General features: G+C 48.7%; 49 protein-coding genes (2 of these 49 running past the window's edge). 23 read left to right on the top strand and 26 right to left on the bottom strand.

Features of this window, described 5'->3' with window-relative positions; genetic code table 11:
- From AC2YIT_RS10550 to AC2YIT_RS10535, 4 genes are all read left to right on the top strand, one after another.
- A protein-coding gene (locus tag AC2YIT_RS10550) for a hypothetical protein (protein ID WP_487279151.1) crosses the window boundary here: on the top strand, positions 1–98 show its 3' end. 742 nt of this gene lie to the left of the window's left edge; 98 of the gene's 840 nt are visible here — the last part of the coding sequence; its start codon lies beyond the left edge, outside the window; the stop codon is at positions 96–98.
- 136 nt (positions 99–234) lie between these two features.
- Positions 235–1,107, top strand: coding sequence for a hypothetical protein (locus AC2YIT_RS10545; RefSeq protein ID WP_430844507.1), 873 nt, complete (start codon positions 235–237; stop codon positions 1,105–1,107).
- 196 nt (positions 1,108–1,303) lie between these two features.
- Positions 1,304–2,143: a hypothetical protein gene (locus tag AC2YIT_RS10540; RefSeq protein WP_487279150.1), complete on the top strand. Its 840-nt coding sequence runs from the start codon at positions 1,304–1,306 to the stop codon at positions 2,141–2,143.
- Positions 2,144–2,442: 299 nt separating this feature from the next.
- Positions 2,443–3,300, top strand: coding sequence for a hypothetical protein (locus tag AC2YIT_RS10535; protein ID WP_487279149.1), 858 nt, complete (start codon positions 2,443–2,445; stop codon positions 3,298–3,300).
- Between the two features lie 71 nt (positions 3,301–3,371).
- On the opposite strand, the gene AC2YIT_RS10530 is transcribed toward AC2YIT_RS10535, so the two are convergent.
- Together AC2YIT_RS10530 and AC2YIT_RS10525 are read right to left on the bottom strand one after the other, a co-directional pair.
- Positions 3,372–4,457, bottom strand: coding sequence for a M48 family metallopeptidase (locus AC2YIT_RS10530; protein WP_487279148.1), 1,086 nt, complete (start codon positions 4,455–4,457; stop codon positions 3,372–3,374).
- Positions 4,458–4,474: 17 nt separating this feature from the next.
- Positions 4,475–5,428, bottom strand: a complete 954-nt coding sequence (locus AC2YIT_RS10525) for a YjgN family protein (RefSeq protein ID WP_430844500.1) — start codon at positions 5,426–5,428, stop codon at positions 4,475–4,477.
- Positions 5,429–5,589: 161 nt separating this feature from the next.
- On the opposite strand from AC2YIT_RS10525, the gene AC2YIT_RS10520 reads away from it, so the two are divergent.
- Both AC2YIT_RS10520 and AC2YIT_RS10515 read left to right on the top strand, forming a co-directional pair.
- Complete coding sequence (locus tag AC2YIT_RS10520; protein ID WP_430844499.1) at positions 5,590–5,850, top strand: filamentous hemagglutinin; 261 nt, start codon at positions 5,590–5,592, stop codon at positions 5,848–5,850.
- A 145-nt stretch (positions 5,851–5,995) separates the two neighbouring features.
- Positions 5,996–10,171: a carbohydrate-binding protein gene (locus AC2YIT_RS10515; RefSeq protein WP_487279147.1), complete on the top strand. Its 4,176-nt coding sequence runs from the start codon at positions 5,996–5,998 to the stop codon at positions 10,169–10,171.
- Between the two features lie 55 nt (positions 10,172–10,226).
- Here AC2YIT_RS10515 and AC2YIT_RS10510 read toward each other — a convergent pair whose 3' ends face one another.
- A complete protein-coding gene (locus tag AC2YIT_RS10510; protein ID WP_430844496.1) occupies positions 10,227–11,246 on the bottom strand; it encodes a GlxA family transcriptional regulator in 1,020 nt (339 codons plus the stop codon).
- 217 nt (positions 11,247–11,463) lie between these two features.
- On the opposite strand from AC2YIT_RS10510, the gene AC2YIT_RS10505 reads away from it, so the two are divergent.
- Entirely contained in the window at positions 11,464–11,961 is a 498-nt protein-coding gene (locus AC2YIT_RS10505) for a DUF1579 domain-containing protein (RefSeq protein ID WP_430844495.1), read from the top strand.
- Here AC2YIT_RS10505 and AC2YIT_RS10500 read toward each other — a convergent pair.
- The 3 genes from AC2YIT_RS10500 to AC2YIT_RS10490 all read right to left on the bottom strand — a co-directional run bounded on the left by AC2YIT_RS10500 (position 11,943) and on the right by AC2YIT_RS10490 (position 14,303).
- Entirely contained in the window at positions 11,943–12,638 is a 696-nt protein-coding gene (locus AC2YIT_RS10500) for a PDDEXK nuclease domain-containing protein (RefSeq protein ID WP_487279430.1), read from the bottom strand. The two genes, AC2YIT_RS10505 and AC2YIT_RS10500, sit on opposite strands and share 19 nt — an antisense overlap.
- On the bottom strand, positions 12,566–13,003 hold the full coding sequence (locus AC2YIT_RS10495; RefSeq protein WP_487279146.1) for a DUF1016 N-terminal domain-containing protein: 438 nt from the start codon (positions 13,001–13,003) through the stop codon (positions 12,566–12,568). The genes AC2YIT_RS10500 and AC2YIT_RS10495 overlap by 73 nt, the downstream gene beginning before the upstream one ends.
- Positions 13,004–13,202: 199 nt before the next feature.
- On the bottom strand, positions 13,203–14,303 hold the full coding sequence (locus AC2YIT_RS10490) for a sterol desaturase family protein (RefSeq protein WP_487279145.1): 1,101 nt from the start codon (positions 14,301–14,303) through the stop codon (positions 13,203–13,205).
- Between the two features lie 24 nt (positions 14,304–14,327).
- On the opposite strand from AC2YIT_RS10490, the gene AC2YIT_RS10485 reads away from it, so the two are divergent.
- On the top strand, positions 14,328–14,474 hold the full coding sequence (locus AC2YIT_RS10485; protein ID WP_487279144.1) for a hypothetical protein: 147 nt from the start codon (positions 14,328–14,330) through the stop codon (positions 14,472–14,474).
- 487 nt (positions 14,475–14,961) lie between these two features.
- Here the strand turns inward: AC2YIT_RS10485 and AC2YIT_RS10480 are convergent, their stop codons facing one another.
- Positions 14,962–15,867 (bottom strand): hypothetical protein, encoded by a 906-nt coding sequence (locus AC2YIT_RS10480; RefSeq protein WP_487279143.1) that lies wholly within the window; start codon positions 15,865–15,867, stop codon positions 14,962–14,964.
- A gap of 40 nt (positions 15,868–15,907) precedes the next feature.
- A complete protein-coding gene (locus AC2YIT_RS10475) occupies positions 15,908–16,333 on the bottom strand; it encodes a hypothetical protein (RefSeq protein WP_487279142.1) in 426 nt (141 codons plus the stop codon).
- A 203-nt stretch (positions 16,334–16,536) separates the two neighbouring features.
- On the opposite strand from AC2YIT_RS10475, the gene AC2YIT_RS10470 reads away from it, so the two are divergent.
- Together AC2YIT_RS10470 and AC2YIT_RS10465 are read left to right on the top strand one after the other, a co-directional pair.
- Positions 16,537–18,468, top strand: a complete 1,932-nt coding sequence (locus AC2YIT_RS10470; protein WP_487279141.1) for a tetratricopeptide repeat-containing sensor histidine kinase — start codon at positions 16,537–16,539, stop codon at positions 18,466–18,468.
- Positions 18,469–18,518: 50 nt separating this feature from the next.
- The gene (locus tag AC2YIT_RS10465; protein WP_487279140.1) at positions 18,519–19,136 is read left to right on the top strand and encodes a response regulator; all 618 of its coding nucleotides are present in this window, start codon (positions 18,519–18,521) and stop codon (positions 19,134–19,136) included.
- Positions 19,137–19,194: 58 nt separating this feature from the next.
- On the opposite strand, the gene AC2YIT_RS10460 is transcribed toward AC2YIT_RS10465, so the two are convergent.
- From AC2YIT_RS10460 to AC2YIT_RS10430, 7 genes are all read right to left on the bottom strand, one after another.
- The gene (locus AC2YIT_RS10460; protein ID WP_487279139.1) at positions 19,195–20,640 is read right to left on the bottom strand and encodes an arylsulfatase; all 1,446 of its coding nucleotides are present in this window, start codon (positions 20,638–20,640) and stop codon (positions 19,195–19,197) included.
- Between the two features lie 377 nt (positions 20,641–21,017).
- Positions 21,018–21,389, bottom strand: coding sequence for a type II toxin-antitoxin system VapC family toxin (locus AC2YIT_RS10455; protein WP_487279138.1), 372 nt, complete (start codon positions 21,387–21,389; stop codon positions 21,018–21,020).
- Complete coding sequence (locus AC2YIT_RS10450; protein ID WP_487279137.1) at positions 21,386–21,634, bottom strand: hypothetical protein; 249 nt, start codon at positions 21,632–21,634, stop codon at positions 21,386–21,388. Before AC2YIT_RS10450 ends, AC2YIT_RS10455 begins: the two co-directional genes overlap by 4 nt.
- A 54-nt stretch (positions 21,635–21,688) precedes the next feature.
- Positions 21,689–23,128 carry a sulfatase family protein gene (locus AC2YIT_RS10445; protein ID WP_487279136.1) on the bottom strand — a complete coding sequence of 480 codons (1,440 nt, stop codon included), beginning with the start codon at positions 23,126–23,128 and terminating at the stop codon, positions 21,689–21,691.
- Positions 23,129–23,277: 149 nt separating this feature from the next.
- Positions 23,278–24,873: a RagB/SusD family nutrient uptake outer membrane protein gene (locus AC2YIT_RS10440; RefSeq protein ID WP_487279135.1), complete on the bottom strand. Its 1,596-nt coding sequence runs from the start codon at positions 24,871–24,873 to the stop codon at positions 23,278–23,280.
- Between the two features lie 13 nt (positions 24,874–24,886).
- Positions 24,887–27,982, bottom strand: a complete 3,096-nt coding sequence (locus tag AC2YIT_RS10435; protein WP_487279134.1) for a SusC/RagA family TonB-linked outer membrane protein — start codon at positions 27,980–27,982, stop codon at positions 24,887–24,889.
- Positions 27,983–28,417: 435 nt separating this feature from the next.
- Positions 28,418–29,626 (bottom strand): sterol desaturase family protein, encoded by a 1,209-nt coding sequence (locus tag AC2YIT_RS10430; protein WP_430844472.1) that lies wholly within the window; start codon positions 29,624–29,626, stop codon positions 28,418–28,420.
- Between the two features lie 185 nt (positions 29,627–29,811).
- Here AC2YIT_RS10430 and AC2YIT_RS10425 point away from each other — a divergent pair, with 185 nt between their 5' ends.
- The 10 genes from AC2YIT_RS10425 (at position 29,812) to AC2YIT_RS10380 (ending at position 42,920) form a co-directional block, all read left to right on the top strand.
- Complete coding sequence (locus AC2YIT_RS10425) at positions 29,812–30,870, top strand: LacI family DNA-binding transcriptional regulator (RefSeq protein ID WP_487279133.1); 1,059 nt, start codon at positions 29,812–29,814, stop codon at positions 30,868–30,870.
- Positions 30,871–31,241: 371 nt separating this feature from the next.
- On the top strand, positions 31,242–32,261 hold the full coding sequence (locus AC2YIT_RS10420) for a Gfo/Idh/MocA family protein (RefSeq protein WP_487279132.1): 1,020 nt from the start codon (positions 31,242–31,244) through the stop codon (positions 32,259–32,261).
- Positions 32,262–32,293: 32 nt separating this feature from the next.
- Positions 32,294–33,685 (top strand): DegT/DnrJ/EryC1/StrS family aminotransferase, encoded by a 1,392-nt coding sequence (locus AC2YIT_RS10415; protein WP_487279131.1) that lies wholly within the window; start codon positions 32,294–32,296, stop codon positions 33,683–33,685.
- Positions 33,682–35,049, top strand: coding sequence for a neutral/alkaline non-lysosomal ceramidase N-terminal domain-containing protein (locus tag AC2YIT_RS10410; protein WP_487279130.1), 1,368 nt, complete (start codon positions 33,682–33,684; stop codon positions 35,047–35,049). The genes AC2YIT_RS10415 and AC2YIT_RS10410 overlap by 4 nt, the downstream gene beginning before the upstream one ends.
- 25 nt (positions 35,050–35,074) lie before the next feature.
- Positions 35,075–36,397, top strand: a complete 1,323-nt coding sequence (locus tag AC2YIT_RS10405; protein ID WP_487279129.1) for a hypothetical protein — start codon at positions 35,075–35,077, stop codon at positions 36,395–36,397.
- Positions 36,398–36,421: 24 nt separating this feature from the next.
- Positions 36,422–37,789, top strand: a complete 1,368-nt coding sequence (locus tag AC2YIT_RS10400; protein WP_487279128.1) for a Gfo/Idh/MocA family protein — start codon at positions 36,422–36,424, stop codon at positions 37,787–37,789.
- A gap of 192 nt (positions 37,790–37,981) precedes the next feature.
- Complete coding sequence (locus tag AC2YIT_RS10395) at positions 37,982–39,304, top strand: sugar MFS transporter (RefSeq protein ID WP_487279127.1); 1,323 nt, start codon at positions 37,982–37,984, stop codon at positions 39,302–39,304.
- A gap of 200 nt (positions 39,305–39,504) precedes the next feature.
- Entirely contained in the window at positions 39,505–40,695 is a 1,191-nt protein-coding gene (gene nagA / locus AC2YIT_RS10390) for an N-acetylglucosamine-6-phosphate deacetylase (RefSeq protein WP_487279126.1), read from the top strand.
- A gap of 13 nt (positions 40,696–40,708) precedes the next feature.
- Entirely contained in the window at positions 40,709–41,485 is a 777-nt protein-coding gene (locus AC2YIT_RS10385; protein WP_487279125.1) for a glucosamine-6-phosphate deaminase, read from the top strand.
- 46 nt (positions 41,486–41,531) lie between these two features.
- Entirely contained in the window at positions 41,532–42,920 is a 1,389-nt protein-coding gene (locus tag AC2YIT_RS10380; RefSeq protein WP_430844458.1) for a putative oxidoreductase C-terminal domain-containing protein, read from the top strand.
- 123 nt (positions 42,921–43,043) lie between these two features.
- On the opposite strand, the gene AC2YIT_RS10375 is transcribed toward AC2YIT_RS10380, so the two are convergent.
- Together AC2YIT_RS10375 and AC2YIT_RS10370 are read right to left on the bottom strand one after the other, a co-directional pair.
- The gene (locus tag AC2YIT_RS10375; RefSeq protein ID WP_487279124.1) at positions 43,044–45,206 is read right to left on the bottom strand and encodes a 2'-5' RNA ligase family protein; all 2,163 of its coding nucleotides are present in this window, start codon (positions 45,204–45,206) and stop codon (positions 43,044–43,046) included.
- 99 nt (positions 45,207–45,305) lie between these two features.
- Positions 45,306–45,569, bottom strand: a complete 264-nt coding sequence (locus AC2YIT_RS10370) for a hypothetical protein (RefSeq protein WP_487279123.1) — start codon at positions 45,567–45,569, stop codon at positions 45,306–45,308.
- Positions 45,570–45,746: 177 nt separating this feature from the next.
- On the opposite strand from AC2YIT_RS10370, the gene AC2YIT_RS10365 reads away from it, so the two are divergent.
- The 3 genes from AC2YIT_RS10365 to AC2YIT_RS10355 all read left to right on the top strand — a co-directional run bounded on the left by AC2YIT_RS10365 (position 45,747) and on the right by AC2YIT_RS10355 (position 48,983).
- Positions 45,747–46,178 carry a helix-turn-helix domain-containing protein gene (locus AC2YIT_RS10365; protein ID WP_487279122.1) on the top strand — a complete coding sequence of 144 codons (432 nt, stop codon included), beginning with the start codon at positions 45,747–45,749 and terminating at the stop codon, positions 46,176–46,178.
- 191 nt (positions 46,179–46,369) lie between these two features.
- On the top strand, positions 46,370–47,590 hold the full coding sequence (locus AC2YIT_RS10360; RefSeq protein WP_487279121.1) for a hypothetical protein: 1,221 nt from the start codon (positions 46,370–46,372) through the stop codon (positions 47,588–47,590).
- Position 47,591: 1 nt separating this feature from the next.
- Positions 47,592–48,983 (top strand): hypothetical protein, encoded by a 1,392-nt coding sequence (locus AC2YIT_RS10355; RefSeq protein WP_487279120.1) that lies wholly within the window; start codon positions 47,592–47,594, stop codon positions 48,981–48,983.
- 152 nt (positions 48,984–49,135) lie between these two features.
- Here AC2YIT_RS10355 and AC2YIT_RS10350 read toward each other — a convergent pair whose 3' ends face one another.
- From AC2YIT_RS10350 to sov, 9 genes are all read right to left on the bottom strand, one after another.
- Positions 49,136–50,845 carry an FAD-dependent oxidoreductase gene (locus AC2YIT_RS10350; RefSeq protein ID WP_487279119.1) on the bottom strand — a complete coding sequence of 570 codons (1,710 nt, stop codon included), beginning with the start codon at positions 50,843–50,845 and terminating at the stop codon, positions 49,136–49,138.
- 92 nt (positions 50,846–50,937) lie between these two features.
- A complete protein-coding gene (locus tag AC2YIT_RS10345; protein ID WP_487279118.1) occupies positions 50,938–51,822 on the bottom strand; it encodes an anti-sigma factor in 885 nt (294 codons plus the stop codon).
- Entirely contained in the window at positions 51,819–52,364 is a 546-nt protein-coding gene (locus AC2YIT_RS10340; protein ID WP_487279117.1) for an RNA polymerase sigma factor, read from the bottom strand. Before AC2YIT_RS10340 ends, AC2YIT_RS10345 begins: the two co-directional genes overlap by 4 nt.
- A gap of 245 nt (positions 52,365–52,609) precedes the next feature.
- Complete coding sequence (gene gldF / locus AC2YIT_RS10335; RefSeq protein WP_487279116.1) at positions 52,610–53,338, bottom strand: gliding motility-associated ABC transporter permease subunit GldF; 729 nt, start codon at positions 53,336–53,338, stop codon at positions 52,610–52,612.
- Positions 53,338–53,853: a DUF4199 domain-containing protein gene (locus AC2YIT_RS10330; RefSeq protein WP_430844446.1), complete on the bottom strand. Its 516-nt coding sequence runs from the start codon at positions 53,851–53,853 to the stop codon at positions 53,338–53,340. Before AC2YIT_RS10330 ends, gldF begins: the two co-directional genes overlap by 1 nt.
- 6 nt (positions 53,854–53,859) lie before the next feature.
- Positions 53,860–54,423, bottom strand: a complete 564-nt coding sequence (locus tag AC2YIT_RS10325) for a DUF4199 domain-containing protein (protein ID WP_430844445.1) — start codon at positions 54,421–54,423, stop codon at positions 53,860–53,862.
- Positions 54,420–55,703: a dihydroorotase gene (locus AC2YIT_RS10320; protein ID WP_487279115.1), complete on the bottom strand. Its 1,284-nt coding sequence runs from the start codon at positions 55,701–55,703 to the stop codon at positions 54,420–54,422. The genes AC2YIT_RS10325 and AC2YIT_RS10320 overlap by 4 nt, the downstream gene beginning before the upstream one ends.
- Before the next feature lie 80 nt (positions 55,704–55,783).
- Positions 55,784–56,164, bottom strand: coding sequence for a glycine cleavage system protein GcvH (gene gcvH / locus AC2YIT_RS10315; RefSeq protein WP_430844443.1), 381 nt, complete (start codon positions 56,162–56,164; stop codon positions 55,784–55,786).
- 76 nt (positions 56,165–56,240) lie between these two features.
- A protein-coding gene (gene sov, locus AC2YIT_RS10310; RefSeq protein WP_487279114.1) for a T9SS outer membrane translocon Sov/SprA crosses the window boundary here: on the bottom strand, positions 56,241–57,671 show its final stretch. 5,838 nt of this gene lie beyond the right edge of the window; the window shows 1,431 of its 7,269 coding nt (coding positions 5,839–7,269); its start codon lies off the right edge, out of view; its stop codon occupies positions 56,241–56,243.

Raw genomic sequence — 57,671 nt, 5'->3', positions numbered from 1 at the left:
TCAACGCAGGTGGATATCCTAAAACCATTAATTCAACAAACAGCATAAACGGCATGACCATCGTTACAAGCCGAACATACACGTCACCTAAGCTGTAATAATAGCTTTATAAATTCTATCAAATTTCTAATCATCCATTCTATCTAATCGCCCATCCGATAAATGGCACGCTCTATCAGTGGCTGTGTTTAAAATGAGTTTAAACAATCGTCACATATTTAATTAAAGAATGTTATGAAAAAATTACACATTTCCGGAAACCTATTAAAAGTATTACTACTTGGCGCACTTCTGACCGGATGCCAAAACGACGACGTGATGTCACCACAACAGACTAGCGACGTAAACGTTAATGACCCGAATGCCAAAGTAAATGCAGAATTGAAACTAATAAAAGATGGCACGGCCATACTTCAATATGTCAAACAGGGACGCTTTACCGGCCAACTTTCCAAAGTTTCCGAAACGGGCTCCTATGTGCAGTACTCCTATGATGACAGCACAGGTGACCTCTGGATCACCAGCAAGCGTTACAATAAGAGTACCAACGCTTTGATAGATGAAATAAAATACAAAATTGTTAACGGACGTTGCGTTACCAAAATCAATCTCACTACCAATTGGACATCGCAATTTGTTTACAACGAGGTAGGTCGACTCAACGAAATCAATTTATCATCGGGAGCGCTTACACAGAAACAGGTGTTTACATATGATTACAACTCAGTCACCGGTGTGGAGCGATTAAAACAAGTTGTATTCTCTACTCCGACCGGCGCTTATAAACAGGTCAATTTCACCTATACATACGGCCTTGTTGCAGAGAAGAAGGACAAGTACCCTCTGAACAGCGAACATTTGGGGTTGGACCCATACCTACCCTATTTTAGTAAGTTCAGCGATGTACTAATTCAGCAGGTACAGATAACGCCTCTTCCTTATACCAATCAGGCAAAACCTTACTATCGCTATTTTTACAGCATCAATGCGGATGGCTATGTTGTTGGAAGAAATAAAGAGTTTTTCCCACTTGGCTATGGATATGAAGCCGGAAAACAAGCGTCATACAGTGGACTAGATTACTCGACCGGCTGGGGAGGAATTTAGTATAGTGTTAATTTACTCAAAACCGGCAGTCGGATAGATTGCCGGTTTTTTATTTTCCAAGAGCACAAATAATTCAAAATCTTCAACCAAATACTTATTAATCTATGCCGTTAGGCAATCGAATTTTCAGCACTTTACACCTCCTGCTAAGTTTGATATGATTTTATTTTCATTCAACCCATTAATAGCTAAAATTATGAATTCATTTCAAACAGTAGGCAAGGCACTGAAAGGGTTGACACTCGCTGCATTGTTAGCGGGGTGTCAAAATGACTCACTCGTTCAGCCTCCCGGCATCCCAAATATCGAAAATACCAATCAAAATGCAAAAATAACAGCGGATGTATTTTTAGTAAAACACGGAGATAACTCGTTGCAATATTTAAAATTTGGGAAATTCGCCGGCAAGCTATGGAAGGTACATGACCCCTATGCTTACACCGAATACACTTACGATGACAGCTCGGGCGACTTGTGGATTACTAGCAAAAAATACGCCAAATCCAACAACAAACTTTCAAGTCATAAAACCTACCATATAGTAAACGGGCGATGTGTGGCAAGCATGGATTTGACCTCCAAATTTTCTTATGAGTACAAATACAACGCGCAAGGATCGCTGATTGAAATTAAGAGGTACTTTGGAGCACATATTCTCACACAGCAGTTTTCCTATAAGGTAATCTTACCAAACGCTCAACGGCTTGACAAGATCACATATATTGGCGAATCGGGCCCGTTTATGGAATACAAGTTCAGCTATTCTGCATTTCAGGACAAATATTTTCTAAATCCCTATCATACTCAGCTTGATAAATATCTCAGGATCTTCGGAACATTTAGCGATAAACTAGTAGAGTCCGTTATTACGGATTATTTAGATGGAACGGCATCCTCTGACAACTATACCTACACCCTCAATGGTGACGGGTACGTTACCACGAGGACTGACACATATTATCCCAACATATATGAGCCGGCATTTGATGTTTCGACAGATAGTCTAAGCTACATAACAAGTTGGCCGGGACTATAATGCATTCTATTTCAAGCCGGGTAGTTTTGTTACTATCCGGTTTTATTTCAATACAGCCTCAATCTTTTTCCGATCCAATTTTATTAAAACACTTCAAAAATATGTAACCAATTCAACGGCTCACACTATCAGTTTTATTACAATAAAATTCCCAACTCACATCAAAATAGAAGCTCTGTTTTCACCGATTTGTCATTCGATCAACAATACTATCCGTTAGTTAAATAATTCCAATACGTTTTACGGTTTCAGGTAATTTTGAATCGAAAATTATTTTATCAACTTTAATTTCAAATTTTATGAAACTATTTAAAATTGGCGGTAATGTATTTAAATATCTGTTGCTGATTGGAATTTTGACTGCTTGTAATCATGATGAACCAGTTAGTCCGGCATCTAATTCCACGACGGGGGTCAATGAAGAAAACGCTAAAACAAATGCCGCTCTAAAATTGGTAAAATATGGAGATGACGGAGTTCAATATATAAAAAGCGGAAAATTCATGGGTATGTTATATAGGGTGAGTAATGCAACAACGTACAGGAAGTATACTTACAATGACAATAATGGAACCACTAATCTATTTATCACTTGCACCTCCTATTCGCAAGCAACAAATGCTAAAATAGGTGAATCAATATATGAAATAGCAAACGGTCGCTGTATTGCAGTCACAGGATCGAATGGTGACAGTTATCAATATAAATACAATGCATCAGGCCTATTGGACGAGGTTACTATGTTTTACCAAAGCTCATGGGCTAAATGGAATTATTCTTATATATTCAATGCCCCGACCAATGCTTACCGGCTCGATAAAATTGTGGCTATCAACAACGCCGGACCGGTTCAGGAAGCTAAATTTACTTACACTGCAATAGCAGATAAATACCCGTTAAATCCTGAGAATATCAATACTGAGCCGTTGTTGCCTTTTTTCGGTAAGTTTAGTGACGTACTCATAAAAGATATTGAAATTAAGTCAACCTCAGGAACGCAATGGACAAATTTTAGGGAGTATAATTACGTATTGGACAATGCTGGTTACGTCACATCCAGGACACAAGCCTATCACCCATTTGGCAAAGGGAGCAACCAATCACTGTCAACTTCTACCATGAATTTCAAGTACTCACAATATTGGCAGGGGATCTGAGATCACGTTGGATAGGTTTCACAGTTAAGCTCACTCTACTATGGCGGGCCGTCTTACCAACGGCCCGATTTTCATTTCAATTCATTCTCAATCGCCTCCCACTTCCGTTCCAAATCACCATTATCCTTCACCACTCCCTGCCCCTTCACCATCTCCTCTGCCGCACGCAACCGCTCGGCCGTCAATGGATGGGTACTCAGTAGTTTCAGGCTTTCCACATCGTCGTGCGCGCTTTTAAGCACGGTAAACAAATCCACAAACCCTTTCAAATCCAGCTTGTTTGCCTTAAAAATTGCCATCCCTTTGCTGTCGGCTTCGGTTTCCAGCTCACGAGAGTAAGTCAGGTTTGCAAGGGCATTGGAGTTGTCGGCCAGGACGGTAACGACGCCATTGACATCATTAAGCAGCAGCGAGAGGAACAAATAACCGCCCAAACTGCGGAAAATGTTGCGCAATGAGTGCCGGTAATGCACATGGGAGACTTCATGCGCCAGCAATGCGGCAAGCTCCTCCTTCGTATGCATTTTCCGGAGGATGCCGTCGAATACCACAATACGCCCGCCTGGCAAGGCAAATGCATTGACCTCCTTATCCTTCACGACGGTTATGCGTATAGGGTAATGGGTTTTGAAATCAATGGCCTTCGCAAAATCATCGGTGACGGCTGTCAGGCCCTGATCCACCTCATAAGCGCGGATCATATTTTCATACATCGTATCACCCATTCGCACTTCGGTGCCTACGGGAAAACGCGACGCGACGGCCCCCGCCAGCCAGGGAAGTCCAAACCAGTAGCCCAGGCCCATCAGCATCAAAACAGCCAAAGCAACCCCTACAATAGTGGCATTGTTCAGTTTAAAAATATCCGTAACACTCTTTTGAAAAAACACCTTCTCCGGGTAGCGCTTTTTAAGCGTCTCGGGTAGGTTGTCCTCTTTACATTCAATAGTTTGCTGCGGAAATTCTCCGTACCTGAAAATGTATAGGTTACTGAAATTCTCGTCCGTCACGATACCGGGTATCGTCCATCGGACCGAAGTGAGCTCGCCCGAGGGATCACGGTAATGAATGAGCCAGTGATCGGGCATGAGGGTGAGCGTCGCGTCGTGCGCGATGGACAGTCGGCCGTCGTGGTAACGGACACTAAAATTGTACATGAAGCCAGCAAGGTCGGTTAAACAATCCCAATATCGATCATATCCGCGAGATCTTCACCGGTTGCATCGGTATAATCAGCCTCGGTTTGAATGATTGCATCGACATCCAGCGGCCCGTCGATATGGATATTTGAAAATACAAATTGCATGGTACGCACAATTGCCCAGGGTGTGGCCAAACCGAGACTCAGAACGATGATCAGCACATTGACGATGAGAAGCTTAAAATACCCTCCCGCAGTGGCCGTCGAGCGGAAAGCCAGCCGCGTTTCGCCCTGATACATGCGGATATTATTCACGTAGTAATTGAAAAGGTCTTTTACCCACCAGAAAGCGTAAATCCCCAAAGTCAGCAGTGTGAGGAAATACCCCTTTATATTCAACCAGAAAAAAGCGCCGCCTTCCCCTTCGTATGAAAATGTAATGTTGCCGAACCGCAGGTTCTTGAAAATGTATTTTCTAAGTTCAATAATAAGCCATGCGCCGTAAATACCGAATGTAATGAGGGTAATGATGCTCCCGATAATGAACGTATTCAATAACTCCTTTCTGTCACCACGGTAACCAAAATGAATGCCCCGCCAGGATGATCGCGAAGCTCTGTAACGAAGCGCGCCATGGATAGCAATGGGGATTAGCAACAGAAACCCGATGTAGAAAACGGCAAGACCGATCATCATTAGCGTTGGTTTTTGTGTCGCGATTCCACCGAGCAGAATGCAATAAAGCACCACGAAAATCCCGATCGCCTTGATAAAACCGATAAACATTTCCTTACCCGTCCCATGAAATGTAAAACGGCTTCCTTCGAACTCGGACTCCTCATACATGTATTTCAACAATGCAGCCCTTGCCCACGGGTAGTAAAGCCCGAACGTCACGATGGTCAAAAGAATATTGACGATGTAAATTCCGAAGAGTTTGGCTCCCTCTCCATGAAAGGTAAGCTGGCGGGTTTCTTGCTGTTCCATTTAGTTAGATTTGAATTTGGAGAAGGTCAAATATAAAGATTTCAACGTGCTATTATATGAATCGTACGTTATCGGGCACAAAAACTACGGCGATATTTACCTTTCGGCACAGTTATTTTAGTCATTGGCTGACATTCATTTCATCAAAACAACTGGAAATCATGGATATTTATCAATTGGCAAACGAGTACCTGGACGCTATGGATGGCGGTGGCGACCCCAGTGACCCGCGTGAAACGCCTCCATTCGATCCCCGACCTGAGGTACCCTCCCCCGATATACCTGAGGAAACTCCTCCTTATGAGAAGGAGCCGGAGACGCCTCCGGTAGAACCACAGCCCGAGCTGCCACCAGTGGAACCTATCGTCCCCGAAGTGGAGCCCTTGCCTGGGGAAGAGCCTGGTATACCTGCATTTAAGTAACCCAATTTTACAAAGTGTATTATTTTGAAGTTTTTCATAATAAAGCAGTTACCTTTCATATTAACCCCATAAAAACTACTACAAAAATTGTAGCCGGAATTAAATTCATCGTATCTTCACTCAAATTTATTTGTAGACCCGACGAATGGCTAAAATTTTTACACTCTGTTTTTTACTCATCTCCTTCTCTATTCAGGCACAGTCATATAAGCTACTCCCCGGAAAGATTGAAGCGGAAGAATTCACGGCAATGAATGCCGTTGGCACCGAGAGCACTTCGGACGCCGACGGAGGCCAGAATGTCGGCTGGATTCAGGATGGAAGCTGGATGGATTATGCCGTCCAGGCGCCCTCGGCGGGCTACTACACGTTCAGGTTCCGCATTGCGAACGGGTACAGCCCCGAAGCAACGCTGGTTTTAAAATCGGCAACAGGTACCTCGCTTGGCCGGATTGTGCTTCCGCAAACCGGCGGCATGCAAGGCTGGCAAACGGTTTCGATAGTCACATTACTTCCACAAGGAGATCAATTAATTCGCGTTTTCGCTGAAAAAGGCGGTTGGAACTTCAACTGGTTTGAAGTAAACACCTCGCGCCCCATAGCGAATGGCAAAGTCGAAGCGGAAAGCTTTGATGCGATGTACGAGGTGCGTACGGAAGTTACGGGCGATGAAGGTGGCGGCCTCAATGTCGGTTATATCGATGATAACGACTGGATGGACTACAACATTAGTCTCCCAAACGCACGTGATTATGAAATTCAGTTCCGGGTCGCCAATGCCTACGGAAACGGCGTCATCGAGATACAGAATGCAGCAGGTACCGTGCTCGGACAAGTAAATGTGCCCCAAACAGGGGGCTGGCAGAACTGGGTGACCATTACTACCACCGTTCCCCTGCCGGCCGGCAGTCAGGTGATCCGGCTTTTTGCACGAAATGGTGCGTTTAATTTTAACTGGTTTGCATTTGTTTCTGCCAGCGCACCTATCACTGGTACAATCCTTCCCGCGAAAGTAGAGGCGGAAAGTTTCAACGATTTTTATAGCGTACAGCTTCAAAATACCGAGGATACCGACGGCGGCCAGAATGTGGAGTGGATCGAGGATAACAGTTGGATGGAGTATGATGTACATGTTCCGACAGCGGGCATTTTTACATTCAGCTACCGCATCGCGAATGGATACAGCCCTGAGGCCATGCTTGCCCTGAAAAACAGCGATGGTGTGGAGCTGGGCAGCATTCTATTGCCGCAAACGGGTGGAATGCAGGGCTGGAAGACCGTCAGTATGCTGGCATCGCTCCCCGCGGGAAACCAGAGGCTAAGGATTTTCGCCACAAAGGGCGGATGGAACTTCAACTGGTTTGAGGCCAAAGAATCCCGGGCATTAACGAACCGAATTGAAGCCGAGAGCTTTGATGTGGCGTCGGACGTACGCACGGAGGCTACTGGCGACGTGGATGGGAACATCAATGTGAACTACATTGACGACAACGACTGGATGGATTACAACGTGAATGTACCAACGGCTGGTACCTATACCGTCAATTTCAGGGTAGCCAACCAGTGGGGTAATGGGCATATTCAGTTCAAAAACACCAATGGTACTATACTCGGCAGCGTGGATGTGCCCCAAACCGGCGGTTGGCAGAATTACACCACCGTTCGCACGACTGTTCAGCTGGAAGCCGGCAGCCAGATTTTCCGCATCTTCGCCAACCGCGGTGCATTCAATTTCAACTGGTTTGAAGTAATACCCGGCTCTGTTCAGGGACAGTCGGTGATTACATTTGAAGCGATTTCAGATAAAAACCTCACCGATGGTTCATTCAACCTGACCGCCAGCAGCACGAACCGGGAAACACCTGTTTTGTTTACTTCTTCCAATCCTTCGGTCGTATCCGTCTCGAATGCAACTGGTATCTGGAAAGCAACCATTCATACTGCCGGACAGGTGACCATTACCGCCTCCCAAGCCGGGAATAACAACTATCTGACGGCCGACAACGTGGCCAGGACATTTACTGTTTCCGACAATTCGAACCCCAATAATCCGGCTCTCGGCGCCAAAATCCCGATCGATCCGAAACGCTGGTACCAGCTCACCAATGCAGCCAACGGCCTCGACGGACTGTTTGACGGCAATACCCAGGAGAATGTGCTCACTGGCTGGGGCAAGGTGATCAACAATTATGAGGCCTATTATCCGGTGAAAGAAGGGGAACAGATTACGCTCAATGGTGTCAAATTCTTTGATTTCACAGGTACCGCACAGGATTTTCCGCTGGTACTGTCCGTGATCACGGATCAATGGGAGCGCATTCCGGTGGCAACATTCACAGGCGAGATTTATAACGGCTGGGTAGGCCCCTACCCCGATCGCCAACTGTCCGGCGACGCCCAGTTCAAACTCGATCAGCCAATGAGTAATATCCGCTACCTGGTAATGACGATGTCGAACACATTACCAACGGAAATCGAGTTCTACGGAAGTTACACGCCTGGAACCGAAACTCCAAAACCTGCCCGTACCAAACATATTACACTGAATGACATGCTCGGCGTGAACGGTTATGAGTGGTATTTCCAGGATGGGGTACATACCGAGTCGCTCGTTGAATCGAAAGTACAGGTCGCCAAAAACTTTACTGGCCTGCGGCATTACATGGACTGGGAAAAGCTGGAATCTTCGGAGGGCGTTTATTCCTACAATCCGACATTAAGCGGAAGCTGGAATTATGACCTGATTTACGAACGTTGCAAACAAGAAGGTATTGAGGTGCTGGCTTGTCTCAAAACACAGCCGGCCTGGATGCGCGAGACTTATCCCGAAGACCAGCGCGACCCCGAAAACGTGCCGGTACGCTACGGAAAGAACTTCGCAGATCCCCTTTCTTACATCGAGCAAGCCAAAGTTGCATTTCAATATGCAGCGCGTTACGGAAGCAATACCAATGTCGACCCTTCGCTGCTGAGCGTTTCAACAACTCCTAGATGGACCAACGACCCGGTTAACACGGTCAAAATTGGCTTGAACCTTATCAAATACATCGAATGCGACAATGAGCGAGACAAATGGTGGAAAGGCCGTAAAGGTTATCAGACAGCCCGCGAATATGCGGCGAACATGTCGGCATTCTACGATGGCCACAAGAATACGATGGGCGCCGGCGTAGGTGTTAAAAATGCCGATCCTAATATGAAAGTGGTGATCGCGGGACTTGTTACCGGCCCCGATTTTGTAAAAGGAATGGTAGACTGGTGTAAGGAGTTCCGCGGCTATAATACCGACGGCACCGTAAACCTCTGCTGGGACGTGGTGAATTTCCATCTCTATACCGACAATGCGTCATCGAACCAGAGCGGTACCTCCACCCGCGGCGCGGCACCGGAGGTCACCAATGCAAAAGAAATCCTCGAAAACTTTGTCAAAGTAACCCGCGAAGTGTCTAATGACCTGCCAGTCTGGAACACGGAAGCCGGCTATGATGTACATCAGGACAGCCCCTTGAAGGCGATTCCTATCAGCAACAAATCTGCATTGCAAACGCAGGCCGACTGGATCCTGCGCACTTCGCTGTTCACCGCCCGCAATGGCGTTGAGAAATTGTTTTTCTATCAAATGTATGACGACAACGGCGGCGGTGGAATGTTCGCGTCTGCAGGGTTCATTAACAACGACCAAACCCGCCGGCCAGCTGCCGACTACTTTCTGCAAACACAGAAACTGTTCGGACAATACGAATACAAGGAAACGATCAACAACGACCCGATCGTTGACCGTTATGAACTGAACGGCAAGTCGCTTTTCATTCTGACAGTCCCCGATGAAATAGGTAGAACCGCCGAATATACCGTAAATCTCAACCAGTCGGGCACAGCCCGGATTTACACACCTACCGCCGGCGCAGATAACATGGCCATGACCGAACTGCCGATTGTGGATGGTAAGGTAACCGTTACCGCCGGGGAAACGCCGATTTTCGTCCTCGCTGCCGACAGCCAGAATGCGAGACAGGCAGCCGTAGAAATGGCAGCACCCGTTGCAAAGGAAGAGGTATCACTCCACGCAGAAGCAAAAGTTTATCCCAATCCCACTTCCGACTTCATCAGCATCGACCTCGCCAACGAAAAAACCGGCCGAATCGAAATCCGCATTTTTGACGCGAAATCGGGAACGCTTTACAAGAATATGCAAGCGAATAAAACGGCGAACCGCTTTTCGCACCAAGTAAACATTACACAGCTGCCTGCCAGCATTTACGTTGTCGAAATCCAGCAAGGCGGTGACCGTGCATTCCGCAAGATCGCCAAGGTTAATTGACAGCGGAACGTCATAGCAATCAAAAGCCCGGGTCGTTATGTCCGGGCTTTTGGTTTTAATCGAGGTAAGCGGCACCGCTCATGCGCCGGTTCCAGCGCCCGCCGGTTTCCAGTCTGGCTATATTGAACTTATCGCGATACTCCTTCGGTGTTACGCCCGTACTTTTTTTGAACAACTGCCGGAAGGATTTTAAATCGTTATAACCCGAATTCAGCATTACTTCGAGTACGCTCTGATCCGTTTGCGCCAGCAATTTCTTGGCCGCCTCGATGCGTGTCCGCTGCAAATACTCGATGGGCGTCACGCCGATTGCCTGCTTGAAACGACGTACCACATTTCTGCGGCTTGCCGGAATATCCTGAATGAGTACTTCGATGGTACTGCCCTCCTGGTATTCCTTTTCGATTTTCCGCTGCGCCATATTCACCAGTCCGTCGCCATGGTTCTGGGGCGGCGAAAACGTGCCGAAATAGGTTTGCTGCTCGCGATCCATATCTATGGCAAACATTTTGGCGGTCCGCAAAGTGAGGTCCTTTCCGCAAAAGCGCTGTATCAGGTAAAGCATGAGGTGGAAACTGCTGGTAGCCCCGCCGCTTGTGAAAATGCCTTTGTCTTCAGTCACCACTGCATCGCTCTTCATGATGACATCCGGGAAATTGGAAGCCAGCACCTCCGCTGCGTCTATATGCGTGGTGGCATGCTTGCCGTTGAGCAGGCCCGCAGCTGCAAGCAGGAACGCGCCCGTGCAGAAGCTGGCCAGTTCGGCGCCATTTTTATATTGTTCCCAAAGCCAGGGAATGCATCCCTGGTTGCTCATAATCGAAAGCTGCACATCACCCGAGCCGAATGCCGGCACGAGGATAAGGTCCTGCTTGGTAAACTCATTAATCGATTTCATCGGATAAGCTCCGTAGAACTTTTCCGGCTCGGGATCGGGCGAGAATAGTGTAATGTTGAAAAAATGAGGCTGGTTAGCCCGTTCGTAGAAGCTGTTCACCGATTCGAATACATCGAGGATCGCTGCTACGCTCAATAAGCGGTGCCGGTTGGTAATTAATAGTCCTAGTTGTAACATGTTGTTGATGGTTTAATCTTTGACATTCAGGTCAAAGCGGGCACCAATATAGAAATTTTGTCCCAAATACCCCTCTCGATTGTCGTTTTAAGCAGTTGCTTCCCATCTCATTTTTCTTAAATTTTGAATGGTTATATTAACAATTATTTGCCACGAAGACACGAATGAGCACGAATGCGCTCGTATACCTTTCGTGGCAAGCTAAATCTGAATCCTTATGAGCAAAAGTAAATTTGAAACATCGCTGGAATCCGGAGTACATCACCAGTTGCAGGCGCTGACCGGCAGCTGGCAAGGGCTCACTAAAACCTGGTTTGAACCGAACGTCCTCGCCGACGAATCCGAAATGAAAGGAACCATTAAAGCCATCCTTGGTGGCAGTTTTCTACTGCATGAATATGAGGGCAGCATTAATGGCAAACCTTTCCAGGGCATCGCCATTTACGGTTTTGACATTCCCAACAGCAATGCACAGGCATTCTGGATTGACAGCTTTCACATGGGTACCGGCATGATGCTCTCCAACGGCACGCCTACCGGAAATGGCTTTTCGGTTTTGGGACAATACAGCGTCCCCGAATACCCCGCCCCCTGGAATTGGCGTACCGTTGCGGAGCTGCAAGACGCCGATACGTTGGTCATAACCGCTTATAACATCTCGCCGGAAGGGCAGGAAGACAAAGCGACAGAGACCGTTTACAAACGCGTGCGTTGATCATGCATTTGGGTCAGTTCATTCTGGATAAAGTTCTGTAATTGCTCATTACTGGGAAGATTCACGGCATATTTGCTGACAAACAACTGCGTATCGCTGTCGGCTACTGCATATTCAACCAGTGCCCGGTTCTGATCCGTCACCAGTAATAATCCCACTGGCGGATTATCGTCCTGGGCCATTATTTCTTTCTTGTAGTAATTAATGTAAGTTTTAAGCTGCCCTATGTGTTCGTGCCTGACTTCATTGGTTTTCAGCTCAATTAAAACATGGCATTTCAAAATACGGTGGTAGAACACGAGATCGACAAAAAAGTATTCATCCCCGATGATGATCCGCTTCTGCTTGGCTTCAAAGCAAAAACCATGGCCCAGTTCAATCAGGAATGCTTCCAGGTTATCAACCAGGGCTTGTTCCAGATCGTTTTCGTAAACTACATCCTTGGCTTTTAAACCAAAAAACTCGAAAGTGAAGGGGGATTTGATAATATCGGTGATGCAGGGGCGCTCTGCGTGCTCCTCCACACTCCGAGCCAATGCTTCAGGATCGAGGCTAATACCAGAACGTTCGTAATAAAGGGTATTGATTTGCCTTTTCAGTTCGGCTACGCTCCAATTGCTTTTGATGCATTGTCGTTCGTAGAATGCCCGCTTTTCAGGCTCACGGAGGGGAAGCAGCAGGGTGAGGTGTGAGAATGACAGACGGGAATACTCCTAAGCGAAACGTTAAGCTGTGCCATTCCAATACTTCCCAATTGTGCAGACAGCGTCTGCATAATTTGAGGATAGGTCAAATAGAATTGCCTGAACAGTTTCAAATTTCTGCCACCGAGGCCGGCAATGTTTAATGCATCGGCCAAATCATCGACCAGCCGCTGGCCATACCGCGCGCGATCTTCGCCATTCTGTTCGAATTCCACAATGTGAAAGCCAATCAACCAGTTTCGAATGGTCAGGTACCTATTGATAGCCTTGGAAGCACTTTGTTGAAGGGTAAAATTGGTATCTTGAATCGTCGACACCAGCGAATCAAAGTTTGTCATGATTGATGAAGTTTTTATGAGAAGGCCAGAATATCTGACACTTTCCCTTACTCCACCAAATCCAATTCTCAAATGGTATGAATTTATTCTCAAGAGGCTTTCAAAGCGATCAGCGAGGCTGAGCTACCTTCGCATTTGAAAGCTTTGAGATGAACAAAAAAAGATGACCACCGGTCGAGCCAATGGTCATCTGAGAATTTTAAGCGACTGCGGCAGTCGGCACTGCCACAGTAGTGTTTGTTGCAATATCAGGTTGAAGCGTAATGGGTTCCGGCGTGTCCGGTACCGCGTCACCAACAACCGGTCCATTGTGCGACAGCTCACTACCTTCCTTCTTGGATTTGAAAATGGGCCACATAAACTGCGCGTACCATTCTTCCTCCTGGTAATGTTTAATGCCGTACGATGACGGGTATTTGCGGGTGATGATGCCGGTCCCGAAAATGATATCCCAGAGAAAGAACATATTACCGAAGTTTCCTTTGTAATAGCCTATCCCGTCGTCGGTCGTGTCGGCGTGGTGTGCATGGTGTGTGGCGGGCGTGGAAATCAGTCTTTCCAATACCCAGCCGATCGGTTTCAGCCATTTAATTTCATAGAAAGGCTTGTCCCAGGGAATGCTCGAATGCGCGCCGGTAGTAATGAACGATTTGATCACTTTCACAAATAAGGCGGCATAACCCAGGCCCAGGTAAGTCAACGCGACGGTGAGGTAGGTTTGGGAGAAAAACAGCGTGTAGATTACGTTCTGCCTGCTCGCCATGGCCATTCCCATGTAGTTGGCGGAATGATGCGTGCGATGGAAGCGCCACAACCAGGGCACCTGGTGGTGCAGGCGGTGGTACCAGTATTGCGTGAGGTCGTCGGCCACAGCGATGATCAGGAATGCCCACCAGAAGGGTACCCATTCGAATGCATTTTTCGCATCAGGCAAGACCAGCGGAAGGAATTTCAATCCGAAATAGGCGACAAACGGCCGGATAATCAGCTTAGGAACCACAAAGCAGACAATATCCAGAATCCGCTCGTTCTTGGTCCATTTGTTTTCATATAAGCCGGCCGCAAATTCGATCACGCCCAGCACGAGCACGATCACGGGCAACCCCCAGCTACTCAGGTTTTTGAAAACCGCCTCAACAAAAGCAGGCGCTTTGAAAGGAAACTGGTTGCTTCCTTCCCACGGCCGGTAATCGAAAATCTGGAAGCTGGCAAACATCAAAACGATGGGCGCGAGGTAAAGCACCACGCTGATCAGGCCGTCGCGGGTAATTTTCCGGGCCAATGCATTATCCACTTTCATGCGTGACTAAATTTTTATGGTGAAATGAGCGATCAGATAAAGAATTTCCACGCCAGCCAAATACCTCCGGCGATCAGTACAAAGGGAATTATTGTAAGCAGTATGCCGACGGCGATCTTCCTCGCGAGCAGCACCACGTCTGAGAATGTGAACATATTGCAAGTAGTGTAGTAGTACCGGTCTAGTATAAACGCAGCAGATAATATGGGTGCGGAAATACCCCGGGACAGCACAGCCGGCAACTGAAATCGCCAACCACCGAAAATTTCAGATGATCAGCCATGACTGTCAGGCGGGATATTTCCGATATATGTCAGGGATAGATTGCCGTTTCAACAACAGCAACCGGAATGAAAACAAAGCGTGAAGGTACACCCTACCACTTCCCTCAATGGGGCCTTACAAAGTAAATTAACCGCGCTCATATTATAAGATGCCTGGATTAATACTCAGCTCAGGGTGGTTCAGGAGCTTTGTTTTTTTAGTAGTATACTTATTTGATAGACAAAGTAAGTTTAATGTTTTTTAAAATGCAATAGCTTTGCCTAATTTTCTTGAAAAATAAAAAAATCCGTGGCGACAGTAACGCGCTGCCGGCCACGGATCAGACAGAAAAGGAGCCAGTAGCGCCTTTCTGTACATCCTTATATAAACCAATTTATTTCAATTCGGTAAGCCACTGCTGCGCGAATGCACGGGCAGTATTGGTGGGCGTAGCGCCCATGCGGTAACAGAACTTCCATACATCGCTTTTACCTTCGTAGGCCGCATTCACAAACTTCTTACGACCGTTCATTTCTTTCGTCTGCGCCGCGAAATCCACACCTTTGCTTTGGTTCAGGAAATCTGTCAGCCGTGCAGTAAGTACCTTTTTCGGATCTTTCAGTTTCTCGTACTCGTCGGCATTGCTTTTCGCATTGCGCGCCAGCGTCTGCTCCGACTGCCGGATTTCGTCGGCCGCCAGATATTCGGCATATTGCTTTTTAAATTCCTCCATATTGGTTTTCAAAAGCGGTTTGATCTTCTTGAAGAACGCAGCATTACGCTTCCCATCCTCGATCTGCTTCTTGAAATCCGCGCGCTGTTCGGCCGGAATACTGCTGAGCATGCTTTCCATACCCACAAATGTCTCTGCCGACTGGATCTGAATATCCACCACCGGCTCCATATCCTTCGCCTGCAACCCTTGTACACCTTTCAATCGGTTTGCCCTGATTTCTGCTTTGCGTTGTTCGCTCACGGTAGTTTCCAGTTTCGGGTATTTCTTCACGATCGCGTCGATGTAACGTTTCTGAAAGTCCTCGGAATTGAAATAAGTCTTCACAAAAGCACCTGCTTTCTTAATGGCCGTCGCCTGCGCCTCGGGTGCCAGCGAGCGGCACGCCGATTTCACCGAACTCCCCAAGTACGGCACACTTACCGACGGGGCCTGTAAAACGTTCCAGAGACGATTCTGAATATCCTTCTGGCTGATTCCGTATTCTTCAAACTCATCGCTGAAGGTGAAGTTCAGGAATGCAATGCAAAACGCATAGAGGAAAAAAGGGATGATTTTATTTTTCATGGCTGTAATTGTAATCAAGGGTAATCTGCATTTGTAATGCTTATTGCTTTGTCGCGATCATCTCAACTTCCTGTCCTTCGAATACCACGAAAATATTCAGTTTATCATCTTTCAGGTTCCCTACTTTCTCCGTGTTTTCGTAAATATCGATGCCTGTGCTGCCGGCATTTTTCAGGTTCAGGGTTCCAAGGTCTTCGTCCGGCTCGCGGTCGCCGTCGAGCGTTACTTTCATTTTTCCCGTCACTACTTCCGAAGAAAACTTGTCGAGCTGGATCGTAATGCTGGCCTTGCCTATTTCGAGCGGATAGTCATCGCCGTCGACCGTCAACTTGGTCACTTTATAAGTCCCTGCCACTTTCGAGCTTAGTTCCGGGGATACGTCTTTGTCCTTGTCTTCACAAGCGAACATTAATGTACTGAGCAACAACAGAGCGAAAATGTTTTTCAAGAATGTCATTTTTTTCATGGCTGTATTGGATTTGAAAATGGATAATGGATGAGATAATTTTCGCCTTTCGACATGACAAAGGTAGCCTGTCCGGAAGCCGCAGATCAATCCTGTAAAAGCATGATTTTTCGAAAATCATATGTTTATAGGATATTATTAAAAGGTTTTATTTCAGACTTTTGCCACCGTAATTTTCCCATCCATTCTACTCTCCGGGTCCGATGAAATTATATTTACGAGCACTTTTTATAACCTTTTTATGCACCCGGGCGCTTGCACAGAGCCCCGACCCCAATGCGATTCTGAAACGCATTCAGACCAGCAAGCAGGATACCAACCGCGTGCTCGCGTATATTGAATACGGGCAGTATCTCGAAAACCAGAACCTCGACAGCGCCGCTAAATATTACCTGAAGGCGGATGCCCTCAGCGAACAATTGAACTATGATATCGGCCGGTTCAAGTTCCGATCGAACTACACCTATATTCTCAATTTGCAGGGAAAATTCGAGGAAGGGTTGAAATTGAACCGCGAGAGCCTTGAAATAGCGAAAAGGATGAAACACCAGGTGAATATTGGCAAGAGCTACGCCAATATCGCAACCAGCTACACTTATATGGGCAATTTCACCGAAGCGATCAAATACTACCAGCAATCGGCCAGCCAGTTTGATAAGTTGGGGATGAAGGAGTTTCTGCCCCGGCTTTATATCAGTATCGGTACAGCTTTCGAGCATGCCAATCTTTTCAATAAGTCGGTGGTTTACAAACAAAAAGCATTACAGCTTGCCCGGCCGATGAAGGACAGCCTGCAACTAACCGATATTCTGACCAATATCGGGGGTTGTTATTTCAATCTCAAAAAATACGATGAAGCCCTCGCCCATTTCAAAGAAGGGCTGGTAGTTGCCGAAAAAATCCATTCGGACATTTTCATTACGCAGGCTTACGCGGGACTTTGCCGCACCAACCGGCTTCTTAAAAACCTGGATGAGGCTTGGATCTACGGCCAAAAAGGACTTGACCTTGCCAGGAAATCAGGGAATGTATTTTTGGAACTCGACTGCCTGAGAGCGCTGATGTTCCTCGCCGAGGATGCAAAAAAAATCGACCTGTCGGCCAAATACACCAAGGAAGCACTCACGATCGCGGAGGCCAATAATATGACCGACCATTTGGTGGAACTTTACGAAGATTACGCGACAGACCTCGCCCGCCAGAACAACTACAAAGGCGCATACGACTACCTGATGAAGTACTCGATCCTGAACGACTCCATTCAGGGAATCGATATTCAAAAACAATTGCAGGAGCTCGACACGAAGTACCTGACAGCACAGAAAGAAAACCAGATCGTAACGCTTGAAAAAGAGAAGCAAACACGCACCACGCTGATTTACGCCCTCATCGCCGGGCTTGTCGGATTGCTCATAATCGCAATATTGGTTTACAGGAACATTGCATTCCGCAGGCGCGTGGCCGAGCAGGAAGTACTGCAATTGCAGCAGGAAAAACAATTGGTAGCCACCAATTCTATTTTGAAAGGACAGGAAGAAGAACGCACCCGCGTAGCCCGCGACTTGCATGACGGTCTGGGCGGACTATTATCAGGCATCAAACTAACTCTGAACTCAGTGAAAGGAAATGTAATCCTGCCCGAAGAAAGCGCCATGACGTTTACAAGGGCTCTAACCCAATTGGACGGCGCAATCAGCGAAATGCGCCGCGTAGCCCACAGTATGATGCCCGAATCGCTTGTACGGTTCGGATTAATCGACGCGCTAAGCGACTTTTGCGAAGGCATCAGCGCCTCGGGCAGGTTGAAAGTACACATGCAGGCCTTTGGTTTCGATGACAAGCGCCTCGACTCACAGGTGGAAGTGGTCCTTTACCGGATCATCCAGGAGCTGCTCAACAACGTGCTCAAATACGCCGACGCCAGTGAAGCACAGGTACAACTTACCTGGGTCGAAAATCACGTGAGCGTAACTGTGGAGGACAATGGCAAAGGTTTTGACATTAAAAACCTCGAACAGAATAAAGGTGCCGGCCTTCGTAATGTGCAAGCCCGTGTGGATTACCTGAATGGTACGCTCGACATCCAGTCGAAACCGGGCGAAGGCACATCGGTACTGGTTGAAATTGTACTTTAATGACCGATATCAATGCCAGAAATGGCTTTAACCTAAATAAAAAAGAAATTATGAGTGTCAGAATCCTCATCGTGGATGATCATCCGCTGGTATTGGAAGGATTAAAATCGCTGCTCGCCGACTCGGAAGGGGTGCAGGTCGTCGGAACCGCGACCAACGCCATCGATGCCATCGCATTCCTGAAAAACAACGAAGTGGACATCGCATTTCTCGATATCAACCTGCCGGACATCAGCGGCATCGACCTTTGTAAAAAGGTAAAAGACCAGTTTCCGGAGGTAAAAACACTTGCATTGAGCACATTCAACGAGCGCGCCTACGTCTCGCGCATGATCCAGAACGGGGCATCGGGTTATCTGATCAAAAGCTCGGGGAAGGAGGATATCCTCGAAGCTATCGCGCAGGTGCAGGCGGGCGGCTATTTTATGAATGTCCAGTTCGACCAGGTAACGCCGGCCACCGCACCTAAAACGGTGCCATTTCTAACCAGGCGCGAAAAAGAAGTGTTGCTACTGATTGCCGAAGGACTCACCAATCCACAAATCGCAGAGCAGCTGTTTATTAGCGTTACCACTGTGAACAGTCATCGGCAGAACCTTCTGATCAAATTTGAAGTTTCGAATACCGCTTCGCTGATCAAACTTGCCGCGGGGCTGGGGTTGATTTGAAAAGCCTTTTATTGCAAAGAAGCCCTGATCATCGTCATATGGTCAGGGCTTCTTTGGCTTAGTTAGTCGCCAAACTCCCGAACGGGAAAATGGCCGACGAAACATGCGCCCGGTTCATAATCTGACCGAGTTCTTTCGCCTTTTCGGGGAACTGCGGGGTCAGGTTGTTTTTTTCCTGCGGGTCTTTCGAAAGATCGTAGAGCTCTACCAGCGCGTCGGGATTGCCGGCTGCCTTTAAACGCACGGCCTTCCAGTTACCCTGCCGAACAGCTTGTCGGCCGCCCTGCTCGTGAAATTCCCAATAGAGGTAGTCATGTTTTTTCTGGGTAGGCTTGCCTTTCAATGCATCTGTGAATGAAATGCCGTCGATATTACGGGGTGCTGACGCATTAGCCAGCTCCGCAAAAGTGGGGAGTATGTCCCAGAATGCGCCGATGTAATCGCTTTTAGAACCGGGCTTGATAACAGCAGGCCAACGCGCGGCAAATGGCTCGCGGATGCCGCCTTCATACAAATCCCGTTTTACACCCCGAAACCCGGCGCCGCTGTTGAAAAAATTCGGATCGGCGCCGCCTTCGATATGCGGACCATTATCACTTGTGAAAATAATCAGCGTGTTTTTGTCAAGACCTTTCTCTTTCAACTTATTCACAACCTGCCCTACGTACAGATCCAGACGTGCCACCATCGCTGCAAAGGTAGCATGAGGGAATTCCTGCGACGCATATCCGCCACCGGTAGCACCCGGGCCATAGTCGGCCCCTTTGTATGGTTTTTCTTCAAATTTACCCTTATAATATCTGAACAGGCTATCATCCGGCACCATCAACTCCGCGTGTGGAAGTATATAAGGTAAAAACAAAAAGAAGGGCTGCTTGCCATCCTGAGCATCTACGAAGCTGAGCGCTTTTTTCTGGATCAGGTCAGGCGCGTATTCCTTATTATTGACCAGTCCTTTGTTTCCCTCCAGCAGGATTTTCTTGCTATTATCCCAAAGGTGCTCAGGATAGTAACGGTGTGCCAGGCTTTGGCAGTTGTAGCCATAAAAACGGTCGAAACCCTGCATATTCGGATCGCCTTCCGAGCCGACAGGCCCCAGGCCCCATTTCCCGAAAGCCGCCGTCACATATCCCGACTTTTTAAGAACTTCCGCAAGCGTTACAACAGAGTCGGCGATCGGTTGCTGTCCCTCGGGTTCAACACTTTTGTTCCCGCGTATATAAGTATGCCCTGTATGCTGGCCCGTCAGCAACGACGACCGCGAAGGCGCGCATACGGAGGTACCTGCGTAAAACTGGGTAAAAATCATCCCTTCCCTTGCGAGACGGTCGATATTGGGTGTCTTGATAAGTTTTTGTCCATTGAAACCTACATCACCATAGCCAAGATCATCGGCCAGTATGAAAACGATATTCGGGCGCGCCGGTTTCGGCGACTGGGCTTGGGAATGGTGGCAAAAGAACGGTGTGGCAAGGAGGGAAACCAGAAAACGATACTTTTTCATTATAGAGTAGATTAATACACTTCAGAAAGACATTGCAGCCCTTGGATTACTTGAATTCAACGTGGGTGACGCCTTTAAAATTGGGAAGAATAGCCTGTTTCGGCAATGGTAACCAGATTTGTAAATTGCGGTGTATCTTTGTTCCCGATACCCTACGACAGCCCGGACGACCGGCATGAATTGACAACCACCGAAAATTCCGGCAAGTCGAGCCTGGACTGTCTCTTAGGGTATCGGAAAGCAGATACGTACTGAATATTGAGAAGCAGAAGCTTGATATAATCTACTTGTTTGATAGACAAAGTAAGGATAAATACTTCGAACAAGCAAATGCTTCGGGAAACAATTTGTGTTTTTTTGACGGTTAATGTTCTCTGCTATTTGAGTAGCTTAACCGAATAGTGGTCAAACTTACTATCGTCGGTCAATAACCAGAAGTCCTCCACCTGCGATTGCGCAATAAGTAACCGATCGAAGGGATCTTTGTGTATCAGGGGAAGCTCCTGATATGCACCCAAATGTGGGATTTTGATATCAACCAACTGCACTTCCGCCGGCACCAGGCGATCGATGGGGCTCGGGATTGTTAATTTCAATAAACCGGCTTTGATGGCGATTTCCCAAAGTGATCCAATGCTGAAAAAAAGCTCGTTTTGTTTATTTTCGATCAATTCGATTTGCGTTTGGCTCAGCCTTTCGTCATCAGTCAGAAACCAAAGAAGGATGTGAGTGTCAAGAAGTATTCTCATTCAAGTGCATTAAAATCCGTTAGTTCATCCGTAAAGTTGTCGGGAACGCGAGATATAATGCTTTTGCCTGAGCCTCTTTTCAATTCAAGTTTCGACGCATTCGGGGATTCCTGAAACAGGTGATAGGCCCATTCCAGCTTGTCTCTGAATTCTTTATCATGCAAGGCTTCCAATTGCCTTTTAAGCAATTCGTTTTCCCTTTTCAATGCGTCAAACTCTTTTTGAGAAATTACAGGAGTACCCATGGCTTGAATTACATGTTAAGTAAATTTAAGATAAGTACTCCTGAAATGCAATCCTTATTTACGAACGGTACGCCCTATCTCCCGAACGTTTTTACCCGTCTTTTGCTGCAAATCATCTCCCATATCTTCACGCGCCGCGTCGGCGATTTTTTCGAGTTCGGCTACTATTTCCGGGTTTTGTTCCAGTACATCGTAGCGCTCGCTTGGGTCGCGGGCGAGGTTGTAGAGCGCTTTCGGGAACTGATGATCCTCCGGCGCCGGACCCGGCTGACCGTTTTTGCCTGGCAATGAACCTTCATAGGTACGTCCCGGGTGAGCGAAAACGAGTTTCCAATCGCCTTTACGGACAGCTTCGAGGCTGTTTTTACGATAATAGTAAAGGAAGCTTTCGCGCGGCGTCTGGCTTTCGTCGCCTTTGAGCAATGCGGTAAAATCGAGGCCGTCTATTTTCTCCTTCGGCAATTTTGCGCCGGTTAGCTTGGCAATGGTAGGCAGAATATCGAGCGTCGAGAGGAGTTTGTTGGAAACCCTGCCCGCGGGAATTACGCCCGGCCAGCGCATAATGCACGGCTCGCGTTGGCCGCCTTCGAAAGAGGTGCCTTTGCCTTCGCGGAAACCGCCCGCAGAACCAGCATGATCGCCGTAGTTGAGCCAGGGGCCATTGTCGCTGGTGAAAATTACAAGGGTATTATTATCCAATCCCTGCGCTTTGAGCTCCTTCATAATCTCCCCTACCGACCAGTCGAGTTCCATCATCACATCCCCAAAAATACCTCGCTGACTTTTACCCCGGAACTTTGCCGAAGCAGCCAACGGCACGTGCGGTAGCGGATGTGGTACGTACAGGAAGAAAGGTTTGTTTTTCTTTCTTTTGATAAAGGAGATTGCCTTTTCGGTAATTACCGGCGTCAGTTCGCTGGCGTCTTCGAGGTTTTTTATCTCCTTCACCGGCTTGTTTCCATCGATCCAATGAAGTGGCGGATATTTCGCGCGTTCCTGCCATGGATGCAGCGGCCACATGTCGTGCGAATAGGGCACACCGTAATATTCATCGAAGCCCTGCTGCAAAGGCAAAAACTCCTGATCGCTGCCCAAATGCCATTTACCGAAAATACCCGTCGCATAACCCTGCGCTTTTACGAGTTCGGCGATGGTTTCTTCTTTGGGATTGAGACCAACACCCGCATTGGGCCCGAACGCTCCCGAAATGCCCAGGCGGTTGGGATAACAACCTGTAAGCAAGGCGGCACGGGATGCACTGCACACCGCTTGTGCGGCCATAAAATTCGTAAAACGCGTCCCTTCTGTGGCCATTTTGTCAAGATTAGGCGTTTTGTAGCCCAATGCGCCATTGACAGACAAGTCGCCGTAACCGAGGTCGTCGATGAAAAAGAGGACGATGTTAGGTGTTTTGGCTGCCGGTTTTTCGGATTGAAAGGCCATCAGCAGGCACAGGCTCATTGATACCAGCAATAGAGAAAGTACTCTAAACATGTTTTTAAGGTGGTTTTAGGTAAAATGGCGCCAAGCTCTGGCTTGGCGTTAGTATTTGCAGGCCTCTGGCCGGAATTACGTCTGCCAGCCGGAGGCTGAACAATAGTAGGCACCAAGCAGGAGCTTGGCGCCATATTGCTCAAAAGTAATTACCAGTTCGGATTTTGTTTCAGATTCGGATTCAAATCACGCTCTTTTTGCGGTATGGGCCAGAGATAATGTCTGCCCGCATCGAAAACCCGATCGGAGGATGCGGCTTGCACCGTAACCAGTTTACCCGTAGCATCCGGATAAGTGATGCCAAACACCGGCCCGTTCATCACCTGCTCGCCAATTTTCCAGCGGCGGATATCATACAACCGCTGCCCTTCAAATGCCAGCTCCACTGTCCGCTCGCGGCGCACGATCTCCCGCAATGCCGCTTGCGTGGTAGCGGTTACCGAAGGCTGTTTTACGTCCGTCCGGCCATTTCTAACCTGGTTAATCGCCGCCAGTACAGTCGCGTCAGTTTGCCCCAGCTCGATTTTCGCTTCGGCGTAAGTCAGCAATACTTCGGCGTAGCGCAACAAGATAATGTTGATACCACTGTTGGTAGGGTTAGCGAAATCCTCGGTATTGATATACTTTTTAATGTTAAAACCAGTCGTAGAGGCAATGTAGGTACTTCCGATCGCGTCCGCGGTGGTGCTCGTCGGGCGGGGCTGGAAAGTAATCCCGCTCGGCAACGCGTCGCCTTCAAGGAAAACGGAGAATTTCAAACGCGGATCGCGATTGGCATAGGGTTTAGCCGGGTCATACCCGCTCGAAGGATCTGTGATTTTCTTGCCTTCAAGCGTTTCATAGGTATCCACCAATGCTTTTGTAGGGACATAGGTACTCTGTGCGTTCTTCTGGCTATATGGTGCGAGCAAGTTGAAGACGTTGTTTTGATACACATCTTTCAAATACTGTTTATCCAGAAGCACTTCCTTGTTATTCTCCGCGGCATAGCTGTATAGCTTTTCATAAGAATCATACAAACCATACACCCCGAGCTTAAACACCTGGTCGGCAGCATCGGCGGCCTTCTGGTAACGTCCCGCATACAGGTCCGCACGCGCAAGAAGGCCTAGCGCAGCGCCTTTGGTAAAGCGGCCTTTGTCGGCAGCTCCATAGGTTGCCGGCAGCAGCGCCGCAGCTTCAGTCAATTCTTTTTCTACAAAATTCCAGATTTCCTCCACCGGCGTGTTCACCAATGTCCGGCCCTCATCAATGCTGATCGAAGACGTCACCAGCGGCACCGGACCAAACAAACCGGCCAGTTTCAGATAATGGTAGGCACGCAATGCCTTCGCCTCGCCTTTGAGCTGATTGATCAATGCGGCATTGGTACTCGGTACTTTATCGACATTTTCCAGAAAATAATTCACGCCGCGAATGCCTCGGTAGGCCCGTTTCCATTCGTCGTAAATCACCGAACTCGTCGCATCGTAACTTCCCGCCTCGATGTAGGCGGCCACATTAAAGCTCTGGTTGGTATGTGCCAGGTCGGTAATGCCGTCCCAGGTCGCGGCCGTGGTGCTATCCAGGTCCGTGTAAAGTGAGTTTACGGCTAGTTTGGCATCGTTTTCGGTTTTCCAGAATAAATCTTCGGAAAGACGGTCGTTAGGAACGGTTTCCAGCAAGCCGGAGTCGCACGAAGCAAGACCGAGCGCGAGCGCAGCGATACCTGCGTAAATGGTATGTTTGAATGTATTTGTTTTCATAAAATCAATGCGGTCAGAATGAGAGGTTCAACCCAAATGTGTACAAGGCTGTCTGCGGGAAATACACTGCGCGGCCGGAGGGAACTTCGGGGTCGAGGTTCCATTCATTCAGTTTCGAGAAGGTGAGCAAATTGGTAGCCGATGTATAAACACGAACGCGGCTCACGCGCAGTTTGCTCACGATTTCACCCGGGATGTTGTAGGCCAGCTGTACATTTTTGAGGCGCAAATAGGAACCATCGATTACCAGACGGTCGGAAGTAGCCACGTTGCGGAGGTCGAATTTCACCGGGCGCGGGAAGCGGGCACCCGTGTTTTCGGGTGTCCAGTAATCATTGGTATAAATCTCGTGGGTGAAACCTTCCTGGTTCCCCATTTCGGCCAATGCCCCCGCGAGACGCGCATCCACCTTCGCTGCGCCCTGGAAGAGAATACTCAGGTCGAAACCTTTGTAAGAGAAGTCGCCATTCAAACCGAATGTGTATTTCGGGAACGAGTTACCGATGGCCGTCATATCGTCGGCATTGATCTTCTTATCCCCGTTGCGATCGACATACTTCACGTCGCCGGGCTTGGTATTAGCCGCATAGGTGGCCTTATACTCGGTAATTTCCTGCTGGGTCTGGAATAAACCGTCGGTCTGGTAGCCCCATAGCGTGTTGATAGGCAACCCTTTGGCAATAATATAACGAGGGTCGATATCCGAACCGGTGATATACGGGCCGGTACCTTTCAGGTCCACCACTTTATTTTCATTAATACTCAAATTCCCGCCGAGCGTGTAACGGAAGCCGGAAGCACTCGACGCGCCACGGTAATTCAAACTGAACTCCCAGCCTTTGTTTTCTACGGATCCTGCATTCTGCGGCGGCGCTTTCAAACCGATCGTCGCAGGGATATCGAGGTTCAGGAGAATGTCGTCGGTCAGCTTGCGGTAATAATCTGCGGTGAATGTCAACCGTTTGTGCAGGAATGTCGCGTCGATACCCAGGTCAAGTTGGGTGGTCGATTCCCAGCCGAGGTTGGTATTGGCCAGGGTCGTAGGGCGGTAGCCTTGCACGGGCGTACCTCCGAAGCTGTACCCGAGGGCGGTCAATGCGGAGTAGTAGCTGTACAAATCCACCGACTGGTTTCCGGTAATCCCCCACGAGCCGCGCAGTTTCAGGTCATTGACAGTCTTTTCCAATCCCTGCCAGAAATTCTCCTTCGAAATGCGCCATCCCGCCGAGAATGAAGGGAAAAAGCTGTATTGTTTGGGACCTGTGAATTTGGAAGAACCATCATAGCGGCCGTTCGCTTCAAAGAGGTATTTCTCTTTATAATCGTAATTCACACGACCAAAATAAGAGCGCAGGCCATACTCGGCATCATTACCTGCATTGCTTTTGGTACCATCGTTCGCACCCTGACCAATCGACCCGATATCATTGTTATAGAACCGCTCGCGATAGGCAGAAAGGAAAGTCTGCGTATTCCCGATTTGCGAGTAACCTACCAATGCCTTTAAGCCATGATTGCCAAAACTCTTTTCATAAGTCAGCAAGTTGTTGATCGTGTATTCCCGTAACGTATTGCGGACTTCGGTAAGCGAGTTGATCGCCACCGTTTTCGTGATGTTGGTGTTCTTATCGGTATTGGTATAGGCGTTGGTGTAGTTCTTCTGATTCGTGAATGTCCCCCGGCCTGCGATTTGCGTAGAGAATGTCAGTCCCTCGATAATATCAAATTCCGCCTTGACATAACCCGCCAGGTAATCGGTCACCTGCCGCGACTGCCCGCCGATTTCATTGAACATCAATGGGTTGTTACCCTGCGTGCTCAATCCGTACGTCCCATCCGCATATTTAGGTACCGCCCACAATGTACCGTGGAAGAAGTTGTTCAACGGCTGCGGGTTGTTACCCGTGTTGTTCACGGTCGGGTTCAATGCGCGGGCGTAACGGTAGTTGATGTCTCCGCTCACGCGTAAACGTTTCGAAACCGTGTAATCGGTATTGAGGCGGAACTCGCCTATTTTATTGGAATAACCCGCAATGACACCCTGCTGGTCCTGGAAACGAGCGCTCAAGCGTGTACGGATCACATCCGTGCCGCCCGCTACCGAAATGGTATGGTTCTGCTGGGGAGCCGAGCGGAGCATGGTTTCAAACCAGGTGTTGGGCATCGGGTACTTCTCACGGTCGGTCGCATTTACATATGCCTGGATCGACTCCTCCGTAAAACGCGCCGGCACCGGCAGGCCCGCATTCGTGTAGGCGGCTACCTGCTCACGCATGTAAGCCTCGATCCCCATCATTTTGGGCACATTATTCGACTTCTGAATGGCGTAGTAACCATTGTAATCCACTTGCACTTTGCCTCCTTTGGCACGTTTGGTGGTAACGAGGATAACCCCGTTTGTCGCGCGGGAGCCGTAAATGGCGGTTGAGGAAGCATCTTTCAAAACCGAAACCGACTCGATATCGTCCGGGTTAATATCGCTCAAACGCTGCTCAATACCATCCACGATCACGAGCGCATCGTTTTTACCCAAATCATACCCGCTGGTGCTGCTGCCATTGATATTAAAAGTAGTAATACCCCGAACGCGGATGTTGGTATTCGACTTACCCGGCGAACCGCCCTGGTCGAGCACGGTTACGCCCGGCATAAGGCCCTGCATCGACTGCTGGATATTCGATACCGGCCGTTTGGTAATGGCTTCGCCACTGATCTGCGACACGGAATTGGTCATGCTGTTGCGCTTTTGCGTACCGTAACCGACCACCACCACTTCTTCCAGCTGCTTTGTATCCGCAGCCAGTTTGATATCGATCGTGGCCCGGCCATTCACAGGCACTTCCTGGGTAACGTACCCGATTCCGGAGAAAACGAGGGTGCCATTCGATGGCGCATTGATCTCGAACTTGCCATCGGCGTCGGTCGATGTGCCGGTAAGCGTGTTTTTAACCACAATGTTGACGCCTGGCAGCGAACCGTTGTCGGTTGCGGACGTCACGGTGCCCTTCACGGTGACGTTCTGGGCTAAGGCGCTGAGGCCGAAGAGCGACAAGGCCACAAGTAACCGGCCTCTGTTCAAAAGAGCATTTCTGGATAGATTTTGGAACATAGTAATTAGTAAAAATGGGGCTGGATTCTGGTAATCAGGAGATTCAACTACGTCGAGATTCTTGACAGCCGACCGCCGATTGCTACTGGCCTTCGGCTGACAATGGACGATAAGCCATAAACCTGTTTTTTGAAACAGAGCTGTCGGTCCGTCGGGCTGGCGCGAATCGCCGGTAAGTAAAAGAAGAACGTTTAAACAAAACTGTTGCCGGTTAACAACAACAGCAGAATGGGGATGATCGGAAAAGGTTCATGCGGCAGTTTGGGTTGGTGGTTATCAGTGGGTGGTCAATAAACTATAAATCCTATTAAATTGATAGGCAAAGTAAAATACAGAAATTTCAACAAGCAACCGGAGTTTAGTTATTCTTAACAAATAAACCCAGTTTTAACATATACTTATATTTTTCGTATAAAAAATCCAAATAAAGGTCTATCATCTGCCGTAGATCGTGTGCAGATATTGCTTTTGAAGCGTTGAAAAGTATAGCACACCTCCGATAAGTACTGCCCAAATTAAGAACAACAGCGTGGGATGCGGGAAATAATGGTAGGCTGTGACAAAAATCAATGCACCGCGCGCGAACTCGAGGTAGAATACCCAACGACGCTGTTCGAGGATGGCACCGCAGTTGATGAGCGTCACAAATATCACCAGCGCGACCATTACTTGCAGGAATGTTTCTTCCTGATGCTCGAAAAGGAGCAGGAAGAACAGCGTGATGGCCGTCACCGTAAATTGTACCAGCACGTACCGCCGGAACTTCTGCGAGCGTACCCGCACTTTGTTTTTGGATAAAAACCGTCTTTCCACGATCCGTCGCACGGCCGGGTCGAAGTCCTCGGGACTGCCGAAAATAACTTTCAGTTTTGCCCGAATGCCCTTTTGCTGCTGCGCCGAGTACCAGATCTCCACCAGGAAATGGAAATGCTGCCAGAGGAAACTGTAACTGTCGAGCTGCTTGGTAAGACCGAAAACGGGCTGCTCCCTTTCCTCGGCGAATGTGCCGAAAAGCTTGTCCCAGATGATAAACATATCCCCGAAATTCTTGTCGAGGTAAGCCTCGTTGCTCGCATGATGCACACGGTGGTGCGAAGGCGTTACCAATATATATTCGAGAATGCCCAGCTTACCGATCACCTGCGTATGCGTGAAAAACGGATAGAGACCGTGCACGATGAGCATCGTCGTGATCATCGGGGCCGGGAAGCCGATCAGCGGCAACACCGACCAGAAAGCCGTCCTTACCGCCGCCTGGAAGATCGTGATGCGCGTTCCGGCTGTGTAGTTGAATTCTTCGCTCGTATGGTGCACCACATGAAATCCCCAGAAGAGGTTGATTTTATGTCCGGCACGATGGTACCAATACCATATAAAGTCGGTCGCGAGCAGCAATGCGATCCACACCAGTAGCGTCGGCCGGATCTCGAACAGCCCGTAATTTTTTTGGAGATAGTCGTAAAAAAAGAAGAACGATCCGGCCGTAAACATATCGATCAGCCGCTCGGCCACCCCCACATTCATATTGGCGATAGAGCTGTTGAAATTGAACAATTGCCGTCCCAGGCGCTTTGAAACCCAGTATTCTAGCCCAATCAGCAAGAGGAACAATGGAACGGCCAATGCCATGTAGTTCAGCGCCATAACCGATTCTTTTACTATATTTAATTAATAGATTATATATACAAATATTAAATGCGGGATTGTATTTGCCAAAAATTTGAGGGAAAACCATTAAATAAAATCTAAAACCCTTTTATTCGTGATTTTACAGCGCAGGTATATCAGCTTGCGGGACTAACCACTGATACCAAACCTCCCTTTTCCGGATGGAAAAAGAAAATACCTACTACGGCGTGAAAGAAATCGCCCGCCGTGCCAACGTCTCCATCGCGACGGTCGACCGCGTATTGCACAACCGCTCCGGCGTTTCGGAAAAGACCAAGAGGAAGATCAACGACATCATCAAGGAGCTGGATTACCAGCCAAATATCCTCGCCAGCCGCCTCGCTTCGAAGAAAATCATTTCGCTGGCCGTGCTCATTCCGCGCGTTTCGGAGGAAACCGATTTCTGGGAAGCGCCCATGAAAGGCATTTCCCGCGCTGATTCCGAAATCAAAAAGTACGGCGTGCAGGTTACCACGTTTTACTTCGACCTGAACGATCCCGCGACATTCAACGAACAGGCCGCAGCTATTCTCGACGGTCATTTCAAGGGCGTATTACTGGCCCCATCGTTCATTGAGGAATCCCGAAAGTTCGTCCGTGCGTGCCGGGAGAAAAAAGTGCCGTTTGTGTTCATCGACTCCGACGTGCCCGACGAGGATAACCTTTGTTACATCGGCCCGCATTTGTTCCAGAGCGGCTATGTAGGCGCTAAACTTTCGACTTACCGACTGAAAGAAAAGCACAAAGTAGCTGTGGTGAATATTTCCAAGGAGACCGATAGCTATAATTATCTGCAAATCGAAGAGGGTTTCCGCAGCTATTTCAAGGACCGCAACCTGCCCATCGAGATCGTCCGGATCGATATTAAGGATACCGACAGCCTGTCCGTCACCCGTGACCTCACGCGCGCATTGCATGAGCATGACGACATTGAAGCCATTTTCGTGACCAATTCCCGCGTTTTCTCCGTCGCCGCATTCCTGGAAAAGAACAAGCGTTCCGACATTTCGCTGATTGGTTATGACTATTTAAAAGAAAACATCGACTACCTGAACAAGGAGCTCATCGATTTCCTCATCTGCAACAAACCCGAAGAGCAAGGTTACCGGGGCCTCATGGCGCTTTACCAGACGCTCGTGCTCGGCGCGCCGGTGGAAAAGACGCATTTCATGCCGATCGATATTGTAACGAAGGAGAATCAGGCATTTTATCAGAACTAATGGTGCGAATAGTCCGTGCGAAGGTGGACCTTCGCACGGACTATTCGCAGGCCTCCGGCCGGTCAATACCGCGAAAAAGATATAGCATTTCAGCGGTCTCGTACAGCAAAAACGATATTGCATGCCCGACCGGCCGGAGGCCTGCAAACCGTGGGTAGAAATCTTCAGATTTGCACCAGCGTCCTCGGCACAATAAATGTTGCATTGACACCCAACAGCAACATTTAATGACCAGAATTAGCATCCGAACAAAATTTCCTGTAAACAATATCGCCGATTACTTGTAAATTAAAATATGTGTGTATATTTACGGGTACGTACCCGAAATTCAAAACGGGCTGGCTATTCCTGAACTCTTTTCCCTTTGTTTTATGCATTCGCTTAACAGACGAAAGTTTATTTTTCAATCGGCAACTGCCGGTATCGGTCTGGGCTTAATGAATCCATTACCTGCATTGGCGCGGCCTGCATGGGCCAGCGCCGCTGATGGTAAGCGAGTCGGAATTATCGGGCTCGACACCTCGCACGCCATCGCATTCGCGAAAGCGCTGAATGCCGAACAGCCTAATGCGGTTTATGATGGCTATAAAGTGGTGGCCGCTTATCCTTACGGCAGTAAGGACATCGAATCGAGTTTAAAACGCATTCCCGGTTACATCGAAGAAGTGAAGAAAATGGGCGTCGAGATCGTCGGTTCGATCAAGGAGTTGCTCGGCAAAACGGATGTCATATTGCTTGAAACCAATGACGGCCGTCTGCATTTGGAACAGGCGCTGGAAGTTTTCAAGGCAGGTAAAAAAATGTTTATCGACAAGCCTGTCGCCGCTTCGTTGTCGGACACTTTGAAAATTTACGAGGCATCTAAAAAGTATAATATTCCCATTTTTACGGCATCATCGCTACGCTACATTAAAGGTATCGAGAGCATCGATAAGAAAAAGGTACTGGGCGCGGATACGTATAGCCCGGCCGTTCTGGAAAAAACACACCCGGACTTCTTTTGGTACGGTATCCATGGTGTAGAGACGCTTTACACCGTCATGGGCACCGGCTGCAAGAGCGTAACACGCGTGAGCACGCCTAATACGGACATCGTAGTAGGCATTTGGGGCGACGGCCGCACGGGTACGTTCCGCGGCACGCGCACGGGCAAGCACGATTACGGCGGCACTGTCTTCACCGAGGATGGCAACAAAGTTTTAGGCCCGTACGGCGGTTACGAGCCACTTCTGGTCGATATTATCAGGTATTTCAAAACCGGCGAGGTACCAGTGACACCCGAAGAAACCATTGAAATATTCACCTTCATGGAGGCCGCCGATGAAAGCAAACGCCAGGGCGGCAAGAGCGTGACGCTGGAAAGCGTGCTCGCCAAAGCCAGTAAGAAATAAGCTCCCAAAATCAACCCTTAATCCATTGTCTCATGAAAGCATTCAGCTCCCGATTGTCGCGAAGAACGTTTCTTAAACAGAATTCACTGGCGGGGCTGGGTGTGGCCCTCGCTTCCTCATCCGTATCCGCCCTGCCGGTCATGGGCTCGAAGTCGGCGCAGGTGCCGGCGATATTGGGAGGGCCGTCGGCCTGGGCGGAGGATAAGTGGCCGGTATGGCCGCAATGGAACCCTGCTACGGACGAAAAACAGCTCCTGGAAGTGGTCAGGAGCGGGATTTGGTCGCGGGCAAATGTGGTAACGCAGTTTGAGAAGGAATGGGCGGCGGCTTTGGGTGTTAAAAGATGCCTGGCTGTCGTAAATGGCACCAATGCGCTGGTAACCGCTATTCATCAGTTGGGTATCGGGGCTGGCGACGAGGTGCTGGTACCGCCTTACACATTTATTGCGTCGGTCTCTTCGATCCTTTCCAATGGCGCAATGCCGGTTTTCGTGGACATCGACGCCGAAACATTCCAGATCGACCCGGCGAAGATTGAAGCCAAAATCACATCCCGTACCAAGGCTATCATGGCCGTGCACATCCTCGGCCTGCCCGTGGATATGGACCGCATTATGGCGATCTCCAAAAAGCATAAACTACTCGTGATCGAGGACGCCTGCCAGGCACATTTAGCCGAATATGAGCAAAAGAAAGTCGGTACCATTGGCGACGCAGGTTGTTTCAGCTTTCAAAATTCCAAGAACCTGCCTATCGGCGAGGGCGGGGCGATTGTAAGCAATAACGACCATTTCATCGACCTTTGTTTCTCCTATACCAATTTCGGGAACCCCTACGGAACCGCTGTCGGCGCGGTGAGTACCGGAAGCGTCATACAGGGTACCAAGCTTCGTTTTTCGGAATACCAGGCGGCGATAGGTATTGCTCAGATGAAACGCCTTGATGCGCAAACCACCACACGCAACGAAAACGCCGCTTACCTGAAATCGCTGATCAAGGATATTCCGGGCATTGTACCTTATAAATTGTACGACAAAGTCACCCGGGGCGCATTTCACCTGTTCCCTTTCCGTTATCAAAAGGATGGTTTCAAGGGACTTCCGCGGGAAGCTTTTCTCAAAGCGCTGAAAGCAGAAGGTGTTCCGTGTTCGAGCGGATATGCCACTTTAAATACTCAACCATATCTGAAAGACACGTTTGATTCGGTGAACTATCGAAGAATGTATCCGAAGGAAATGCTGGATATCAACAAATACAATGAGCAGAACAAATGTCCGGTCAACGACAAGGTTTGCAATGAGGAGGCCGTTTGGTTTACCCAAAATATGCTGCTTGGCACGAAGGATGACATGAAAGCGATCGCTTCGGCCATCGAAAAGATTCACCACAATGTCGATAAGATCAAAACACTCGGACAAAAATGAGGATAGTCGTCGCATTGTCTCTACTTCTATGGCCCTTTCTCCCCGCCGCAGCGCAGGGGTGGAAAGCGGGCGTAGCCAGGGTTGCGATTACGCCGACTGAGCCCATGTGGATGGCCGGCTTCGCGGCGCGCACGCACGCGTCCGAGGGCAAGCTGCACGATATTTGGGCAAAAGCTTTGGCTATTCAGGATGCGAATGGTAAGCAGGCGGTGCTCATCACTACGGATCTGCTGGGTTTCCCAAAGGCAATGTCCGACGAGATCAGGGCGAAAATCAACGACCGCTATAAACTCACCAAAGCGCAGATTATCCTCAACAGTTCGCACACGCATTCCGGGCCGGTGCTCGGGACCGCGCTGTCGGATATTTATCCTATCAATGAAAATGACCAAAAGAAGATAGATCAATACTCGGCCAAACTCATCGGGCAGATCGTAACCCTGATCGGAGATGCATTGAAAGCATTGCAACCCGCCACGATCGAAACCCGCAATGGCGTGACGCGCTTCCAGGTGAACCGCCGGAACAACGATGCGGCCACCTTGGAAAGGTTGACCGAAATCACCGGCCCTGGCGATCCGGCCGTGCCGGTGCTGAAAGTAAAGGATGCGAAAGGTAAAATCATCGCCATTGCATTCGGGTATGCCTGCCATCCTACTGTGCTGGATGGTTACCAATGGTCGGGCGACTACCCCGGCTGGGCACAGATCGAGCTGGAAAAGCTGTACCCCGGCGCCACCGCATTGTTTTTCCAGGGTGCGGGAGCGGACCAGAATCCGTTGCCGCGGCACACTGTACCGCTCGCGATTCAATATGGCAAAACGCTCGCAGCGGCTGTGGAGCGGGTTTTGAGTGAAGAAATGAAGCCATTGGCACCGCAGCTTTCGACGGCCTATAGTGAGGTAACGCTGGCATTAACCACCGCCCCCACCCGGGAGCAGCTATCGACTATGGCCGAAAAGGCAACCGGTTTCCAGCAAAGATGGGCTAAACGGATGATCGCACAGATCGACGAGAAGAAACCGTTCCAGACTTCCTACCCTTTTCCATTACAGGTATGGAAACTCGGCGACCAGTCCATAATGACACTTGGCGGTGAACTCGTAGTGGATTATGCGATTAATTTGAAGAAAATATTCGGCCAGGACACGTTCGTGATGGGCTATTCCAATGATGTAATGACCTACATTCCCAGCACAACCATCCTGCGCGAGGGCGGGTACGAGGGCGAGGTGGCGGCCATTGTGTACGGCCTTCCTGCCACCTGGGCATCGGACGTCGAAATTGAGATTTTGAATGGAATGGTGCAACTGGCAAAACAAGCCGGTGTCGTCAAACCGGAATCGAAGGTTATTAAAAATTAGTGTTTACCAAAGTGTACCTCTACCCGTGAACAGTATCGATTATTCCATAGCCTTCGAGCCGCTGACCGACCCGAAACCATTGATCGCCAAACATTATTACTCCGGTTTCTCGCGCGCGCACGACACGTACAATGCGCTCTCGACTGCCAGCGACGGGAAGATTTACTACCTGCTGTCATCGGATAACCATGAAATCGGTGGGCAGATGTTTGTCTGCGACCCGGCCAGCGAAAGCATTACCCACCTCGGAGACCTGACTGAAATTTGTGGTGAAAAGGACTTGAAAGCTATTCCACAGGGCAAAAGCCACGTACGTTTTTACGAAAGAAATGGGAAGCTCTATTTCTCCACGCACGTAGGTTACTACCAGCTCATAGATGGTATGGATCGGCTACCCCAACAAGCGCCCGAAGGTTACGCATTATATCCGGGCGGGCATTTTCTTTCCTATGACCTGCAAACCGGCGCATTTGAAGACCTCGCCACGGTTCCGAACGGCGAAGGAATGGTATCCATGACCATGGACCGCGACCGGGGACATCTGTATGGCATTACCTGGCCTTACGGCAATTTTATCCATTATGATACTGAGCAAAAAGTACTGAAAAACCTCGGCCCCATTTCGCACAAAGGCGAAGCGGGCACGCCTGGCGCCGATTTCCGTTCGCTTTGCCGGTCGCTGTTTGTAGATGCAGAGCTGGGCGATGTTTATTTCTCAACCGCCGACGGGGATATTTTGACCTACAATCCTGAAACCCAGATCCTGCATAAACTCGAGAACGTGGACCTCCGTCTGGATTATTTCGGCAAATACGACCCGACGCTCCCCGGCAGCATGTGCTACAACTGGCGGAAGATATTCTGGCATCCCAAAGAGCAGGTAGCTTACGGCGTGCATGGCAACTCGGGTTACCTCTTCCGTTTTGATCCTCGCACGGAAAAAATTGAACTGGTGGAGCGCATTACCTCCGAACCTTCACGCAAAAGCGGGATGTTCGATCAGTTCAGTTACGGCTATCTCGGTTTTCAGCTCGGCCCCGATGGTGAAACAATCTATTACCTCACCGGCGGACCGATTTATCAGGACGGCAAACGCATCAAAGGCGAAGACCAAATCGCCAAAGGTGCGGCGCGCGGATTGGAAAATCTGCATTTAATTACCTATCATTTACCTACCCATACATATAAAGACCACGGGGCGATCTTTTACGAAGACGGCGAGCGGCCTACCTATGTGAACTCCATCGCCGTGGGCGCCGACGGTACTGTTTACACACTGGCCCGCTTCGAGCATGAGGGCAAGATTATCCAGGATCTCGTCAGGATTCCGAATCCGTTTCAATACTAAACCAGATATTAACTTTTTTTCTCAATGGAAAATCTTAACTCAAATAGTCGCGATAACGACCGTCGTGACTTTATTAAAAAATCACTGGCCGGAAGCGCATTACTCACTTTCGGCGGGGTATTACCCGGTTTCAGTCCGAAAAGCTATGCCAAAATCATCGGCGCGAATGAAAAGGTACGCGTGGGCATGATGGGCGTGAACAGCCGCGGGCTCGCATTGGCGACCAACTATGCATTGCAGCCGAACTGCGAAGTGGTGTCCATTTCCGACGTCGATACCCGTGCTGCCGAGAAATGCATCGGTATTGTAAATGATACTCAAAAGTCTAAACCCGCCAATATCCCCGACTTCCGCAAGGCGCTTGAAAACAAGGATATGGATGCGCTCGTAGTGGCCGCACCGGATCACTGGCATGCACCGGCGGCTATTCTGGCTTCCAAAGCAGGTAAGCATGTGTATCTCGAAAAACCTTGCAGCCATAACCCACATGAAGGGGAGCTCCTCGTGGCGGTAGCGAAAAAATACAAGAACGTGATTCAAATGGGCAACCAGCGCCGCTCCTGGCCGAATGTGGCGGCGGGTATTAAAGAGGTGCATGACGGCGTAATCGGCCGGGCGTATTTTGCCAAAGGCTGGTATACCAACAACCGCGCTTCCATTGGAATAGGTAAAGAAACGGCCGTCCCTTCCTGGCTGGATTACGAACTATGGCAAGGCCCCGCGCCGCGCCGGGCATTCAAGGACAACGTCGTGCATTACAACTGGCATTGGTTCTGGAATTGGGGCACCGGCGAGGCACTCAACAATGGCACCCACATGCTCGACCTCATGCGCTGGGGCCTGCAAGTGGATTTCCCGACACGCGTTACCTCCTCAGGCGGCCGCTTCCGGTATAAAGACGATTGGGAAACGCCCGATACGCAGGTGATCAACCTCGAATTCGCGAACAATACCGGTATGACCTGGGAAGGTCGCAGCTGCAATGGCCGCACGATCGAAGGCAGCTCTGTGGGTGTGGTGTTTTATGGTGAAAAAGGCTCGTTGCAAATCGGAGAGGGGAATAATTACAAGATTTACGACCTGGACAACAAGCTGGTAAAGGAGGTAAAAAACGACCTCGTGATCGACCCTCGTAATAAGATGAACCCGTCGCAAAGCCTCGATGCATTTCACATTCAGAATTTCTTTGACGGTATCAAGAAAGGTACTCCGCTGGCAGCTGAGATTGTGGGCGGGCATCAAAGCACGTTGTTGGCGCAGTTGGGAAATATTGCGATTCGCTCCGGCGAGACGTTGAATATCGATCCAAGCAACGGGCATATCAAAGGCAGCAAAGCGGCAGAGAAATTCTGGAAACGGGAGTATCAAAAAGGCTGGGAACCGACGGTTTAAATGGAACAATTACCGGCCTCCCCGTCGACTCAAGTCGACGGAAATAAATTAATTACCGTCGACTTTAGCCGACGGAAAAAGACTAGAAGATCAAGTACCGTTGGCTTAACCCGCGGAAAATACCAGCCAAGGCAAACCTATTTCCTAACCCAGGGTTTCAACCCTGGGTCTTAGCCAAACCCAAAAAGCTCAATGAAAAGCGAAGCGATTGCCATCAAAGTAGAAAACCTGACGAAGCGGGAAACGACGATCTCGATCTTCCTGATCGGCCTGATGTTCTTTATTTTCGGTTTTGTGTCGTGGGTCAATTCGATTTTGATCCCCTATTTCAAAATCGCCTGTGAACTGACGAGCTTTCAGGCGTACCTCGTCGCATTTGCATTTTACATTGCCTACTTCGTGATGTCGGTGCCTTCGTCGTATTTGTTGAAGGCTGTGGGTTTCAAAAAGGGCATGATGATCGGTTTCTGGGCGATGGCCTTGGGCGCATTCATTTTCGTACCAGCGGCGATGTCGCGGACTTACGAGATATTCCTGATAGGTCTTTTCACGATCGGAATCGGCCTTGCGATCCTCCAAACGGCCGCCAATCCTTACATTACCATCCTCGGTGCCAAGGAACGCGCTGCGCAGCGGATCAGTATGATGGGTATTTGCAACAAAGCCGCCGGCATTCTCTCGCCGATCGTCTTTGCGGCCGTGATATTGAAGCCTACCGATACCGACCTTTTCGCGCAGCTCGGCACCATGAGCGACAGCGAGCGCAGTGCGGCACTGGATGAACTGATCCGTCGGGTAATCAATCCCTACATTGGCCTCGGCACATTCCTTTTTGCATTAGGTTATCTGGTATTCAAATCCCCATTGCCCGAAATCGATACCGAGCATGAAAGCCAGGAAATAGCCTCAGCCAATGCAGGTAAGAAAAGCATTTTCGACTTCCCCCACCTAATCCTGGGCGCACTGGCAATCTTCCTGCACGTGGGCACGCAAGTAATCGCGATTGATACCATTATTGGTTATGCCAATTCCATGGGTATTGACCTTTTGGAAGCGAAAGTATTCCCTTCTTATACGCTTTTCTGCACCATTTGCGGGTATTTGATTGGTATTACGGTAATCCCGAAATTCATCAGCCAGGTAAATGCGCTGCGGATCTGCACATTGCTGGGGACCATTTTTACATTACTCATCATCTTCACCCACGGGCAAGTGACCTTCCTTGGGCATACGACCGATATTTCTATCTGGTTCGTGGTGCTACTCGGGCTTGCCAATTCGCTTGTTTGGGCAGGCATCTGGCCGCTTGCGCTGGATGATCTGGGGAGGTTTACCAAACTCGGTGCGTCGGTAATGATCATGGGGCTTTGCGGGAATGCCATTATGCCACTTTTTTATGGGCATTTCGCCGATGTGGTGAATGTTAGGGAGGCATATTGGGTGCTGCTCCCGTGTTATTTGTATCTGGTTTTTTATGCAGTAAAAGGGCACAAATTGCGCAAATGGGGCTTTTAAAAACGGGACCACCAAAAATGCCCGCCATTAATTTTATTACGGTGCGCTGCACCTAACTACCAATTATTGACTATCAACCATCTACAAATCTTTCGGTGCTCTGCACCTTGACGTTAAGGTGCAGAGCACCGAAAGACTTGTAGACGCAGTGCACGGCAGTATGTATAGGTGCAGCGCACCGAAAGATTTGTAGAATACGAATGAAATTAAAAATCATAAACGGAACCATTATCACCCCCTACCGCTACATCCGTAACGGGACGCTTTTGGTTGAAAATGGGATAATTGTGGGGATTGAAACGGGGGATGTGGATTTTCCAGGTGCGGAGGTGATCGACGCCGGGGGACATTATGTCGCTCCTGGCTTCATCGACCTGCATATTCACGGTGGTGGCGGGCATGATTTCATGGACGGCAGCACGGAGGCGTTTTTAAAAATAGCCGAGACACACGCGCAATATGGCACCACCGCGATGGTTCCCACCACATTAACTGCCGAAAAAGAAGACTTGCTCGAAACCCTGGATTGCTATGAGAAGGCGAATGCGGCGAACTTGAATGGCGCACAGTTTCTAGGAATGCATTTGGAAGGCCCCTATTTCGCATTGAGCCAGCGGGGCGCGCAGGACCCTCGGTACATCCGCAATCCCGATCCTGCCGAGTATGAAGCGATTTTGGCATACTCCAATTCCATTACCCGTTGGAGCGCCGCGCCGGAGCTGCCGGGGGCGATTGATTTTGGGAAAAGATTAAAACAAAAAGGCATTCTGGCCGCGGTGGCGCATACGGATGCTATTTACGAAGACGTGCTGGAAGCCTATGAGAATGGCTACACGCTCGCGACGCACCTGTACTCGGCCATGTCGGGCGTGACGCGCAGGAATGCATTCCGGTATGCGGGCACGATCGAGAGCGCCTTTTTGCTCGATATGGATGTGGAAATCATCGCCGATGGCGTGCATTTGCCTGCGCCGTTGTTGAAACTGATTTATAAAATCAAAGGTCCCGACCGCATTGCATTGATCACCGACGCCATGCGCGCCGCCGGAATGCCAGAGGGCGAAAGCACGCTTGGCTCGCTCAAAAACGGGTTGAAAGTGATCGTCGAGGATGGCGTGGCGAAGCTACCGGACCGTACCTCCTTTGCCGGAAGCGTCTCCACGGCCGACCGCCTCGTGCGCACCATGGTGAATATGGCCGACGTGTCGCTGCTCGACGCCGTGCGCATGGCCAGCGCAACGCCCGCACGCATTATGGGCGTACACGATCGCAAGGGCACATTAGTAGCGGGCAAAGACGCCGACATCGTCATTTTCGATGCCGACGTCCGCATTCAAAGGACGATTATCAAAGGAAAAACCATATACCTAAACGCGATACCCCAATCTTAACCTACCACAAAAAATGAAAGTCGACCAACTGGAAATCAACATCTCCGAGACCCGCCAGCAAATGGGCGAAGCTGCGGCCAAAGCTGTGGCGGACAAGATCCGGGAGATTCAGAATACTCAAGAATTTGTAAATATCATCTTCGCCTCGGCGCCTTCGCAGAACGAGTTTCTGGCGATTTTGAAAGACGAGCCGGGCATTCAATGGGAGAAAGTCAATGCATTTCATATGGACGAATACATCGGTATAGCAGCCGATGCGCCGCAGAATTTCGGGTATTTCCTGAAAGTACGGCTGTTCGATCATGTGCCAGTACATTCGGTTTCCTATCTCGACGGTAACGCTACCGATCCACAGCAGGAATGCGACCGCTATGCAAAGCTGCTCCGCGAGAACCCGATCGACATTGTGTGCCTCGGCATCGGCGAGAATGGGCATCTGGCATTCAACGACCCGCATGTGGCGTTTTTCGATGATCCACTGGAAGTAAAAATTGTAGAACTCGACGACGCCTGCCGCCAGCAGCAGGTGAACGACGAATGCTTCGACACGTTCGGCGAAGTGCCGCAAACCGCATTGACCCTCACCATTCCGACCCTCATGAAGGCCAAATATGCCTTCTGCATCGTGCCCGGCGAGAAAAAGGCGCAAGCCATCTACCACACCGTGGCCGAGGACATCCAGGAAGCCTACCCGTCGACCATCCTCCGCAAGCATCCGCACGCGATCTTGTTCATCGACCAGGCGAGTTCAGGGAAGCTCAAAGAAATTTCGTCATACTCGCAGGCGTAGTTCCGCACCGGAGCTATCTTGCAATGTATTACCTCAACCCATTCAAATGAGAAAAGAACTCTTGACAATCGCTTTATTGAGCGCAATGGTATTCAATCAGGGATGTAATTCGAAGAAAGAGGAAGCAAAGAGTGAGGAGAAGAAGCCGCTGAGCCTGATCGTGGTGGAGCCCGGCCACTTCCATGCCGCGCTGGTTCAGAAATCGATGTACGACGATGTGGATTCGGTCGTGCACGTGTACGCGTCCGAGGGCCCGGATGTGAAGGCTTACCTCGACAAGGTGGAGAAGTACAACACTCGCGCTGAGAACCCGACGCATTGGAAAGAGGAGGTTTACACCGGTCCCGATTTCCTTGAAAAAATGCTTTCCGAAAAGAAAGGTAACGTAGTGGTACTAGCCGGTAACAACCAGAAAAAGACCGATTTCATCAAAAAATCTGTCGACGCAGGCCTGAACGTCCTCGCCGACAAACCGATGGCAATCGACGCGGCGGGCTTCGACAAGCTGAAAGAAGCATTCGCGAGCGCCGACAAAAACAAGGTGTTGCTCTACGACATCATGACCGAGCGTTACGAGATCACCAACACCCTGCAACGCGAACTCGCATTGCTGCCCGAGATCTTCGGCGAACTGCAAAAAGGCACGCCCGAGAACCCCGCGGTATCCAAAGAAAGTGTGCACCACTTCTTCAAATACATCTCCGGCGAGCCGCTCGTACGCCCTACCTGGTTCTTCGACGTAAACCAGCAAGGCGAAGGCATGGTAGACGTGACTACCCACCTCGTGGACCTCGTGCAATGGAGCTGCTTCCCGAATGTATCCCTCGATTATCAAAAGGACATCCAACTCCTCTCGACCAAGCGCACCGCTACCCAGCTCACGCCCTCGCAGTTCAAGCTCGTCACCAAAAGCGAAACTTATCCAGACTTCCTCAAAAAGGATATTAAGGACACTTTGCTGAATGTATATTCCAATGGCGAACTGAACTACACCCTGAAAGGCGTACACGCGAAAGTATCCGTGATCTGGAACTTCCAGGCCCCCGAAGGCACCGGCGACACGCATTACTCGATCATGAAAGGCTCGAAAGCCAACCTGATCGTGCGCCAGGGCAAGGAGCAGAAGTACAAGCCGGTACTTTACATCGAAACTACCGATAAGAGCAAGGCTTACGAAGATGCGGTGGCAGCTGCATTCAAGACCGTGCAGGACAAGTTTCCCGGCGTGGAGTTGAAAAAGATTGCTGCGGGTTGGGAAGTTGTGATTCCTGCTAAGTACGACACGGGTCACGAGTCGCACTTCGCGCAGGTGGCCAATGCTTATATGGGCTATCTCAAAGCAGGCAAGCTGCCGGAATGGGAAGTGCCGAATATGATTGCTAAGTATTGGCTGACGACTTCGGCTTTGAAGCAGGCGAAGGGTGGGAATAAGTGAAGGCAAAAACTAGTCTTTAGCCGTCGTCTTAAGACGACGGTAATAGATTTTCGGGGACGAGCGGTTTTAGGCTGCTCGTCCCTTTTTTTGTCTTCAGATCGTGAACTCTAGATCGGCTTTTTATCAAAATAACCCTAGTTGAACAGGCGAAGAAGAGCCTTTTCCTAGCATTGGTAATGTGTCGATTACATCAAACTGTCTGCGGTCTCCATTGAATCTCCTCACACTAATTGAATCACACCAGAATTTGGCGTCATATTTTTGGAAGAGTGAATAGGCTATCTCAATCCATTCCGGAGAAAGTCGTCTGCCAATCGACATATGCGGTTTGCCAAATAACTCCGTCCAGCCTTCCGTGTAATCCTTTAAAAGTTTCGAATTTGTATTCTGCTTAAATTGATTGCATCGCTCAATAATTGCCCTTGACGACGCAGGGGTTGGCTCAACGTAAAATGCGCCGTTCGTCGGAAAATGGTTGAAGCCGTTGAATTCAATTTCAAACGGATGCAATCCCTCGACTATACTCCTAAACATCTTCAACAGCAGTGGATAATCTCTTTCATAGGCATGAAATTCGAATAGCGAGATATGGGCTTCTGAGTTCACACTATTGAAAAAACCTTTAACCTCAGCTCTCAGCTCACTTTTCATGCCTTTCACTTTGTCGATTATTTCCTTCGGCGGCCTGATGGCAATCGAATATCTCACCGGTTCGTCCATTTGAAAAATATCTCTGTATTTACTTTCAATCAATTGCACCTCTTCATGTTCCAAATCAGCAAATTCCTTATCCAATGCCCGGCGTGACAGCCTTCCAGCATTTTGGGATAAAAAAACCACTAGTAACGACACCATCTTATCCGGCATCGGAATATGGTCGTCCAGCCAGTTTTTGAATGCGTCGTATCGCTCGAGGTATTTTATTTCGTCCGGAATCGTGCAGTAGATCGTATGCGCAACGCACTCGAAGAGAAACTCGGCCTGCCTGGTGGCATCGAAATAGCGGTAGTAATCGGCCGTTTCATTTTTAACTTTCACATTGTGATCGGCAGTCGGCTCCCAGTCGATAAACGGAAGAACGGAATGAGAGTAATGCTCCAAAACTGACCGGTAGTCGCCTATTTTTTCCAGAATAGCCGCCGAAACCGGAAATATCATCTGCTCCGGGCTGAACTTGGTTTGAGCAAGCAAATGATGGATAATGTACCGGTGAAGCCGGCCATTGCCATCCACAAACGGGTGAATGAAAACGAAACCAAATGCGATCGACGCGGCAATCAAAACAGGATGAAAACCTCTTGCCTCCATCAACTGCGCAGCTTCAAGAAGCCCCTTCATTAATTCATCCAGATCTTCCCACCGCGCCGAAATATGATCGGGCATTGGGGTTCCGGTTGACCTGTCGTGCTCGCCGATGAAACCGCCCTCTGTCCGAAAGCCTAGCTGTATCCGACGGGAATCGCCGATCACTATCTGCTGCAAACGCAGTAGTTCCTCCGAAGTAAGTGGCTTGTCACCGGCCTGCCCGATCGCCTTACCCCACAGCATAGCCCGGCTTGGCGATGGATTCTCGCCCTCGATCGAAAACGATGCCTTCGAGTCCTTCAACAGCAGAAATGCCGATGTCCTGGCCAGAATATCCTTGTGAACGTTTTTTAAAGTCGCGTAAGAATGCTTTTCAAGCGATTCTCCAATAAAGTTTTTGAGTTTTTCCGACTTAAATATCAGCGGGCAAAACTGCCTCGTTCCCGGCAAATTATTGCGGATACGCTGCCGGGGCACGTTGACAGACTTCTCCAATGCAAACTGTAAATCCCCTTCCAGCAACGGCACGTAATTCCCTTCCTTCAAATCCGGGATATCGAGCGGCTCGTCCATCAGCCATTCGTACAAGAACCATATTCGTCGGCTGTACTGGCCCGTACGTTCAAAGCTCACCAACGCCTCGGCTTCACTCTTCCCAATGCGCTCGAATAACTTTTTGAAAAATAGCAAGTTGACCCCTTCATATTTCAAAGCGAAGACCAAATGACCGTAAAGGCTATCTGGTGGGGTGTATCTTGCTGTTAGTACATTCCAGTGCTCGTCCGATAGCTGTTTGTAGCGGGTGCCAATCAACGATAACTTGTCTGGCAAGGGCATTTTGAGCGCAAGCCGTTCTATAATGGCACCGTAGCCTACGAGTAGTGCTCTTTCCGGCGCCTGTCTTCCATGAAAAACAGTTACAAACTGTGAAAAATGATTATTTTCAGACCATTCTTCTGAAATACGATTATTTTCCAACATAACTTTCTGGCTTTCGATTCCATGGAAATTTGTGAAAAATAATTAATTTTTATGAAAAATGATTATAAAACGGCTTTATTTGTGAAAAACGATTATTTTTCAGCCAGATAAAAGCTCCTCCCCTCTCCCAATCCGCTCCACATTCTCGAAAAACGCAATCAGCTCCCTAAACGAAAAGTAAGTATCGCAAAGGTCCGGCGCGGGGCCTTGTTCTTTGAGGGAGATGATGTAGCCGGTGAAAATCGTCCAGAGTTCGTCGCGCCAGCATTCGGCGCTGCTGCTGCTCAGGAGCTTGCCTACCTCGCGGCCATAGGCCAGCAACATCGTATCCGTGCATTCGATAGGGTGTGTTTCTGTGTTCATTTTGTGGGTGTAAGAAGTGTGGGACAAACCGTGCATTTACGTTTTCCGTAAAGCACGCATTCCTGCAACCCGTACCCAACCCGCGGGCCCCGTAACTTACGCCGAAATACCTGTAAATTACCGGATCACTTCCCGATGGATTTATATAAATTGCCTTTTCAACGAAATAGCCCCCGTATGACACATACTACCTCCAACCCGAAGATCCACGAAGGCCGCAACGTGAAACGGTTCCGCGAAATGCTCGGAATCAAACAGGACATGCTCGCCTTCGAGCTCGGCAGCGATTGGAACCAGCAAAGAATCTCCACGCTCGAACAGCGCGAAAAGATCGATTCCGACATTTTGGAACAAGTAGCAGCGATACTGAAAATACCCGTGGAAGCGATTCGGAATTTTGACGAGGAAAAGGCGGTGAATGTGATTTCTAATACATTCAATGACAATGCATTTGTCAGCACAGGCCATACGGCGACTTTTAATTTCAATCCCGTCGAGGAGATCAGGAAACTTCACGATGAAAAGATGGCTCTTTACGAGCGGATGTTGAAGGAGAAGGATGAGATGATGGGGCGGTTGGAGAGATTGATTGCCAAGCAGTCTCAATAAGATAGCCGCTACAATATTTGTTAAGTCCCATTAGAAACGACCGCAATATCTCTTTGAAAGTATAAAGTCAAACCAAAACTTTTTGGCGCCCGTAAACCTTGGCAGTTAGAAACGAAGAGAACTCCACCCATTTCAAATCGCATCTCCATGAAACATAATGTTTCCACATTGCAATCTAAAAATCGAAAAAAATGAATGGAACTATTTTAGACAAGTTTCAAGAGGGCAACAGTAGATGTTACTTAGTCAAGATACTGTTAGTTGATTTCGTAACATCACTTCCTGAAAGTTATAAAGAGTATGAAGTTCAGAGAGAGATTGTATCCAACACATACTTGGACGGTCTAATTGACACTGTCTTACAGCAAAGGCACATACCTCCCATTGTACTGGTGGCAGACGATGGCGATCTCCACATAGATTCAACAAGCATTAATTTACGGAAATTTAAAATATTAGATGGGCTCCAAAGAACATTTCGACTAAAATTAATTTGGGATACAATTCAGCTTTTCGAAAATGAAGTAGATATCTCTGAGGATATTCTATCCATGAAGCGACTTCAATTGTCACGAAAGTATTCTGCACAACTTAATAGTATCAATTCAAGTGCTAAAATCTTAGAGTCGGTAATTCGATTTTATCAACAAGGGAATAAAAAACCCAGCGAAAAATTCAAAAAGATTCAATGGTTTGAGATTTGGTCAGGCCTTAGCCCTCGGGATGAAGTCAATAAAATGCTGATTCTAAATGCGGGTCACAAACCAGTTAAGACACAGCATCAATTAGAAATTTTATTTCTGAATCTTATCCCTATTTTCGAAAAAGCTGGCCTTAACAGGTTTCAATTAATAAGAGAAAAAGAAGCCAATTCGACATTTTTTAACAAAAGTCGGGAGCTGGGACAATTTCACTTTTCTCATCTTATCACAGCAATACTATCCCTAAAAGAAGGAAAGCCGGTTACTGCAAACATAAATTTGATTCACAAAGCTCAATCCGAGGAATTTAATATAGATGATTTTGCCGAAATATTCAACTACGAATTTCTTGAACAGTTAATTCGTAATCTACTTTTGTTTGATGATAATCTCAAAAAGCACTTCGGACCTCTTGGGACTCGATGGCTGGGACGGGAGATCTCTCTTGTAGGTATTTTTGCAGCATTAGGGAAATTTAAGGAAATCAAAACTATCACATATCTCGATGTCCTTGAAATTTTCAAAAATGTTATCATTGAACATGTTGAATACTTAAATTTAAAGGAATTTGAAAAAATTCGTAATAGTCTAGATATTGGAAAAATAAATATTGGGACGGCTAACAAGAATGCCGTATACAATGGAATATTTACATTATTAGACGACAGTTCAAAATCGATAAACTGGACTAACTTCTTTGCGGGACAATAGAATGAGAAAAATAGATATTATATACGACAACCTGTTGTTTCTATTAGATCAAATTACATATCGTGGGCCATTGTTTGATACCTATCACGATTCAAAAGATGAAGAGATTCAAAATGATTTGGTCGATCTTAGCGAAAAGATTATCGAAGAAATAGAAAAGATGATGGAATCTAAGGCAAGTCTCGGATTTCACACTGATTTCACATCATTAAAACTTTACCTAGACGATTTTACCGCAAAGTTTGCTGACTATCCAGAAAACCGAATAAATGAAATATATATATTAATTGGAATCGTTCAAAAGCTAGCAAACGAACTATCCGAAAGTTTAATAAATCTTGAAGAAGAGGTCGACGATAATGAATTCTCTATAATTGACCTACCTAAGGATATAAATAAGCATAATTTCCTCGCATACGACGTCTCAGATTATAAAAAATCCTTATTCCTATTTGATCTAACCAATGCAACGGAATTCACAACTTACTTAGATGAAATCGCAGACGGAATTGACATTCTATTTTATTTAGCAGCAAAAGTTGGCCAAAATGGAAACCCACTCACCTCAAAAAAGTATATACTTGTAAATTCTACACATGCCGTAAAAAACACAATGGTATGGGCAACTATTTGTCTACATATCGTAAAGGCCGGCGAATCTGTCCATTATGGCTATGATTATACACAGAAACCTCGATTCACTACACTGTCAACGATAGACTTAGGCCTCAGCTACCAACAATTCAATGATTCGATTAACATAATAAGTGAATATAATAACCAACGGGACATCTTGGACAAGTATTTACGGATATACCATATTCTGGAAAACTTCATGTATAAGTCTCCGCTTGTGACATTGGAAAGGGAAGCGAACGGAGAAGTCTTTTCTATTCGGGATTTTAAAAGAATGTATGACAAAATAAATGATTCAGAGCCGAATATGTTAAAACGTCTTATAAATGATATTTTCTCTCTAAATCACAGCGCAGCAACGACATTCAAAGCCGAAATCTTAGCGAAATGGGCAGCTCTTGTTCCTAATTATTTTGCCAATGATATTAACATCGATTTTCTTATTTCAAAACTCGGTATAACTACAAGGAAAGGGGATCTATTAAGTCACGCAAGCATCAATAATGACAACATCACTGATTTCTTCTCGAAGTTGGTTTATTATTTTAGAAATACCATCGTTCATAACAGAGAGACAGAATTCCACTTAACGCATGAAAATTTATTAAGTCACCCACATATGGCAGATACTGCGAAAGTCCTGCTTGAAAGTTTTTTAATACCGACCATTGAAGAAATTGTTTTTCATCTTATCACCGTCCAAAACAATATTGTTTGGTATGACAAGTCAGAACTTAATCTTTGGGAGGAAGGTTAGCGGAATGAAATTAACACAATGGGTTGATAAATGGTAATAAACTTAGCTTCGTGTTTCGTAAACCTTCATCTCCTTCAAATGAGACTTTAACGATTTTGGTTAAGCATCGCCGGTTAAATACTTATTATTAGGTTGCCTTGCTTCGAAAAGATTTATCCTCCCCACTCCAACTCAACCCCCTCCCCACGCACAAACCCCTGAAACCCCTCCAACAACCCCTTATCCTCCCTAACCCCCCGCGGAAGCACATTCTTCGAAGAAGCATACCCCACCAACAACCCCACAGCCTCCCCAATACTCCACTCCACCGGATGCAGCCTGTAACATCCATTCGTAATATGCGTAGTGCCAATATTCTTATTAGCAGGCAAAATATTCTCCATCCGCACCGGCAGCAGCGCGCCCAACGGAATCTGAAACGGCAATGACCCGAAATCAATGTAATTATCCCCGCCGGTGCTGGGATGCAAGTCAATATGGTAATAACCAATCCCAACGCTATCTTCAAAGGCAGCCGCTTTCACGCCCGCAGATTGCCCGGTGACAGCAGCGCGCTGCTCGGCGCCGACGTGCTCTTCCTTAATGGTAAATAGGGCCTTAATGCGCCGCGACTCGCGGACGTAGGGGTATTTGGCGAGGCCGTCTTCGGTGCCCATGATGTCTTTGCGGAGGCGGATGCCGGGCCAGCCTTTGCCGCCGTCAGGGCGTGGGGCCTCGGTTTGGAGCCAGTAGAGGAGCGAGAGGCTGAGCTGCTTGCCGCGTTCGAAATGCTTGTCGAAGTCTTTTTCGCTGGCGCCGATGAGGTTGCCGAGGGTGTAATCGTTTTGCGGCCAGTTTACGATGGTAATGTCGCCGGCGTAGGTGCCGGGGGCGAAGTTGGCCTTATTGATAATGCGGCGGTAGAGCCAGAGGTTGAGGTTATTGCCAGTCGGGATGCCCTCCGGGTGGAAGCCGAGTTGCTTCGGTTCGAGGGTTTTGGGGTTGGAATAGGAAAGGTCCAGCAGCCTGCCCGACCAGGGTTTGGCCATTTTGGGCACGTAGTTCTTCCAGAAATCGTATTCCCGCGGCTTTTCGATCACGTGGTTTTCGCCCGGTCGGTAGTCGATCGCGAAGCAGACGGTGAATGCCTGCACATTGTTCGGGTCGGCTTTTTCGGGGGCGTGGAATTCGCCGGTTTCGGCTTTGGATTCGGCGCCGGTGACGAACTCGGTGCCGGTCATGGGCAGCAGGTCGCCGAGCTCGGTAGCGTCCGCAAAATAGGGCGCGGTGAGGGTTACCTGGGCTTTGTTGCGGCGATTCTGCGCGGTGAGGGCTTGTACTTTGTTGCCTTTTATGTCGGCGGCCACGATTTTATGTTCCAAAAGCAATGTGAGCTTGCCGGTGCTTAGGTACGGGTTCAGCATGTCGGTGAGCACGGCTACGGCTACACGCGGTTCGTGGCAGAGCTTGGATACGGAGCCGTCGCCGGGATTGAGGTTTTTGCGGCTCCGGGCCTCGGCGGTGAGCGGGTAGTTTTTCTGGTAATATTCGCGCACGGCGGTGCGGAAATCGCGGTAAGCCTTCGTGGCGCCGTGTGTTTCGATCCATTGGTGCTCGTCGGGCGGTACACCCTGCTGCGAGAGCTGGCCGCCGATCCAGTCGGTTTCTTCGGTGAGGATTACCGACAGGCCATTGCGCAATGCGGCCAATGCGGCGGCGCATCCGCCCAGGCCGCCACCCGCGATCACGAGGTCGGCATTCAATGTGGCTTTTGCAGGAGTTTCTTTGCCGGAAGCTGCATTTCCGGTTTCGCGATTTTCGGAAGTTCCGGCCAGCAAGCTGCTGCCCAATGTGACACTTCCCAGAAAATTACGGCGTTTCATAAGGTTTAAGGTATTTAGGTAAGTAATAAAAAGAACGCTCACTGTGAGGTTTCATCCTCACAATGAGCGCATATCAATCTAAAAATCAGTCACTACACCACTTTCCCCATCACATACATTTCCTCCATGGTGGGCGTCGGATTGCCGCCTTCTTTTTCCAGGGTAATCGCAAATGCCGCGGAACCGGGTTTGGTGTTTTTCATTTTCAAGACTTTGCCGGTAAATGCATTATCCAGCATACCAATGTCCACCGGCTTGCCGTCGACGATGCTCCAAAGCTGGTATTGCTTGCCCTGGGGCGCGGCCGGGAGGCTCTGGACATCGATCATCACTTCATTCGTTTGCGTGTTCCAGAATGCGGACACGGCACTTTCAGGCGACTTCTGCAATCCTGCCAAATGCACGTGTTTATAGCTCGGGTTGCGGAACAATGCCGCCACGGCCTCGTTGTATTCGATCTGCGCTTTCATCGCCGCCATATCGGCCTGCATGCTTTCCACTTTCGCTACTGCCTCGTTGCTGGCGTTTTTCATATCGGTCATCTGCATGGCCGACCATCCCGCAAAAAGCGCGAGCAATACCGCGGCCGCTACGGACAGCTTCGCCCAGGCGGGCGTCACTACCTGCGTTTCCACGCGGTCGAATGCGTTGTCGATCACGCGCGCTTCCGTGCGTACGGGCGTCGCGGCGTCGGTTTGGCTTACAGTCTGCTGTTCTATCACATCCTCCGCTTCCGGTACTTCGGAGGGGGCATCGAAACTCATTTGCGCAAAAATCGACTCTTTCAAAGACGGCGGCGGTGTTGCCTGGTGTTTCAGTGCATATTCTTCCAATGCACTTTCGGTACGCAACAACTCTTCCTTGATCTCAGGGTAAATATGCGACATACACTCCACCTCCTGCTTCTCCTGGGGAGTAACAGTGCCCAATACATATTCCTCCAATATACCGGACTCTATATAGGCTTGGATATTCATACTGCAAAGTAATGTTTTAACTCTTGTAATGCGGTCCGGATCCGCGATTTCACGGTGCCCAACGGTATGCTCAGTTCTTCGGAGATTTCCTCATGCGTGTAGCCCTGGAAATAGGCCATGTCGATGAGTATTTTCCGCTCGGGCCGGAGCATGTCGATGATTGCCTTCATGTCCGAACTGATTGTCTGTGAATCTTCGTACGTATCCTTTTCATTCAGGACCACCGTGTTTTCAATATCATCCATTGCCGGCTTCCGTCCCTCCGCTCTAACCGCGTCTATCGCCCCGTTGCGTGCGATATTCATAATCCATGTAAACAATCGTCCTTTCCCGGGGTCATAGGAAGCGATATTCTTCCAAATCTTCAGAAAGCATTCCTGCAATACATCTGCGGCTTTCTCCTCGTCCTTCAACGTTTTTGAAATGATATTAAACAAAGCTCCTGAGTAATGGTCGTACAGGAATTCGAAGGCGCTTCGCTCGTTTCGTTTCAGAGCTGACACCAATTCCTCTTCCGAGTATTTTACCTTGCTGGTCGCCAAGAGTCGCTTAACATTTAATTGTAAATTAGTTACTGGCAATCTAGTAAATTTTCCTACACGCCTGGATGGGCCATACCAAATTATTGCCTCATCGCCGCACAGGAAGGAAATCACCAGATTGGGAGGAATGGAATGCATTCCGGATTGTCTGTCAAAGTTCGCCATCGTAGTGTGCTTTCAGGCATATACGAACAGCACACCGGATTGGATCGACAGCACGAATACTTAGCTACAAAATGCGTGCCTCACTTGCGGAGGCTTTCTACACGCCAGAGTGTGAGGAAAATAAAGAAGGTAATCAGGCTGAAAAGGTAAATCACATTACGGGAATCGATGAGCCCTTTCCCCAATGCCTGGTATTGAACGTCCAGGGCTATACCGGAAAGCAAATTGGCCCCGAAACCATCACCGAACATACCGGAAACGGCCCCGAAACCGACATACCAGATGAATGCGAGGAACACGCCGAGAATGAATGCGACAATCTGGTTGTCGTTCAGTGACGAGGCCCAGATACCCATCGCTACCAGCACGCCGCTGAGCAGCAGCAGGCCGAGGTACGATCCGGCCACAGCCGCGGAATCGACGTCGCCGACGGGATTCCCCAGTTGATATACACTGTAATAATAAATGAGCGTCGGCAGCAAGGTGAGCACCACCAGTACCCAGTTGGCGAAGAACTTCCCGAGCACGAGATCGATATTACGGATAGGCTTGGTGAGGAGCAATTCGAGCGTGCCATTGCGCGATTCCTCCGCCAGCGAACGCATTGTAATGGCGGGAATCAGGAAGATCAGTACATAAGGTGCCAGACCAAAGAACGAGCCGAGATCGGCATAACCATAATCCAGAATATTGGAATCCGGGAAAACCCATACGATCAGGCCGATGGCCGTCAGGAAGACCGCCATCACAATGTAAGCGATCAATGAGTTGAAAAAACTGGCTACCTCTTTTCGGAAGATTGCTAACATTATTCAAAAACCGGCTTATCGCGGCGCAAAATGGCAGAAATGATCAGCGAAACAATAAAACCCATTAGCAGATAACCAAACACACCCATCACGAAGACAACGCCCGGGGACATGAATTTCTGCGACAGCTCCATAGCCTGATCGATCTGCGCATCGTCCATCCCACGTTTTTCCATATCCTCGCGGACCTGGTCCATGCCCTGCGCCAGCAAGTTGTTGTCGATAAATTGGATGTAAAACATCGTAAATGCGGAGCTCAGCAGCCCCATCACCGCCGATGTAAGCGCTCCCAGACCGAGGCCTTCGCCATAGCTCATGAAACCTTTATTCTTCTCGCGAAAATCCTTCATTGCCAATACGATTGCAACGATCATCACCAGGAACGAAAGCGATGACAATACCTTGTTCTGTGAAAGCCCCGACACATAAAGTATCGTAGAGTAAATCATGATCACCACGGCAGACAGGGCTCCGTACTTCAATGCAACGCGGGCAGTAGAGGTTTTTTCTTCCATGAAGGTTTAAGATTTGTTGTTTTGCATGATGCTGTAATCCTGTTTTCTCAAAATCAGTGAAATCACAAGGATCGGGATGATCGCCATGACTGTTTTCTTTCCTACTTCATCCGTGATGATTTCCGAAGTAGCCATTTCTCCCACGCCATTATACATCTTCACAAACTCGGCCTCCCCGATATTCTTGACGAGCTCGGCTTTGCCTTGCAGCATCAGGTCTTTCATCTGGGCAATGTATGCGGTAAAAACAGAAGGATCGATGTAAGTTACAAAAAAATAGATCAGCCAGCCCGCAACCAATGCACCAACGGTGTTAACGACGTAACCGATGGTTAATGCTTCCCATAAATGCAAAAATCCGTTGCCGACTTTCTTGCGGTAATACCAGCAAGCGCCCGCGATAAGAATAATATGAATACCAATATCGAGCACCTTGTTGTTGCCCAACGGCACAATGCCCATCGCATATAAGCCCAGGAAGAACGCAAAGACCAGTATGCCCAGCGCCAGCCCGAACAGCAGCGAATACTTTAAAATAGGTTTATTAAAATATGCTATAACCGAATTCATTGAAACCACTCCTGTTTACCATTATTGATCACCCCTCTTACCTTCCCTCTCAGCGTCTGGCCCAGGAACGGTGTATTCTTGGATTTGGAATAACTTCTACCGAATAGCCATTCTGCATTCGGATCGAAGAATGTGAGGTTCGCCGTAGCGCCTTCCGCAACGCTTACCTCAGGCAGGCGCAGAATGCGGCGTGGCTGCACGGTCAGTTTCTCCACGATATCATCCACTACCAGGCCGCTATGCATGACGGATAATGCAAATGCAGTTTCCAGTGCGGTAATACCAAAATCGGCATGGTCGAATTCGAGGTTTTTGCTTTCCTCGTCGTGCGGGTTATGGTCCGACACGATGGCGTCGATGGTACCGTCAGCCAAACCCTGCCGCAGCGCCGCATTATCCTCCGACGAGCGGAATGGCGGGTTTACTTTCAGGTTGGTATCGAAGCCGATCAGGTCTTTGTCTTCAAATGCCAGCTGGTGCGCGGCAATATCTGCCGAAACGGGCAGACCTTTTGCCTTCGCTTCACGGACCAGTTCCACACCGCGTACAGTCGACAGCAGCGAAACGTGCAGTACCGGTGCGGTGGTATCATAGGTATTCTTTTCTAATGCGTATTCAAGCAGTTTCAGGTCACGGATGAGCATCATTTCTTCCGCCAATGCCGGCATTCCTTTCATGCCTACGAGCGTGCTTGTGACGCCTTCGTGCATTTGCCCGTACAGCGTGAGCTCGCGGTCCTCGGGACGGTTGATGAGCAGCGCATTCAGCGGACGCAGGTACAGGATGGTTTTCAAAAGCAGGTCCGCGTTCTGTACCGGGCCTTCGCCATCTGTGAATGCGATGGCGCCTGCCTGGTGCAAGTCCATCATTTCGGTAAAATCGACACCGTCAGTCTTCTTTGTTACTGCCGCCGCGGGATGTAACGTCACGAGCCCGCCGAAGCCGCTGTGGCGGATATAATTGAGGGTATCCTTGGTATCGACCACCGGCTGGGTATTGGGCAGCAGCACCACTTCCGTGAATCCGCCATGTGCCGCAGCTTTCCGCACCGAATGCAAATCCTCTTTATGCTCAAAACCCGGGTCGCGCCCTTGCACGCGCATGTCGACCCAGCCGGCGGAAACGCAAAGGCCAGTGCCATCCACCAACTGCGCATTGCCTGCGTCGAGGTGATCACCAATTTGTTTAATTTTCCCTCCCTCGATCAGGATGTCTTTCACCTGACCATTGAAGAGTGATTTTTTATCAATTACCCGAACCGAGCTAACTAACAATTTCATATTTATTTCAAACTAAACACCGGAATGCAACATCGAGCCGGTTTCAAAAAAAAAGCTCCGGATGGAGCTTCAACCTAATATCAGGCGCCTATTAATTCCTTATACTGCTCTGCGGAAAGCAGCCCGTCTTCTTCACCGGGGTTGGCCAGACTGATTTTTACCATCCATCCGCTGCCGTAAGGGTCAGTATTCACAAGTTCGGGTTCGCCGTCGAGGTCGGGGTTTACTTCAAGCACTGTGCCTGCAACCGGGATAAAAAGGTCGGATACTGTTTTCACAGCTTCTACCGAACCGAAAACATCCCCTTTGCCCAATGCTTCACCAACTGTGTTAATGTCCACATACACAATATCACCCAATTCATTCTGAGCATGGTCGGTGATTCCGATAATTGCCGTATCTCCTTCAATACGAATCCATTCGTGATCTTCTGTGTATTTGAGTTCTGATGGAAAATTCATGATAAAATCAGGTAAGTAGTGAACATCTTTGGAGCGCAAATTACACGATGTAAGCTGTATTTTCCAAATCAAAATGTTATTCAGCCAAATTGAACTTCAGCTGCACACCACCGGCCGTACTTGCGCGGTAGAATGAGTTGGAAACCAGCGGGTCGTTGAACGTGCGGTCGAAATAGAATTGTACGCTCAAACGGTTGTTGACCATGTAATTCACCGTTGGACGCAGCTGGAAGTTGATGTTTCCGGCGATCGGAATATTCTCGCCGTCGAACTTCCGCTGGATCGAGCGGGTATCCCGGAACGTCATCGCGAGCTGCATCGTCATATCGTTTTTCAGCTTCTTCTTCACACCATTGATCTTGAACGGCAGCGGCACATTGTTTTTGGTAAAGCCAATGTTAACCGTAATGTCCTGGTTGAAGAGCTCGGCTACCTGCGAGTTCGAGAGGTTCAAGGCAATGGTACGGTCGCGGTTGTACTCCACTCGCGCGGTCACGCGGCTCTGCGTACGCATCTCCACGCCCACGAGTGGCTGGAATTTCTCCGAAAGCGTAATGGTGCTCATCGCAAACACCGGAACGTATTGGCCGAGATCATTCAACCGCGACGATAACGGATAACCCGTTACGGCGAGGTTTACATAAAGCGCCTCATAGTCGAGTGACGAGGTGAAGTTACCGACGCTGTAATTGGACATATACTTATGCCGCAATGTGAACGAGCTGAATAACCGCTTGAACGCCGGGATCGACGAAAGGCCGGTATAGCTCAAGTCCCAGTTCGGCATCGGGAATTTCAGGAATGGGTTGGTGCGTACCGTTTTCGGATCCTTGCCGGTATATGCCGCAAAGAATGCCGAAATCAATACATCCTGCGAAGTTTCATTGTATTCGCCACCGCTCTTGTTCTCCGCATTCAGCCGGTCTCTCAGAATAGCGCGATATGCACGGAATTTATCGAATACCGGTGAAGAGTTGTCTCTCCGCATTTTGGCAAATGCAGTCCGGAACGACATGAACGACATACTGAACTGGCCATTCCGCAACGGGCTTTGCGACGCGAAATTCCCGGATGAATCGGGCCGGTAGAATTCCTGGTAAGCATCCTGCCGCGTCAACCGCGCTTCGATGATCAGCCTGAAATCCTTGAAGGGCTCCAATGTAGTATTGGCCGAGAAATTCTTGGCGATGGTCTGCTGGAACGGCATATTCTGCTGCTTGCTTTTTGTAATCCAGCCTTTCTCCGCTGCTTTCATCTGGAAGTTCCTGTCCTGCTGGCCCAACACAAAGCCCAGCCCCGGGGCATTGGCATTATCCAGTCCGAAGTACTTAGGTGCTCTCAGATAACCCGGCAACGCCGTCGTTTCCAATACCGAGTAGCTGACGTTGATACCACGAACGGTCATCAAGGCCCGGGTAAGGCTCTTTACAATGTCGGTCGTGCGCATATCGATGTCCTCAATATCACCCGGACTGCGTGCAAAGTTCTTTCTTGCAACAGAAGGAGT

It is taken from the genome of Dyadobacter sp. SRI_021 (assembly GCF_057586235.1).
This window is presented reverse-complemented; position numbering and strand designations above follow the sequence as displayed.

Bases quoted from the DNA above. Each gene is read 5' to 3' on its own strand.
- AC2YIT_RS10545 (WP_430844507.1), top strand. From the start codon at position 235: ATGAAAAAATTACACATTTCCGGAAACCTATTAAAAGTATTACTACTT.
- AC2YIT_RS10540 (WP_487279150.1), top strand. From the start codon at position 1,304: ATGAATTCATTTCAAACAGTAGGCAAGGCACTGAAAGGGTTGACACTC.
- AC2YIT_RS10535 (WP_487279149.1), top strand. From the start codon at position 2,443: ATGAAACTATTTAAAATTGGCGGTAATGTATTTAAATATCTGTTGCTG.
- AC2YIT_RS10530 (WP_487279148.1), bottom strand. From the start codon at position 4,457: ATGTACAATTTTAGTGTCCGTTACCACGACGGCCGACTGTCCATCGCG.
- AC2YIT_RS10525 (WP_430844500.1), bottom strand. From the start codon at position 5,428: ATGGAACAGCAAGAAACCCGCCAGCTTACCTTTCATGGAGAGGGAGCC.
- AC2YIT_RS10520 (WP_430844499.1), top strand. From the start codon at position 5,590: ATGGATATTTATCAATTGGCAAACGAGTACCTGGACGCTATGGATGGC.
- AC2YIT_RS10515 (WP_487279147.1), top strand. From the start codon at position 5,996: ATGGCTAAAATTTTTACACTCTGTTTTTTACTCATCTCCTTCTCTATT.
- AC2YIT_RS10510 (WP_430844496.1), bottom strand. From the start codon at position 11,246: ATGTTACAACTAGGACTATTAATTACCAACCGGCACCGCTTATTGAGC.
- AC2YIT_RS10505 (WP_430844495.1), top strand. From the start codon at position 11,464: ATGAGCAAAAGTAAATTTGAAACATCGCTGGAATCCGGAGTACATCAC.
- AC2YIT_RS10495 (WP_487279146.1), bottom strand. From the start codon at position 13,003: ATGACAAACTTTGATTCGCTGGTGTCGACGATTCAAGATACCAATTTT.
- AC2YIT_RS10490 (WP_487279145.1), bottom strand. From the start codon at position 14,303: ATGAAAGTGGATAATGCATTGGCCCGGAAAATTACCCGCGACGGCCTG.
- AC2YIT_RS10485 (WP_487279144.1), top strand. From the start codon at position 14,328: ATGAGCGATCAGATAAAGAATTTCCACGCCAGCCAAATACCTCCGGCG.
- AC2YIT_RS10480 (WP_487279143.1), bottom strand. From the start codon at position 15,867: ATGAAAAATAAAATCATCCCTTTTTTCCTCTATGCGTTTTGCATTGCA.
- AC2YIT_RS10475 (WP_487279142.1), bottom strand. From the start codon at position 16,333: ATGAAAAAAATGACATTCTTGAAAAACATTTTCGCTCTGTTGTTGCTC.
- AC2YIT_RS10470 (WP_487279141.1), top strand. From the start codon at position 16,537: ATGAAATTATATTTACGAGCACTTTTTATAACCTTTTTATGCACCCGG.
- AC2YIT_RS10465 (WP_487279140.1), top strand. From the start codon at position 18,519: ATGAGTGTCAGAATCCTCATCGTGGATGATCATCCGCTGGTATTGGAA.
- AC2YIT_RS10460 (WP_487279139.1), bottom strand. From the start codon at position 20,640: ATGAAAAAGTATCGTTTTCTGGTTTCCCTCCTTGCCACACCGTTCTTT.
- AC2YIT_RS10455 (WP_487279138.1), bottom strand. From the start codon at position 21,389: ATGAGAATACTTCTTGACACTCACATCCTTCTTTGGTTTCTGACTGAT.
- AC2YIT_RS10450 (WP_487279137.1), bottom strand. From the start codon at position 21,634: ATGGGTACTCCTGTAATTTCTCAAAAAGAGTTTGACGCATTGAAAAGG.
- AC2YIT_RS10445 (WP_487279136.1), bottom strand. From the start codon at position 23,128: ATGTTTAGAGTACTTTCTCTATTGCTGGTATCAATGAGCCTGTGCCTG.
- AC2YIT_RS10440 (WP_487279135.1), bottom strand. From the start codon at position 24,873: ATGAAAACAAATACATTCAAACATACCATTTACGCAGGTATCGCTGCG.
- AC2YIT_RS10435 (WP_487279134.1), bottom strand. From the start codon at position 27,982: ATGTTCCAAAATCTATCCAGAAATGCTCTTTTGAACAGAGGCCGGTTA.
- AC2YIT_RS10430 (WP_430844472.1), bottom strand. From the start codon at position 29,626: ATGGCGCTGAACTACATGGCATTGGCCGTTCCATTGTTCCTCTTGCTG.
- AC2YIT_RS10425 (WP_487279133.1), top strand. From the start codon at position 29,812: ATGGAAAAAGAAAATACCTACTACGGCGTGAAAGAAATCGCCCGCCGT.
- AC2YIT_RS10420 (WP_487279132.1), top strand. From the start codon at position 31,242: ATGCATTCGCTTAACAGACGAAAGTTTATTTTTCAATCGGCAACTGCC.
- AC2YIT_RS10415 (WP_487279131.1), top strand. From the start codon at position 32,294: ATGAAAGCATTCAGCTCCCGATTGTCGCGAAGAACGTTTCTTAAACAG.
- AC2YIT_RS10410 (WP_487279130.1), top strand. From the start codon at position 33,682: ATGAGGATAGTCGTCGCATTGTCTCTACTTCTATGGCCCTTTCTCCCC.
- AC2YIT_RS10400 (WP_487279128.1), top strand. From the start codon at position 36,422: ATGGAAAATCTTAACTCAAATAGTCGCGATAACGACCGTCGTGACTTT.
- AC2YIT_RS10395 (WP_487279127.1), top strand. From the start codon at position 37,982: ATGAAAAGCGAAGCGATTGCCATCAAAGTAGAAAACCTGACGAAGCGG.
- nagA (WP_487279126.1), top strand. From the start codon at position 39,505: ATGAAATTAAAAATCATAAACGGAACCATTATCACCCCCTACCGCTAC.
- AC2YIT_RS10385 (WP_487279125.1), top strand. From the start codon at position 40,709: ATGAAAGTCGACCAACTGGAAATCAACATCTCCGAGACCCGCCAGCAA.
- AC2YIT_RS10380 (WP_430844458.1), top strand. From the start codon at position 41,532: ATGAGAAAAGAACTCTTGACAATCGCTTTATTGAGCGCAATGGTATTC.
- AC2YIT_RS10375 (WP_487279124.1), bottom strand. From the start codon at position 45,206: ATGTTGGAAAATAATCGTATTTCAGAAGAATGGTCTGAAAATAATCAT.
- AC2YIT_RS10370 (WP_487279123.1), bottom strand. From the start codon at position 45,569: ATGAACACAGAAACACACCCTATCGAATGCACGGATACGATGTTGCTG.
- AC2YIT_RS10365 (WP_487279122.1), top strand. From the start codon at position 45,747: ATGACACATACTACCTCCAACCCGAAGATCCACGAAGGCCGCAACGTG.
- AC2YIT_RS10360 (WP_487279121.1), top strand. From the start codon at position 46,370: ATGAATGGAACTATTTTAGACAAGTTTCAAGAGGGCAACAGTAGATGT.
- AC2YIT_RS10355 (WP_487279120.1), top strand. From the start codon at position 47,592: ATGAGAAAAATAGATATTATATACGACAACCTGTTGTTTCTATTAGAT.
- AC2YIT_RS10350 (WP_487279119.1), bottom strand. From the start codon at position 50,845: ATGAAACGCCGTAATTTTCTGGGAAGTGTCACATTGGGCAGCAGCTTG.
- AC2YIT_RS10345 (WP_487279118.1), bottom strand. From the start codon at position 51,822: ATGAATATCCAAGCCTATATAGAGTCCGGTATATTGGAGGAATATGTA.
- gldF (WP_487279116.1), bottom strand. From the start codon at position 53,338: ATGTTAGCAATCTTCCGAAAAGAGGTAGCCAGTTTTTTCAACTCATTG.
- AC2YIT_RS10330 (WP_430844446.1), bottom strand. From the start codon at position 53,853: ATGGAAGAAAAAACCTCTACTGCCCGCGTTGCATTGAAGTACGGAGCC.
- AC2YIT_RS10325 (WP_430844445.1), bottom strand. From the start codon at position 54,423: ATGAATTCGGTTATAGCATATTTTAATAAACCTATTTTAAAGTATTCG.
- AC2YIT_RS10320 (WP_487279115.1), bottom strand. From the start codon at position 55,703: ATGAAATTGTTAGTTAGCTCGGTTCGGGTAATTGATAAAAAATCACTC.
- gcvH (WP_430844443.1), bottom strand. From the start codon at position 56,164: ATGAATTTTCCATCAGAACTCAAATACACAGAAGATCACGAATGGATT.